At 31.8% G+C, this 57,671-nt stretch carries 54 protein-coding genes, 1 tRNA gene and 1 riboswitch (1 of these 56 running past the window's edge); of the genes, 43 read left to right on the forward strand and 12 right to left on the reverse strand.

From position 1 onward, the window contains the following. Window positions 1-473: 473 nt before the first annotated feature. Together secA and prfB are read left to right on the forward strand one after the other, a co-directional pair. Entirely contained in the window at window positions 474-2,975 is a 2,502-nt protein-coding gene (gene secA / locus B3040_RS06520) for a preprotein translocase subunit SecA (RefSeq protein WP_017413492.1), read from the forward strand. A 3-nt stretch (window positions 2,976-2,978) separates the two neighbouring features. Continuing rightward, window positions 2,979-4,086 (forward strand): peptide chain release factor 2 gene (gene prfB, locus B3040_RS06525; RefSeq protein ID WP_100218766.1). Its coding sequence is split into 2 segments (ribosomal slippage): window positions 2,979-3,056 and window positions 3,058-4,086, totalling 1,107 coding nucleotides; the frame shifts between segments, so codons are not numbered across the junction. A gap of 66 nt (window positions 4,087-4,152) precedes the next feature. On the opposite strand, the gene B3040_RS06530 is transcribed toward prfB, so the two are convergent. Beyond that, entirely contained in the window at window positions 4,153-5,490 is a 1,338-nt protein-coding gene (locus tag B3040_RS06530) for a M28 family metallopeptidase (RefSeq protein WP_291571390.1), read from the reverse strand. Window positions 5,491-5,655: 165 nt separating this feature from the next. Here B3040_RS06530 and B3040_RS06535 point away from each other — a divergent pair, with 165 nt between their 5' ends. Both B3040_RS06535 and B3040_RS06540 read left to right on the forward strand, forming a co-directional pair. Next, window positions 5,656-7,815, forward strand: a complete 2,160-nt coding sequence (locus B3040_RS06535; RefSeq protein WP_291571392.1) for a Tex family protein — start codon at window positions 5,656-5,658, stop codon at window positions 7,813-7,815. Between the two features lie 307 nt (window positions 7,816-8,122). Further along, window positions 8,123-8,235, forward strand: a riboswitch (FMN riboswitch). A gap of 107 nt (window positions 8,236-8,342) precedes the next feature. Next, the gene (locus B3040_RS06540) at window positions 8,343-8,984 is read left to right on the forward strand and encodes an ECF transporter S component (protein WP_291571394.1); all 642 of its coding nucleotides are present in this window, start codon (window positions 8,343-8,345) and stop codon (window positions 8,982-8,984) included. Between the two features lie 130 nt (window positions 8,985-9,114). Here the strand turns inward: B3040_RS06540 and rimI are convergent, their stop codons facing one another. The 4 genes from rimI to B3040_RS06560 all read right to left on the reverse strand — a co-directional run bounded on the left by rimI (window position 9,115) and on the right by B3040_RS06560 (window position 12,087). Further along, a complete protein-coding gene (gene rimI, locus B3040_RS06545) occupies window positions 9,115-9,561 on the reverse strand; it encodes a ribosomal protein S18-alanine N-acetyltransferase (RefSeq protein WP_291571396.1) in 447 nt (148 codons plus the stop codon). Beyond that, entirely contained in the window at window positions 9,554-10,264 is a 711-nt protein-coding gene (tsaB, locus tag B3040_RS06550) for a tRNA (adenosine(37)-N6)-threonylcarbamoyltransferase complex dimerization subunit type 1 TsaB (protein ID WP_291571398.1), read from the reverse strand. The genes rimI and tsaB overlap by 8 nt, the downstream gene beginning before the upstream one ends. Continuing rightward, window positions 10,261-10,719 (reverse strand): tRNA (adenosine(37)-N6)-threonylcarbamoyltransferase complex ATPase subunit type 1 TsaE, encoded by a 459-nt coding sequence (tsaE, locus tag B3040_RS06555; RefSeq protein WP_291571401.1) that lies wholly within the window; start codon window positions 10,717-10,719, stop codon window positions 10,261-10,263. Before tsaE ends, tsaB begins: the two co-directional genes overlap by 4 nt. 108 nt (window positions 10,720-10,827) lie before the next feature. After that, window positions 10,828-12,087 (reverse strand): HD-GYP domain-containing protein, encoded by a 1,260-nt coding sequence (locus tag B3040_RS06560; protein WP_291571403.1) that lies wholly within the window; start codon window positions 12,085-12,087, stop codon window positions 10,828-10,830. 303 nt (window positions 12,088-12,390) lie between these two features. On the opposite strand from B3040_RS06560, the gene B3040_RS06565 reads away from it, so the two are divergent. The 5 genes from B3040_RS06565 (at window position 12,391) to B3040_RS06585 (ending at window position 18,472) form a co-directional block, all read left to right on the forward strand. Then, window positions 12,391-13,011: a CBS domain-containing protein gene (locus tag B3040_RS06565; protein WP_291571405.1), complete on the forward strand. Its 621-nt coding sequence runs from the start codon at window positions 12,391-12,393 to the stop codon at window positions 13,009-13,011. 360 nt (window positions 13,012-13,371) lie between these two features. Continuing rightward, window positions 13,372-13,935, forward strand: coding sequence for a DUF3867 domain-containing protein (locus B3040_RS06570; protein ID WP_291572009.1), 564 nt, complete (start codon window positions 13,372-13,374; stop codon window positions 13,933-13,935). Window positions 13,936-14,262: 327 nt separating this feature from the next. Then, window positions 14,263-15,330, forward strand: coding sequence for an NAD(P)H-dependent flavin oxidoreductase (locus B3040_RS06575; RefSeq protein ID WP_291571407.1), 1,068 nt, complete (start codon window positions 14,263-14,265; stop codon window positions 15,328-15,330). A 263-nt stretch (window positions 15,331-15,593) separates the two neighbouring features. After that, the gene (locus tag B3040_RS06580; RefSeq protein WP_291572012.1) at window positions 15,594-17,300 is read left to right on the forward strand and encodes a flavin monoamine oxidase family protein; all 1,707 of its coding nucleotides are present in this window, start codon (window positions 15,594-15,596) and stop codon (window positions 17,298-17,300) included. A gap of 119 nt (window positions 17,301-17,419) precedes the next feature. Further along, entirely contained in the window at window positions 17,420-18,472 is a 1,053-nt protein-coding gene (locus B3040_RS06585; protein WP_291571409.1) for an N-acetylmuramoyl-L-alanine amidase, read from the forward strand. Between the two features lie 393 nt (window positions 18,473-18,865). Here B3040_RS06585 and B3040_RS06590 read toward each other — a convergent pair whose 3' ends face one another. The 3 genes from B3040_RS06590 to B3040_RS06600 all read right to left on the reverse strand — a co-directional run bounded on the left by B3040_RS06590 (window position 18,866) and on the right by B3040_RS06600 (window position 21,235). Next, window positions 18,866-19,360, reverse strand: coding sequence for a hypothetical protein (locus tag B3040_RS06590; protein WP_291571411.1), 495 nt, complete (start codon window positions 19,358-19,360; stop codon window positions 18,866-18,868). A 150-nt stretch (window positions 19,361-19,510) separates the two neighbouring features. Next, on the reverse strand, window positions 19,511-20,761 hold the full coding sequence (locus B3040_RS06595) for a site-specific integrase (RefSeq protein ID WP_291571413.1): 1,251 nt from the start codon (window positions 20,759-20,761) through the stop codon (window positions 19,511-19,513). 24 nt (window positions 20,762-20,785) lie between these two features. Further along, entirely contained in the window at window positions 20,786-21,235 is a 450-nt protein-coding gene (locus B3040_RS06600; RefSeq protein WP_291571415.1) for a helix-turn-helix transcriptional regulator, read from the reverse strand. A 140-nt stretch (window positions 21,236-21,375) separates the two neighbouring features. Between B3040_RS06600 and B3040_RS06605 the strand changes: the two genes are divergently transcribed. The 19 genes from B3040_RS06605 to B3040_RS06695 all read left to right on the forward strand — a co-directional run bounded on the left by B3040_RS06605 (window position 21,376) and on the right by B3040_RS06695 (window position 37,303). Further along, window positions 21,376-21,582, forward strand: a complete 207-nt coding sequence (locus B3040_RS06605; protein ID WP_291571417.1) for a helix-turn-helix transcriptional regulator — start codon at window positions 21,376-21,378, stop codon at window positions 21,580-21,582. A 59-nt stretch (window positions 21,583-21,641) separates the two neighbouring features. Further along, window positions 21,642-21,869, forward strand: a complete 228-nt coding sequence (locus B3040_RS06610; RefSeq protein ID WP_291571419.1) for a helix-turn-helix domain-containing protein — start codon at window positions 21,642-21,644, stop codon at window positions 21,867-21,869. A gap of 31 nt (window positions 21,870-21,900) precedes the next feature. Then, the gene (locus tag B3040_RS06615) at window positions 21,901-22,116 is read left to right on the forward strand and encodes a hypothetical protein (protein ID WP_291571421.1); all 216 of its coding nucleotides are present in this window, start codon (window positions 21,901-21,903) and stop codon (window positions 22,114-22,116) included. Window positions 22,117-22,135: 19 nt separating this feature from the next. Further along, the gene (locus B3040_RS06620; protein ID WP_291571424.1) at window positions 22,136-22,459 is read left to right on the forward strand and encodes a hypothetical protein; all 324 of its coding nucleotides are present in this window, start codon (window positions 22,136-22,138) and stop codon (window positions 22,457-22,459) included. Window positions 22,460-22,613: 154 nt separating this feature from the next. Next, window positions 22,614-23,072 carry a hypothetical protein gene (locus B3040_RS06625; RefSeq protein ID WP_291571425.1) on the forward strand — a complete coding sequence of 153 codons (459 nt, stop codon included), beginning with the start codon at window positions 22,614-22,616 and terminating at the stop codon, window positions 23,070-23,072. 76 nt (window positions 23,073-23,148) lie between these two features. Further along, window positions 23,149-25,068: a phage/plasmid primase, P4 family gene (locus B3040_RS06630; RefSeq protein ID WP_291571427.1), complete on the forward strand. Its 1,920-nt coding sequence runs from the start codon at window positions 23,149-23,151 to the stop codon at window positions 25,066-25,068. Window positions 25,069-25,610: 542 nt separating this feature from the next. After that, a complete protein-coding gene (locus tag B3040_RS06635; RefSeq protein ID WP_291571429.1) occupies window positions 25,611-26,201 on the forward strand; it encodes a recombinase family protein in 591 nt (196 codons plus the stop codon). 141 nt (window positions 26,202-26,342) lie between these two features. Continuing rightward, a complete protein-coding gene (locus tag B3040_RS06640; protein ID WP_291571430.1) occupies window positions 26,343-26,768 on the forward strand; it encodes a hypothetical protein in 426 nt (141 codons plus the stop codon). A 252-nt stretch (window positions 26,769-27,020) separates the two neighbouring features. Then, complete coding sequence (locus B3040_RS06645) at window positions 27,021-27,365, forward strand: DUF6673 family protein (protein WP_291571432.1); 345 nt, start codon at window positions 27,021-27,023, stop codon at window positions 27,363-27,365. A gap of 43 nt (window positions 27,366-27,408) precedes the next feature. Further along, complete coding sequence (locus B3040_RS06650; RefSeq protein WP_291571435.1) at window positions 27,409-29,574, forward strand: tape measure protein; 2,166 nt, start codon at window positions 27,409-27,411, stop codon at window positions 29,572-29,574. Window positions 29,575-29,578: 4 nt separating this feature from the next. Next, window positions 29,579-29,761 (forward strand): hypothetical protein, encoded by a 183-nt coding sequence (locus tag B3040_RS06655; protein ID WP_291571437.1) that lies wholly within the window; start codon window positions 29,579-29,581, stop codon window positions 29,759-29,761. Between the two features lie 57 nt (window positions 29,762-29,818). Beyond that, entirely contained in the window at window positions 29,819-30,610 is a 792-nt protein-coding gene (locus tag B3040_RS06660) for a hypothetical protein (protein WP_291571439.1), read from the forward strand. A gap of 129 nt (window positions 30,611-30,739) precedes the next feature. Beyond that, entirely contained in the window at window positions 30,740-31,549 is an 810-nt protein-coding gene (locus B3040_RS06665) for a sigma-70 family RNA polymerase sigma factor (protein ID WP_291571441.1), read from the forward strand. 1 nt (window position 31,550) lies between these two features. Continuing rightward, the gene (locus B3040_RS06670) at window positions 31,551-31,970 is read left to right on the forward strand and encodes a hypothetical protein (RefSeq protein WP_291571443.1); all 420 of its coding nucleotides are present in this window, start codon (window positions 31,551-31,553) and stop codon (window positions 31,968-31,970) included. A gap of 11 nt (window positions 31,971-31,981) precedes the next feature. Next, the gene (locus B3040_RS06675; RefSeq protein WP_291571445.1) at window positions 31,982-32,353 is read left to right on the forward strand and encodes a hypothetical protein; all 372 of its coding nucleotides are present in this window, start codon (window positions 31,982-31,984) and stop codon (window positions 32,351-32,353) included. An 18-nt stretch (window positions 32,354-32,371) separates the two neighbouring features. After that, window positions 32,372-32,782, forward strand: a complete 411-nt coding sequence (locus tag B3040_RS06680) for a helix-turn-helix domain-containing protein (RefSeq protein ID WP_291571447.1) — start codon at window positions 32,372-32,374, stop codon at window positions 32,780-32,782. Between the two features lie 133 nt (window positions 32,783-32,915). Beyond that, complete coding sequence (locus tag B3040_RS06685; protein ID WP_291571449.1) at window positions 32,916-33,674, forward strand: hypothetical protein; 759 nt, start codon at window positions 32,916-32,918, stop codon at window positions 33,672-33,674. Between the two features lie 184 nt (window positions 33,675-33,858). Further along, the gene (locus B3040_RS06690) at window positions 33,859-34,830 is read left to right on the forward strand and encodes an AAA family ATPase (RefSeq protein ID WP_291571451.1); all 972 of its coding nucleotides are present in this window, start codon (window positions 33,859-33,861) and stop codon (window positions 34,828-34,830) included. Then, window positions 34,820-37,303 carry a S8 family peptidase gene (locus B3040_RS06695; protein ID WP_291571453.1) on the forward strand — a complete coding sequence of 828 codons (2,484 nt, stop codon included), beginning with the start codon at window positions 34,820-34,822 and terminating at the stop codon, window positions 37,301-37,303. The genes B3040_RS06690 and B3040_RS06695 overlap by 11 nt, the downstream gene beginning before the upstream one ends. Before the next feature lie 376 nt (window positions 37,304-37,679). On the opposite strand, the gene B3040_RS06700 is transcribed toward B3040_RS06695, so the two are convergent. Beyond that, window positions 37,680-37,755, reverse strand: a tRNA-Trp gene (locus tag B3040_RS06700). Window positions 37,756-37,937: 182 nt separating this feature from the next. On the opposite strand from B3040_RS06700, the gene B3040_RS06705 reads away from it, so the two are divergent. Next, a complete protein-coding gene (locus tag B3040_RS06705) occupies window positions 37,938-38,735 on the forward strand; it encodes a metallophosphoesterase (RefSeq protein WP_291571456.1) in 798 nt (265 codons plus the stop codon). Window positions 38,736-38,882: 147 nt separating this feature from the next. Here B3040_RS06705 and uraA read toward each other — a convergent pair whose 3' ends face one another. Continuing rightward, a complete protein-coding gene (gene uraA / locus B3040_RS06710) occupies window positions 38,883-40,187 on the reverse strand; it encodes a uracil permease (RefSeq protein WP_291571457.1) in 1,305 nt (434 codons plus the stop codon). A 397-nt stretch (window positions 40,188-40,584) separates the two neighbouring features. Between uraA and B3040_RS06715 the strand changes: the two genes are divergently transcribed. After that, the gene (locus B3040_RS06715; protein ID WP_291571459.1) at window positions 40,585-41,931 is read left to right on the forward strand and encodes an alanine/glycine:cation symporter family protein; all 1,347 of its coding nucleotides are present in this window, start codon (window positions 40,585-40,587) and stop codon (window positions 41,929-41,931) included. A gap of 595 nt (window positions 41,932-42,526) precedes the next feature. Further along, a complete protein-coding gene (locus tag B3040_RS06720) occupies window positions 42,527-43,936 on the forward strand; it encodes an alanine/glycine:cation symporter family protein (RefSeq protein ID WP_291571461.1) in 1,410 nt (469 codons plus the stop codon). Between the two features lie 84 nt (window positions 43,937-44,020). On the opposite strand, the gene B3040_RS06725 is transcribed toward B3040_RS06720, so the two are convergent. Continuing rightward, window positions 44,021-44,164 carry a hypothetical protein gene (locus B3040_RS06725; protein ID WP_017413461.1) on the reverse strand — a complete coding sequence of 48 codons (144 nt, stop codon included), beginning with the start codon at window positions 44,162-44,164 and terminating at the stop codon, window positions 44,021-44,023. 155 nt (window positions 44,165-44,319) lie between these two features. Here B3040_RS06725 and B3040_RS06730 point away from each other — a divergent pair, with 155 nt between their 5' ends. Further along, a complete protein-coding gene (locus B3040_RS06730) occupies window positions 44,320-45,525 on the forward strand; it encodes an MFS transporter (RefSeq protein ID WP_291571465.1) in 1,206 nt (401 codons plus the stop codon). A 172-nt stretch (window positions 45,526-45,697) separates the two neighbouring features. On the opposite strand, the gene B3040_RS06735 is transcribed toward B3040_RS06730, so the two are convergent. Beyond that, window positions 45,698-45,895 (reverse strand): hypothetical protein, encoded by a 198-nt coding sequence (locus B3040_RS06735; RefSeq protein ID WP_017413459.1) that lies wholly within the window; start codon window positions 45,893-45,895, stop codon window positions 45,698-45,700. A gap of 181 nt (window positions 45,896-46,076) precedes the next feature. On the opposite strand from B3040_RS06735, the gene modA reads away from it, so the two are divergent. The 11 genes from modA to B3040_RS06790 all read left to right on the forward strand — a co-directional run. Further along, window positions 46,077-46,856: a molybdate ABC transporter substrate-binding protein gene (gene modA / locus B3040_RS06740; RefSeq protein WP_291571467.1), complete on the forward strand. Its 780-nt coding sequence runs from the start codon at window positions 46,077-46,079 to the stop codon at window positions 46,854-46,856. Between the two features lie 86 nt (window positions 46,857-46,942). Further along, entirely contained in the window at window positions 46,943-47,626 is a 684-nt protein-coding gene (gene modB / locus B3040_RS06745) for a molybdate ABC transporter permease subunit (RefSeq protein ID WP_291571469.1), read from the forward strand. 197 nt (window positions 47,627-47,823) lie between these two features. Further along, window positions 47,824-48,816 carry an NAD(P)/FAD-dependent oxidoreductase gene (locus tag B3040_RS06750; RefSeq protein WP_291571496.1) on the forward strand — a complete coding sequence of 331 codons (993 nt, stop codon included), beginning with the start codon at window positions 47,824-47,826 and terminating at the stop codon, window positions 48,814-48,816. Continuing rightward, on the forward strand, window positions 48,809-49,789 hold the full coding sequence (gene queG / locus B3040_RS06755; protein WP_291571498.1) for a tRNA epoxyqueuosine(34) reductase QueG: 981 nt from the start codon (window positions 48,809-48,811) through the stop codon (window positions 49,787-49,789). Before B3040_RS06750 ends, queG begins: the two co-directional genes overlap by 8 nt. A 54-nt stretch (window positions 49,790-49,843) precedes the next feature. Further along, on the forward strand, window positions 49,844-50,557 hold the full coding sequence (locus B3040_RS06760; protein WP_291571501.1) for a lysophospholipid acyltransferase family protein: 714 nt from the start codon (window positions 49,844-49,846) through the stop codon (window positions 50,555-50,557). Window positions 50,558-51,126: 569 nt separating this feature from the next. Continuing rightward, on the forward strand, window positions 51,127-52,320 hold the full coding sequence (locus tag B3040_RS06765) for a glycine C-acetyltransferase (RefSeq protein ID WP_291571502.1): 1,194 nt from the start codon (window positions 51,127-51,129) through the stop codon (window positions 52,318-52,320). 103 nt (window positions 52,321-52,423) lie between these two features. Then, entirely contained in the window at window positions 52,424-53,374 is a 951-nt protein-coding gene (locus B3040_RS06770) for an L-threonine 3-dehydrogenase (RefSeq protein WP_017413452.1), read from the forward strand. A 223-nt stretch (window positions 53,375-53,597) separates the two neighbouring features. Continuing rightward, window positions 53,598-54,521 carry a hypothetical protein gene (locus tag B3040_RS06775; protein WP_291571505.1) on the forward strand — a complete coding sequence of 308 codons (924 nt, stop codon included), beginning with the start codon at window positions 53,598-53,600 and terminating at the stop codon, window positions 54,519-54,521. Between the two features lie 227 nt (window positions 54,522-54,748). After that, window positions 54,749-55,924, forward strand: a complete 1,176-nt coding sequence (locus tag B3040_RS06780) for an ABC transporter substrate-binding protein (RefSeq protein ID WP_291571507.1) — start codon at window positions 54,749-54,751, stop codon at window positions 55,922-55,924. Between the two features lie 265 nt (window positions 55,925-56,189). Further along, entirely contained in the window at window positions 56,190-57,083 is an 894-nt protein-coding gene (locus B3040_RS06785) for a branched-chain amino acid ABC transporter permease (protein ID WP_291572014.1), read from the forward strand. Window positions 57,084-57,173: 90 nt separating this feature from the next. Next, window positions 57,174-57,671, forward strand: partial view of a branched-chain amino acid ABC transporter permease gene (locus B3040_RS06790; RefSeq protein WP_291572016.1) — the start only. It continues 522 nt past the right edge of the window; 498 of the gene's 1,020 nt are visible here — the first part of the coding sequence; the start codon lies at window positions 57,174-57,176; its stop codon lies off the right edge, out of view.

Below are 57,671 nucleotides of genomic sequence, written 5' to 3' on the forward strand. Positions count from 1 at the left end.
CTGCTAAAGCGACAGCCCCTTTTAAATTTGTTGTAAAACAATATAAGGTCTATATAAATAATATAACTTCACTTATGATGCTTTTAGTTGAGTTTATAGCAAAATGATATAGCTTTTAAATTAAGTAAGTTAAGAAGGGGTAAGCAATAGCCTCATAAATAAATACTTAAGCATAGTCTAATTTGATTTATTTAGGGCTTTTGTGTACATAGATTAAAGTTTAAATGGTAAAGTGTAAAAATATTGGGAATTATTTTCAGAATATTATAATAGGCAAAGTTGAAGTCGTATTAAATAAATGCTATAATCTTTAATATGACTTTAAATTAAATAAAATATTAATAAATTTATTTTATATTATACTTAAGACATCCTAGGAAGAGTATTTAGCTAACTTAGGTGTCTGATTTTTAATTATGGTATGTATATAGGTTTAATTTATCTTATTAAGGATGAACAGTGAGGATGATAATATGAAACTTTTTGAAAAAGTATTTGGTAGTTACAGCGATAGGGAAATAAAAAGAATAATGCCTCTAGTGAAAAAGATTAATGATTTAGAGGGAGATACTGAGAAGTTAACTGATGAGGAGTTAAGAAATAAAACTCAGGAATTTAAGGATAGGCTAAGTAAGGGTGAAACTCTAGAAGGGATTTTACCAGAAGCTTTTGCTGTGGTAAGAGAAGCTTCAAAAAGAGTACTAGGTCTTAGACACTATGATGTACAGTTAATTGGAGGTATAGTTCTTCATCAAGGAAGAATATCTGAAATGAAAACTGGGGAAGGTAAAACTTTAGTTGCAACACTTCCATCCTATTTAAATGCATTAACAGGAAAAGGCGTTCATGTAATTACTGTTAATGATTATCTAGCAAAAAGAGATAGAGATGAAATGGGAAGGATTCATGAGTTCCTTGGACTTAAGGTAGGAGTTATAATCCATGGTCAAACACAGGTTGAAAAGCAGGAAATGTATAACTCAGATATAACTTATGGAACAAACAATGAGTTTGGATTTGATTACCTAAGGGATAACATGGTTATATATAAAGAAGAAAAAGTTCAAAGAGAGTTAAACTATGTAATAGTGGATGAGGTTGACTCTATTCTTATAGATGAAGCAAGAACACCACTTATTATTTCTGGAGAGGGAGAAAAGTCCACAGATTTTTATAGAGTTGCTGACTTCTTTGTAAAATCTTTAAGTGAAGAGGACTATACAGTAGATGAGAAAGCTAACTCAGTAATTTTAACAGATGAAGGTATTGCAAAAGCGGAAAAATATTTTCATCTTGAAAACTATGCAGATCCAGAAAATATGGATGTTCAACACCATGTAGTTCAAGGGCTTAAAGCAAACTACATGATGAAGAATGAGAAGGATTATATAGTTAAAGAAGGCGAAGTAATTATTGTTGATGAGTTTACTGGAAGGCTTATGGAAGGTAGAAGATATAGTGATGGTCTTCACCAAGCCATAGAAGCTAAAGAGGGAGTTAAGGTTGAGAAGGAATCTAAAACTTTAGCAACAATTACCTTCCAAAACTATTTTAGAATGTACAGTAAATTAGCAGGTATGACAGGTACTGCCTTAACAGAGGAAAGTGAATTTAGAGAAATATATGGACTAGATGTTATTGTAATACCAACAAATCAACCTGTTGTGAGATTAGATCTTGCAGATTTAGTTTATAAAACTGTAGCTGGAAAATACAAAGCTATAGTAGAAGATATTGCTGAAACTTATAAAAATGGTCAGCCGGTGCTAGTTGGAACAGTAAGTATTGAAAAATCAGAGGTACTATCTGCAATGCTTAAGAAAAAGGGAATTCCACACCAAGTATTAAATGCTAAGTATCATGAGAAAGAGGCAGAAATTGTTTCTCTTGCAGGGCAAAAGGGTGCAGTAACTATTGCTACAAACATGGCAGGTAGAGGTACTGATATTAAGCTTGGAGAAGGAGTAACTGGGCTTGGAGGACTTAAAATTATTGGTACAGAGAGACACGAATCAAGACGTATAGATAATCAGTTAAGAGGACGTTCGGGTCGTCAAGGAGACCCAGGAATGTCTAGATTCTATATTTCTCTTGAGGATGACTTAATGAGAATTTTCGGCTCTGAAAGACTTTCATCTGTAGTAGAGAAGATTGGATTAACCGAGGATGATGCAATTGAGAGCAAGATGGTTACTGGAGCTATTGAAAGTGCTCAGAAGAAGGTTGAAGGAAACAACTTTGATATTAGAAAAAATGTAGTTAAATATGATGATGTTATGAATATGCAAAGAGAAATCATATATAAACAAAGACAAACAGTTCTTCAAGGTGCAAACATAAAAGATCAAATACAAGATATGATTAAAGATGTTATAGATGATGCTGTAGGTTCACATATTAGTGGAGTGGAAGATACCTTCAAGGATGAACTTCATAAATTAATTCAGTACTGTGAAGAAATCTTCCTTCCTAAGGAGACCTTTACTGTTGAGGCTTTAGAAAAGCTATCTGATGAGGAAATAAAAGAAGCCCTACTTAAGGTAGCTAATGAGCTTTATAGTGAAAAGGAAGCTGACTTTGGCGAAGAACAAATGAGAGAAATAGAAAGAGTTATCTTGTTAAAGGTAGTTGACTCTAAATGGATGGATCATATTGATAACATGGATCACTTAAAGCAAGGTATAGGCTTAAGAGCATATAAACAACAAGACCCTGCACAAGCTTATCAAATGGAAGGTAGTGACATGTTTAATGAAATGATTTATAACATTAAACAAGAAACTGTGAAGTATTTATTCCATGTAAAAATGGAAAAGGCACCTGAGAGAGAAAGAGTTGCTAAAATAACTTCTACTAATGAAGATAGCAGTATAAAGAAAGAACCAGTTAAAAAGAAAGAAAAGCCAAATAGAAATGATCCATGTCCATGTGGATCAGGATATAAATATAAAAATTGCTGTGGAAGAGGAGAATAAATAGTGTTATTACAACTGGAAGAACATTTGAATGAAGTTAATAGCTTGAAGGAAAGTATAGATGAATTAAAGGTGTCTCTTTGACATCCCAGCATTAGAAAAAAAAGTATCTGAATTAGAACTTAAGATGCAAGAGTCAAATTTTTGGGATAACCTTGAAAAGGCACAAGAAGTAACTCAAAAGGCAAAAGCTATTAAGGATAAGTTAGATAAATACAATGAACTAAAAACTAGAGTTGAAGATGTAGAGATATTAATTGAGTTAAGCTTAGAGGAAGAGGATTACTCTTCTTCTAAGGAAATAAAAAATGAAATAAAAGAATTAATAGAAATAATTGATAAACTGAAAATTGAAACCTTACTTTCAGGAGAATATGATAGAAATAATGCAATTCTAGCCCTTCATACTGGGGTTGGAGGAAATGACGCTCAGGATTGGACGGAAATGCTTTATAGAATGTATAGTAGATGGTGTGAAAATCACGATTTTAAGGTAGAGGTTTTAGATTATGTTCCAGCAGATGAAGCGGGAATAAAAGGTGTCACCATAAAAGTATCAGGAGAATTTGCCTATGGGTACTTAAAGTCAGAAAAAGGTGTCCATAGACTTGTAAGAATTTCCCCTTATAACTCTAATGGGAAAAGACAAACTTCCTTTGCAGGCTGTGAAGTTTTACCAGAGCTTACAGAAAATCAAGATATTGATATAAAAAGTGAAGACTTAAGGATTGATACTTATAGGTCCGGAGGTGCTGGTGGGCAGCATGTTAACAAAACTGAGTCTGCTATAAGAATTACCCATATTCCAACAGGGGTAGTGGTTCAATGCCAAAGTCAAAGAAGTCAGCATACTAATAAAGAATATGCTATGAAGATGCTGAAATCAAAACTTATAGATATAAAGGAAAGAGAACATAAGGATAGAATAGAGGATATAAGCGGAGAGCAGAAGGACAATGGTTGGGGAAGCCAAATTCGTTCCTATGTATTTCATCCTTATAACTTGGTTAAGGACCATAGAACTGGAGTTGAAACAGGCAATATCAATGCCGTAATGGATGGAGATATTGATATGTTTATCAACGGATATTTGAAAGAAAATCAAAATTAGCATTATAGTAGTTTGAAAATGAACTTGTTCATTAACATTAAAAATAGAGTAAGCTAGGTTGCAAGCTTACTCTATTTTTTTATAAACAAATATAAAGAAAAGAGAAGTAATTAAAGATATACCTAATAATTCTTTATCATAAATATAGATAAGGTTATTACTAAAGCCATTTTTTGTAACTTCTTTATTTACCACACTAAAAGCCCTTTTTATAGCATCACTACTTATATACTCAATTCTATCCTTTGGAGTATGAATCCTATTCATATCATTATCACAAAGGGTTACTGCATCAATACCTTTTGACCTAAAAGCAGTATGATCGCTGGCATCCTCAAATAAATAGTTAAAATAAATCTTTTCTTCTTCAAAGTTTTTAGTTAATTCCTTTATAAAAGGAGTTTCATTGGTGTCATTTTTACCACCCATAATACATAGAGGAATTCCATCATAACTTCCAATCATATCAAAGTTATAAACTTTACTTCCTTTTAGTTTTGGGGCATATTGCTCTACAAAAGCTGTAGAACCTAAAAGGCCAAATTCTTCTGCATTGAAAGCTGCAAAAACAATATCTCTATCAGGAGTTCCAAGAGCTTTTATATACTTAACTAACTCCATAACAAAGGCTGTACCAGAAGCGTTATCTAAGGCCCCTCTATAAATAGTATTGTTTAAGTCCATACCTAAGTGGTCAAAGTGGCAACTAAAGACTAAAGGTGGCTTTGAAGAGTCTTTTCCTTTAAGAACTCCCACCACATTATTTACACTGGTATCATCTACTTTAAAGGGTATATAAGTATATACAGAATTCCCAGCTTCAAGATATTTAGATAGCTCACCTATAGTTTCTTTTGTTACTATGATATATAAATCTTGTTTTGAGCTTTCTACAAAGGAGCTTCTAAAAGATAAATCATTTTCATTGGTAGTGTAAAATATTATACTTCCTTTATCATTCTTTACATAGAGAACATCACCACTACCTGAGGTTACTAAATCTTCTTTAGTAAAGGATACTTCAGTGTTCCTAAAGTTTAATAAGTCTTCCTTGTAATTAACTCCATACTCTAAAGTTTTAATTAGCTTATTATCTTTATCCATTATAGCTATAGTGGGCTGTTCATTTAGTTTCTTAGGATATTTAACTTTAAAGGATTGATAATAGCTACCTTCAAAAGGAGCTAATCCATTTTTAACAAATTCCTCTTTTATTAAGGCAGCAACTCTGTGATTTTCTATTGTTCCTGTTAATCTTCCTTTAAAGGTATCAGAAGATAAGTATTCAATATTTTCTTTTACCTTTGAAATATTAAACTCTTTTGTGTTACAATAACTTTGGAAACTTAAGGAAGATACAATGAGGCAAAGAGTTAAAAAATAAGATGTAATAAATTTTTTCATGCCATCACCTATAAAAAATTATTTAGGTATCCTCATTAAAATATTAATATGAAGACTGTTTTAATAAAGATGCCTCTTAGTAATAATATGATTACTTAACATGAGGTATGATAATGTTAGTTAATTTTAATAGCTTAATATACTTATAGCTTAGAGGAGGATTTTATGAACATTATAGAACAAAAGTTAGCTAGGGAGTTTAATTTATCAAAGGATCAAATTTTAAATGTAATAGCTATGTTAGACGAAGGTAATACAGTTCCCTTTATTGCACGTTATAGAAAAGAAAGAACAGGAGGCCTTGATGATATAGTTTTAAGGAACTTTTCAGAAAGACTTGTGTATTTGAGAAATCTTCAGGAAAGAAAAGAAGATGTAATAAGAATAATCGAGGAACAAGGAAACCTTAGTGAGGAAATCAGAACTTCAGTGGAAAAGGCTGAAACCTTAACAGAAATTGAAGATATATATAGACCCTTTAAGCCTAAAAAAAGAACTAGAGCAACTATAGCAGTAGAGAAAGGACTTTCACCTATTGCTGAAGAAGTCTTAGGTGGAAAGTTTAAAGGAAATATAGAAGAATATGCAGCTAATTTCATAAGTGAAGAAAAAGGAGTTTCAACTGTTGAAGAAGCACTACAAGGTGCTATGGATATAATTAGTGAAAGAATAAGTGATGAAGCAGAGTATAGAAAGTGGATTAGGGAAAATGTACAAAGAAATGGCTTTGTTGAAACAAAAGGAACCAGTGAGGGGCCAACGCCTTATGAGATGTATTATGAGTATAAAGAAGCAGTAAGGTTTATCCCACCCCACAGAATTCTTGCAATAAATAGGGGTGAAGATGAAAAGGTATTATCCGTAAAAATTACAGCAGATATGGATAAGATTATTACCTACTTAAAAAATAGAGCCTTAAAGGGAAATGAAATTACAGACAAATATATAGAAATTAGCGTAGAAGATTCTTTAAAAAGACTTATATATCCATCCATTGAAAGGGAAATTCGTAGTCAGCTTACAGATATAGGAGAAGAAGGGGCTATAAATATTTTTAAGGCCAATTTAAAAGCTCTTCTTATGAGCCCACCAATTAAAGGTAAGGTAGTTATGGGATATGACCCAGGGTTCAGAACAGGATGTAAAATAGCCATTTTAGATGATACAGGAAAGTTTATAGATAATGTAACTGTATATGCAACTGCGGCTAGTGAGCAAAAAATTAATGAGTCTATAGAAATACTTAAAAATATGGCTATTAAATACAAGGTAGATGTAATTTCTCTAGGAAACGGTACAGCTAGCAGAGAATCAGAAGAGATATTAGCAAGAGTTATAAGTGAGGTTAAGAAGGCAACGGGAAAAGATATTTATTATGTAGTGGTATCCGAGGCTGGGGCTTCAGTTTATTCTGCATCAGAACTTGCTACAAAGGAATATCCTAATTTAGATGTAACCGTTAGAGGAGCAATTTCCATAGGAAGAAGACTTCAAGATCCACTAGCAGAGCTAGTTAAAATAGATCCAAAATCAATTGGAGTAGGTCAGTACCAGCATGATGTAACCCCTAAAAAGCTAGACGAATCTTTAAAGGGAGTTGTAGAAGATTGCGTTAATAATGTAGGTGTAGATTTAAACGTAGCGACACCATCGCTACTATCCTATATTTCAGGAATTAACAGTACCATTGCACAAAATATTGTAGCTTATAGAGAAGAAGTAGGAAAGTTTAAATCTAGAAAAGAACTTTTAAAGGTTAAAAGGCTTGGAGCAAAGGCTTTTGAGCAATGTGCAGGGTTTTTAAGAGTTATGGAGAGTAAAGAGTCCTTGGATAACACTTCTGTTCACCCAGAAAGCTATGAAGCCGCTAAAAAGCTAATTAACATGTTAGGTTACTCAGATGAAGATTTGAGAAAAAACAGACTTTCAGATATTGATAATAAGGTAGAAGCTATTGGCATTGAAAAGCTATCAAAGGATTTAGAAATAGGGGTTCCTACACTTTTAGACATAATTAAAGAGATTAAAAAGCCAGGACGTGACCCAAGAGAGGAACTTCCAAAGCCAATTTTCAAAACCGGTGTTATGGAATTATCTCAACTTAAGCCAGGAATGATGCTTATGGGTACTGTAAGAAATGTATCAGACTTTGGAGCTTTTGTGGATATCGGAGTCCATCAAGATGGTCTTGTGCATAAAAGCCAGCTTAGCGATAGATTTGTAAAGCATCCACTAGATGTAGTGAAGGTTGGAGATATCGTAGAAGTTAGGGTGTTAGAAGTAGATGAGAAAAGAAACCGTATATCCTTATCTATGAAGAAATAAATATAATAAGATATTTTCTTTAAAATAAATCCTTAAATAAATATAATCGTAAATAAAGAAAAGAAGATAACAATATATGATGTTTAAGGCACTTTTAACCTTATGCTATAAATTTATATAAATCAAAAAAAATTAAATTAAAGAATTTATTAAGAGAATTCTTCCATCAATACTTAGTCTATAAGCAGCAAAGTTTTAGAATAAATCATACAAATAATTTGTAGGAGAAGTTTAGAAAAATAATCTGTAACGTATTGCTATAGTACTTAGATTGTATTATAATTATTCTTGTAAGAAATAATTAAATAATGCACTTCAGGGCGGGGTGAGAGTCCCCACCGGCGGTAAAGCCCGCGAGCCGTAAGGCAGATTCGGTTAGATTCCGAAGCCGACAGTAAAGTCTGGATGAAAGAAGGTAGTATGTGTAATATGAATTGTTACGCCCTGATCATGTTGGTCAGGGTGTTTTTATTTTATTACACAAAGATACCTCTTGAGGTTCGCAGTACAATTTTAGGAGGGAAAATATGAAAAAGAAGACAAATCTAAACTCACTAATTAAAATTTCACTTTTAGGTGCAATAGCATTTATACTAATGCTATTTGAGTTTCCTATACCAGGCTTCCCACCATTTTTAAAGCTTGACTTTAGTGATTTACCAGCATTAATAGGAGGATTTGCTTTAGGACCGGTAGCAGGAATAATAATTGAATTTATAAAAAATGTATTAAATATAATATTACATGGATCAAGTACAGGAGGAGTAGGAGAATTTGCTAACTTCTTAGTAGGTGGAGTTTTTGTATATGTAGCTTCATGGGTTTATCATAAAGATAAAAGTAGAAAGAAGGCAATTATAGGATTAATTTCTGGAACAATTGCTATGACTTTAGTTGCAGGATTATTTAACTATTTTATTTTAATACCAATATATGCAAAATTATTTGGAGGCTTAAATAATGTTATTGGGGCAGCAGCTGCTGCTAATAAGAGCATTAGCAGTTTAGCATCTTTAATTGTTATTGGAATTACACCTTTTAACATTCTTAAGGGAGCGGCTGTATCTGTTATAACCTTCGCATCTTATAAGAAAGTTTCTCCACTAATTCATAAGGAAAGTCTTGCTTTGGAACAACAAAAGCTTAAAGAAAAAGCTGGTAATATATAAAAATAAGCTAAGGTTACAGTTTTTTTAAAATATGTTCTTAGTTTATGGGTGAGCAAGAATTAAAGAAGGAAGTAATGCAAAAATTATAAATAAGCTTAATAAAAGACTATGAAATGAGTTTTCATAGTCTTTAAATTTTTCTATTCCACATTACGTAAGCGTCTTCTTTGTTATCTTCATAGTACTGTTTTCTTATTCCCTCAGTAATAAAGCCATGTTTTTCGTAAAGGCTTATTGCGGCTATATTTGACTTTCTAACTTCTAAAGTAATACCAATCAATTTTTTTTGCCTTGCTATAATTAAGAGGTTTTCCACTAAAATATCTCCTAAGCCATGTCCACGATAGTCAGGGTGAACTGCAATGTTAGTTATATGTGCTTCATCAAAGATAATCCACATACCACCAAAGCCAACTACTTTATCTCCAAGTTTTAAGACTATATAGTTAGCATATTTATTATCTAATTCCTTCTTTAAAGAATCTAAACTCCAGGCAATTGGAAAGCTTAGTTTGCTGATATGCTGAACTTCTATTATATTACTTTCATTCATTGGGACAATAGATAAATCAACCATTATTATTCCTCAGCTTTTCTTCATATTCTCTTTCTGCTTGAGAAGGTCGAAGGTAAATTGGCGCAGAGGTAAATACGTCTTCTTTCTCACCATTTTTTAAGCGTCTTAATCCGATTTCACCTAAAGAGGAGGCTTTAACTACATTTAAATGAGTTGGTGCAAAGTATGCATTGTTTAAATTTTCAGCAAGCGTCTCTTTAAATTTATAGGTACCATCCCCTATAAAGTGTATGGGTTCATTGTAGTTTTTCAATTTATTAATTAGTTCTTCAATTGATAAAATTTCAGATTCTCCAAGAGCCTCCAAGGAACCATTACATACCTTGTAAAAGTTTGTATAAACATTTCCCCTTAAGGCATCCATTATAGGACAAATAACTCCCGTAGAAAAAAACAAATTATTTGCAAGAGCATCTAAAGTAGAAATGGATACAAAGGGTTTTCCAGTAGGTTGTGCTAAGCCTTTTATAGTAGCCATTCCTATTCTAAGGCCAGTAAAGGAACCAGGACCCTTTGAAACAACAAAACCATCTATATCTTCAATAGATAAATCTGTTGAAGTTAAAAGGGTATCTATCATAGGCATCATTATTGTAGAATGTTGTTTCTTATAATTAAAAGTTATTTCTCCAAGAAGCTTATCTTCGTCAATAATTGCAGCAGTTGCGCTTTCAGTAGCCGAATCTAAACACAATATCTTCATAATGTTAACTCCTTTATATAGTCATATCTGGAATCACTATAAGTTATAGTTACTCTTCTACAGGTGGAACCTAGCTGAGGGACCTTTTCTAAAGTAAGAGTTAAGCTCTCTTTTGGAATTATCTCTTCAATGTAATTGGCCCATTCAATTACACTTACTCCGCCCCCAAAAATATATTCATCAAAACCTATAGCAGCTATTTCATCAGGATCATTTACTCTATATACATCAAAATGATAAAATTTTAATCTTCCATCATATTCATTTACAATGTTGAAGGTAGGGCTTGTAATATGCTCATCAATAGATAGACCCTTAGCAATTCCCTTGGTAAGATGAGTTTTACCAGTTCCAAGTTCTCCAATTAAGCAAATTATATCACCAGCATTAGCAAGGCTTCCAAGCTGAATACCCAGGTTTTCTGTTTCTTCTACTGTGTTAACTAAAAACTCCATGTTTTTCACCTCAATATTATTTTAGCTGAAAAAATCATAAATGAAAAGGCAATATTATATATCAACTCCTAATACATAATATTGCCATAAATTTATTTGCTAGTAAAATCACGTAGATAAATTTTTTTCTACTTTAGAAATTAGTGTACTCTTTAGAGATTTTACAGCATTACCGCATATAAATTCGCTTCTTACCATGTCATCGAGAATTTGAAAAGCTTCGTACATGTACATTCCTTTTCTATAAGGTCTATCCTCAGTAAGAGCTTGGTATATGTCGCAAACCCCAATGATTTTACTTTCTTCACTTATGTGTTCAGCAGAAAGTCTTCTAGGATATCCAGCTCCATTTAATTTCTCATGGTGATTGGCAGCCCATTCACTAATATCAGGAATAAGTTCGATTCTATCTAAAATAAGCTTTGTATAATAAGTATGAGATTTTATTAAAGAAAATTCATCCTCTGTTAGCTTATCTTTTTTATCTAGAATAGTTGCTGGGATTGCTAACTTTCCGATATCGTGAAGAAGTCCTGCTATTTTCATTTTTAAGCATTTATTCTCATCATAACCAACATATTTTGAAACTTCAAAAGCTAAATCAGCTATGCCTCTAGAATGCATAGCTGTAAAGCCACTCTTACTATCTATGATAGTAGCAAAAATTTCAGCTATGTATTCAAATTCCTTTAAGGTAACATATTTTTCTTTCTTAGGTGCAATATAGTCTAATATGAAACCCATATGCGGCACATTGTAAAGGTTAAGCCAAAAGGTTTCACTGCTAGCAAGCTTTAAAAAGCAATCAACAATAGTTGGACAAAAAAGTCTACCACTATGAAGTTTTATCCAATCTATAAGAGAATCCTTTTGTTTGTAAATTGGCACATTTTCATCAAACATAACCTCTAACAAATCAGCAAGTCTGATAATTTGGGCCTCAAAGGGAATAAGGTAATTTTTAAGCTTCATACAGCCACTACCATCATAATTTTCGTGGTGATAAAGGATTATATCATATATTTGAATTAGTGCAGGAATTTTCTGTATCATGTAGGCACCTTCAACACAATGTTTTTTTATATACTCTACAGAGGTATGGACTTCATCAAGCATACTTTGAGCACCTATATCATGAAGCATGGATGCAATATATAAATTATGATAACTTTCCTCACTAATATTAAGTTTTTTACCAATCTCTAGTGCTATGAAGGCGGTGCGCTTAGAGTGATGTGAATACTTATGCTTAGAATAATTCACCCCAGAGATATCTTCTATAACATTTAAGTTTTGTAAGGAGGTAGTCTCAGCTAAATCTAAGGATATAGATAGAGCATTAACTACTTTATTAAGACTGATATTCATAGGTAACCCCCATAATGAAAAAAGAATTTATAGTATAATTTATTAATAATTATATCATAGTTTTAATGAAGATTATAACTTTTATGTTAAACCTTAATAAAATATTATAAGTTTTAGGGGAGTTGTAAATAAAGTATAAACTTTACTTATTATTTAATATTTAAATATATAGACAAATTTATGTAATTTCAAGTATAATTAAAGATAATCATCATAGTTTTTACTTGTATTTGGAAATAATGAATAATATATATTATCAGTAATATAATTATTACTGATAGCCTTAATAAGGAGGAATTGATTATGTTTGTAAGTAACTTAATGTTGCCAAAAGAGAAATTAACTACTGTAACTCCAAAAATTACCATAGGCGAAGCTCTTGATGTTATGGAAAAGAATAATTTTTTATCCATTCCAGTAGCGGATGGTAATAAATTTTACGGTGCAATATCAAAAGAAAAAATATACACTTACTATTATGAAAAATGTATTGAAAGACAGTGTTTACTTTCAGATTTTTTAGTTGAAAATGTTATGAGAACAGATGTGCCAACAATTAATCCATTAGAGCAAATGGAAGAAGCTGCTCATTTCTTAGAAACAAAGAGTGTATCTTTCATAGCTGTAGTTGATAATAGTGGAGAGTTTAAAGGAATAATTACTCACCATGCTATATTCCATCAATTTACTGAGCTATTTGGATTAAATAAGGGAAAGAGATTAGCAGTTATTGCTTATGATATTCCAGGACAGCTATCTAAGCTTTCTAAAATAATTACTGAAAACAAAGGTGATATTATAAGCTTTGTTGTAGTTGATCCAAAAAGTGTAACAGATGTTAAAGAAATAGTTGTAAGATTAAAAACTGATAATTTTGATGAAATCCTAACAAAAGTTAAAAACGCTGGCTTTAAAGTTCAGTAGTTTTATAGAAGATTACCTTTCAAGAGCTTTGTTTTAGGAGGAAACTTTAAATAGTGTGAATCTTAATGTGCTTTTAAATTGTAATTTATTAAATATTGAGTAGTTAGGAATTTCCATTCCTATAAATAAAAAAAGATATCCCTTAAACACGGGGGTATCTTTTTGTGAATTTGTAGTTGATTTCTTAAAATTTTTCTACAAGAGTATTTTAGGCATTAAGTTACTAATAATATATTAGGTATCTTCAAAAAATAAATAAGTCAGTATGCTCGTCTATTTTGTGTTATACTTTACATCTTTGACTTGGTATTTATTTTCAGATGCCTTAAAGCGTAGTTTTTATTTAAGGAGATGATTAAAATTAGCGATATAATAGATTTCAATGAGCTTAAAAATAGAGTCAATGACAAGGATATCGATAAATTTGAGGATTATATATACTCACTATATTATTCTATGGGAGAAGGAAAAATTAATATGCTAGAATTTAGCAGAAAAATACAAGCTTACATGGAGGAAAACAACATATCTCAAGAGAAGTTTTTAAATATTCAAAAGAAGGTTATGGAGAGATATGGATTCGATATGAATAATATTGATGAACAAATGAAATCTTTCGGAATTGATACTAGCCAGTTTGGTTCATTGGGAAAAGACTATGAGGAAATGAGAAAAACTCTAAGTTTTCAAGAAAAGTATAAAGGAAGAATTAGTTCTAAAGCAGTGACAATTTATTATATTAAGAATTCGAATAATAACGTAGAAATAATTATGGAAGAGGAGAATGTGCTTTTAAAAAGCTACACACATATTAACTTAGCAGATAACGAGCTTAATGAATTTTTATGTTCTTATAAAAAGTTAATGAAAGAAAAGCCTCTTAACATATCTATATGTGAGAATTCTTCTACCTATATATACTAATAATCTATTTATTTATTTGGTTTTAGGTTTAAACTTAATAGATTTAACTTAAAAAATAAGGTGACAATCTGAGGCTAAAATTAGTACTAAGGTTGGGTTCCACCAAGAGCTATACACTAATGAATTTTATTATTGGTGTATAGCTTTATTTATAACTTTTAAATTGAATAATTACGTTTTTTTCAGCGGCCCTATTAAGTTAGTTTGGAATTTATTGAATTTTAATTGGATATGATATATAATAGTAATTATTACTTTGATAATCAAAATATTTGATTATCAAATTAAACTGATTGAATTAACTTCTTATAGAGGAGATGAAGATTTATGAATATAAAACCATTAAAGATAGGAAACTTAGTAGCTAGATTACCGATTATACAAGGAGGAATGGGAATTGGAGTTTCTCTTTCTAATTTAGCAGCAGCAGTGACAAATGCTGGAGGAATAGGTGTTATTTCCGCTGCTCAAATAGGATTTAAAGAGAAAGACTTTGAAATAAATCCCTTTGAAGCGAATCTTAGAGCTTTAAAAGAACATATAAGATTAGCTAAGGAAAAAGCTTTTCAAGGTATAATTGGAGTAAATATCATGGTAGCTATGGAACATTATGAGGAATACGTTAGAGCAGCAATAGAAGCTGGAGCAGACCTGATAATATCAGGGGCAGGGCTACCTTCAGCCCTTCCTAAGGTAGCAAAGGATTCTAAGGTGAAACTAGCACCTATAGTATCTTCTTTAAAGGCAGCTAAGGTTATTTTAAAAATGTGGGATAGACATGACAAAGCTACTGCAGATTTAGTAGTTATTGAGGGTCCAAAGGCTGGAGGACATCTTGGTTTTAAAAAAGAGGAATTACAGGATAAGAACATGGATTATGATAAAGTAATTACTGACATAATCAACGAAGTTAAAACTTATGAAGAAAAATATGAAAAGTCAATACCTGTAGTTGTAGCGGGTGGAGTTTTTGATGGCTATGACATTGCAAAGTATTTAAAACTTGGAGCTGCCGGTGTTCAAATGGCTACAAGATTTGTAGCTACAGAGGAATGTGATGCTCATATAAACTATAAAAATGCTTATATAAATTCAAAACTTGAGGATATTGTTATTGTGCAAAGTCCAGTAGGAATGCCAGGCCGTGCTATTAAAAATCCATTCATGAATCAAGTGGAGGATGGAGGAGTAAAGGTAACAAAATGTTATAAATGCATATCCCATTGTAATCCTAAGACAACACCTTATTGCATAACTAAAGCATTGATCAATGCAGTAAACGGAAATATAGACGAAGCTCTTCTATTTTGTGGAGAAAACGCTCATAAGGTAGATAAAATTGTTACTGTAGATGCATTAATGAAAGAGTTGGAAGAAGAAATAATAAAAGCGTAACAGCTTAAGAGGATGTTCTTATACATCCTCTTTTATTTTTTTATATAAGTTTAAGTAAGAAGCTTCAGAGACGAGGGTCAAGGGTTATAAAATCCATGAAGAGTGAGTTTTAAAAAGTACTTTCTGAGAAGTTATATCTATAGGGACAGGGATAAAAAGTAGTAATTTTAATTATTGTTAGTTAAATTTAAATACCATAATTATTGGAAGCTGCATATATTGAATATGATAATAAGTATATAAGGAGTTTATTCGTGGAAAATATGAGTAGACAACAGATTCCATTTCAAGGGGATAATCCCACCGATGAAGATAGATATGAACAATTAAGATTCGTACTTACTGCTGGACGAAGACCAGAGGATTTTGAAAATATTATTAGTATTCTAAGCCCTCCTAAGGACATAAGAGAGATATGTAGTGGACCTTGTGGAAAAGGAGTTAAAGTAGCTGTAATAGGTGCTGGTGCTGCAGGTCTTGCTGCTGCTTTTGAATTAAAGAAGATTGGATGTGACATAACTGTATTTGAAGCAAATGAGAGAATTGGAGGAAGAATATACACCTACCCAATTAATAAAGGATACAATGTAGATTTAGGAGCAGAAAGGATACCAGTATCCCATGAAACTAGTTGGCATTATATCAATTTGTTTAACTTAAATACCAGGCCCTTTGCAACATCAAATATAAAAGGTCTCTATTATATAAGAGGAGAAAGAGCCACAAAAGAACCTTCAGGAATTAGTGTAATGGAAAATATATATCCACAATTTAACTTGACACCAGAAGAGGCAAAAACTCCTTGGAGAGAGTTGTCGGGACGATTATATGATAAATATATATTGGGTTTATCACCAGAAATAAGAAAAGAGTTAATACAAGTAAAAGAGAATTACTCTGAAGAAATTAGACAGATGGATAGAATGAACTATAAGGCAGGATATGAAAGTGTTGGGCTAAGTGAAAATGCAATATTCATGATAGGTTATTTATCTACACTTGATGTTGAATTTTTCAATTTAAGTTTAGCAGAAATGATGGATAAAGTGTACAGTGCAGATTTTTCACAGACCTATTATTTAGAAGGTGGGGCTGAAAGGATTATTACAAGCTTCTATAATGCCCTTACCAATAAAAATTTACAGGTATTTAAAGGCATAGATGAGGAAGAGCTTGGACAGGTTAAAATAAGAATTAGTACAGCTATAGATGGAATTTATCAAGATAATAATAAGGATAAAGTTACACTTAAGTGTAGAGCTACCAAAGATAAGGCTATTACCCTAGAGGAATTTGACTATGTAGTTTGTGCTATACCTTTCACCAGTTTAAGAAGAGTAGAAATTAAGCCTGTATTTAGTTTGAAAAAAATGCAGGCAATTAATGAGTTAAACTATGAGTCATCCCAAAAAACTTTTCTTTTCTTAAAGGATAGATTCTGGGAGATGGGGGAAGCAGCAGAGCGAATTGTAGGAGGAAGCTCAGGAACAGATCTTCCTATAATAAATATAATATACCCTTCAGACCATGCAATACCTGTAGAAGGAAAGAGTGGTACTTGGACCTTAAGGCCAGGTGCTTCACCAAACTCTCCAGGGGCACTTCTTGCATCTTACAATTGGGGTCAAGACGCTGAAATCATAGGAAATGAAGCTAATAATCTTCGTATAAGGGATATTGCAAAACAAGTTGAGGAAGTTCATGGTCTTGAGGATGGTTATATTAGAGATAGATTATTATCCTGGGTTACTATGTTTTGGGCAAATGCACAATATATATGGTCCGGTGCGTGCTTTGGAAAGCCACAAGACAGAACCTTGTTCTCCTATGCAGTCACATTGCCTGAAATGAATAATAGAGTTTATTTTGCAGGAGAGCATATATCGCAGAAGCATGCATGGATTCAAGGGGCACTACAAAGTGCTATGTTAGCAGCAAATAGTGTTGCTGAAGCTATAGCTGAAAAGTAGTAATGTTGTTAAAGCTCTAGTAGTGTACTAGGGCTTTATGATTTATTGTCCACCTTTTTTGAATAATTAATGTCAAACACATAGGAAGCTGCATATTTATAATTAAGGGAGGGATGATTATGAAGATATTTCTAGATTTTGGACATGGTGGTAGCGACTCAGGAGCAGTTTCCAATGGTTTGGTTGAAAAGGATATGAACTTGATCACAGGATTAGAATGCAAAAGAGTATTAGAACAGCATGGAATAGAAGTCGGAGCTTCTAGACTGGATGATAGATATGTAGGATTAAGTGAAAGAGCTAACATGGCAAACTCCTGGGGAGCAGATTATTTTGTAGCAATTCACCATAACTCTGGAGGGGGAGATGGTGTAGAGGTAATACACTCCATTCATAGAGGAAAAGGAGAAGCTTTAGCAAAAGCTATTGTGAATGCTATCAATAGAGAAGTGGGACAAAATTTACGTCCTATCCCAACCTACAGTAGAACTGGCTCAGACGGTAGGGATTATTACGCAGTTATTAGGGAATCAAACATGGATGCCATAATTGTTGAGTGTGGGTTCATTGATAGTGGAGATAGAGTATTGTTTGATACTGTAGAAGAACAACAAAAAATGGGTAGAGCTATTGCTTATGGAATCTTAGAACACTTAGGCATAGCGGTTAAGAAAGATACAAACGGAACAGATGATGATGAAAGCACTGAGAATGTAAGTAATAATGGAGGATATGGTGTAGTTACTGCTGACGTGCTAAATATAAGAAGTGGCAGAGGAACTAACTATCCTATTATAGGTCAATTGAAATTAAATGATAAAGTTAAATTACTTTGGCTTTTGAATAATTGGTGGAGCATAGATGTACCATTAAGTGTAAGTTCCTCAGGGGTAGGCTTTGTTTCTGCAGACTTTATAGAGAAAACATCTGATGGTTCATCACAAACAAGTTTAGCTGGTGCTAATAAAGCTACTTATGGAGTAGTTACTGCCAATGTGCTAAATATAAGAAGCGGTAGAGGAACCAATTATCCTATTATAGGGAAATTAAAATATAATAATAAAGTAAAATTACTTTGGCTTTTAAATAATTGGTGGAGCATAGATGTGCCATTAAGCGTAAGCTCATTAGGCATAGGATATGTGTCTGCGGATTATATTAAAAAATTATAGATATAAAGTAAAAAAGGTAATCTCTTTTGAGATTACCTTTTGTTTTGGCAGGGGCAACAGGACTTGAACCCGTAACCAACGGTTTTGGAGTGCGTTAGATTGCTTATTTTAGCTTTGGACAAGCTACATTAAGCCTTGATATATCAACGATTTATCATTTAAAACTTTATTATATTATATTATTTTTGGGTACTATTTTAGAGTGGTAGTACCCATTTAGTACCCAATGGGATACTAAAGTAATATTAACATAAGCTAATTTTAAAATTAAATCCATTATTTAATTTTAAAATTATGTTATGAATAAGAGTTTGATTTGAAAGTCTATTTTTCAAAAGTTATTATGAGACTGAATCTAAAATTACTTTATAAAAACTTGACAAATATTAGAAATCATTTTTTTGTTTTGTTATACAATACTCGGCTAACTACATCATTATAATAAAGATTCTTAAATTTATCTAACTGAGCATCATATTTATAATCTCCGTGTGAACGGCCAGTAGAAATATGTGCTATTTCATCCAAAATAACATCTGCTAGGAGATCTTCATCATTTTGCGTGTTCATATTTACAACCTTTTTTATTTTTTCCCAGGGATTATTTCTAATAGATTCTCTTTGAATCGCCAAAGTAGATATCCATATTGTATCTTTTGAATTACAAGCACCATAATCTTTTCCTTTGCTACCAATCCATAACTGTTGCATTTGATTAGGCTTATTGCCGTAGATATCTGATATTTGAGGATCATAAATAATCCACTTTATACCCTCATACGAAAATCCAACTTTTGAACATACTAATTTGATTTTATTAGCTAAACATTCACTATAGTTGCAGTAGAGTATTCTGATATTAGAATCCAGTTCTATATTAGGTTCCATATAAATCAACCTCCAGTATAAAAAATATTGCATGTAAAATTCTTATTAATTGCTTATTTTATAAATAATCTCATTTAAGTTATCTGAAAGAGTTACCATTTATTGAGTTAGCTTGTATCTTTCATATGCAGTCTTGTAAAATAGAGCCAGTTATTTAGCTTTACTTTGAGAACTTTTATTAAATAGATTTTCAAGTTTATTAGCAGCTTCAGTGTCAGCCTTTTTTAAACTATGTGAATATATATCAGTAGTAGTGGACGGTCTAGCATGGCCTAATCTTTTACTAACTGTAGTTACGTCTACACCTTGATTTATAAGTATAGTTGCACTTGTGTGCCTTAAACCATGAAAGTTAACATTATCAAGTAAGTATTTTTCTTTAGCTTCTTTTGGTATTGTAGCATCATTTAAAATAGCTTCATTATGACCCTTGATGAATTTATTAAACCACTTACTAATAGTACTAGGAAACATAGGTTTACCATTATGAGAAGTAAAAATATTATTATAATTTTCATTCCATAAATCACCTAGTTTAGCTTTTTCACCATTCTGCCATATCTTATATTCACGTAAAAGATTTATAGCAGAACCAGGAAGGGAAATAATTCTATTACTAGTTTCATTCTTAGTTGATTTAACAAAAGTACCTTTTTCTTTTAAGTGTTGTAATGATTTATTTATCTTTAAAAGACAATTATCGAAGTCTACATCATCCCACTGTAGAGCTGCTAGCTCTCCCATTCTCATGCCACCATATATAGCTAAAACAATCATGGTTCTATACTTTATAGGTTCCTTTTCTATTAGACTTAAAATATACTCAGTTTGGTCAATATCAAAGTGCTTAGCTTCTTTTTTCTCAACCTTTGGAGCTTTTAAACGTAAGGCTGGGTTACTTAATAAAAATTGCCACTGTACTGCACATGTTAGTATAGCTGATATAAGTCTATGATGATGCAAAATTGTTCTTTCAGATAATCCTCCAGGCTTTCCATCTGTCCGAATACCATCTTCACGTAAGTTATTATAAAACTCAGTTAAGTGTGTTGGTTGAAGCTTATTTAATTTAATATGACCTAGAGCTGGAACAATACGAGATTTTAGTAATTCTTTATATCTATGCAAGGTCTTAGGAGCTAGCTCTGATTCTGCATAGTTTTTCAACCACTTTTCAATAAAATCCTCAAAAGTTATTTTGTCAGCATCTAAAAATAAACCCTTTTCAATTTCATCTTTAAATAGAATCCATTGCTTATTAGCTTCTTCTTCCTGCTTATTAGATTTGATATGTGATAAATCTATTGTCTTACGCTTTACAATCTTCTTACCGTTCTTATCGTAGCCACAGGATACAGTTAATCTGTATGAGCTTTCACCACGTTTTTCAATAGCTGCCATGAATTTTATTCCTTTCTAAAAAAATTATTTTAATAAGTTCCAATTTTCAGAAGCTAAGATATTAGTAATTATAGAATCCAAAATGCGGTTGCTTAGTTCATGAAAGTCATCTCCACTAAGCTTAAATTTCTTACCTTTAAACAATACATAAACACTTTTCAAGTACTCCCCATCTTCATCATGATCATATTCTTTTTTTATAGTAAATCCTGCTTGTTGAGCTAAGAGTATAATACTATCTTCAGCTTCTATTGTTTGGACACTTTTTTTCAGTAGCTCAACGTCAGTAGTTAAGTCGAATAAGCTACATTCAAGTACCCCAGCTATTTTATTCAGTACCTCCATAGATGGATTTATGGCACCACTTTCATATTTTCGCACAGTTATTTCCTTTTTATCTATTTCTATAGCAAGCTCCTTTTGCGTTAATCCTTTTCTATTACGATATAATTTTATGTTATTACCTATACTCATAATAACCCCCCTCTATAACCGTATTATACCAAAACCGATATTTAAAGTATATAAAAAAATACAAAAAGTATTGACATAGATATTTATAGTACCTATAATAAAAGTATGAGATATTTATAATATCTGTTGGAGGTGGAAAGATGAAACAAGGATTAGTTATTAAATTAAAAAGAATTGAGTTAGGGTTGAGTCAAGATGAATTTGGAAATGCAATTGGAGTGTCTAGACAATCAGTATCTCTTTATGAAAGAGGCAAGTTGATACCTAGGCCTGAAAAAATGAAGAAAATATCAGATGTTTTAAAAGTTCCAGTTCAAGAGTTGTTTTTCAATACTGACTATTACTAAGAGTCTACTATTCTATAATAAGTAAAAAATAAAATTAATTTTTAAAGGTGGGTTTAACAATGGCAAGAAGAGCTTATATAAAACAAGCAGCTGAAGAACTAGGGGTGTCAGAACATTTTCTAAGAACAGGGGCAAGATCTGGCCAAATACCATGCTTCAAATCGGGGAATAGATATATTTTTGATATACAGCAATGTGAAGAATATCTTAAAAATAAAGCTATGGAAAATGTTAACAGGGTAGAGGAACCTGTTAAATATGGTTTATTGAGAAAAGTTGGAATATAGATACTTTAACTTACGAAGGGCGGTGTTACCAATGGATCATGCAGCAGAACGATTAGAACCATACCTAGATGCAGAGTTCGGTGAGTTTATTGAAGAGTGGAAAACAGGTAAATATAAAAAATACTCTGAGATACCAAATTACGCAGCTTTAAAAGCATTAATAGATGCAACTAACATACTACGCAAATACCTAGGTTGGGATCTAGTAAGTATCAGAAGAAGATTGGAGTTTCTAGATTTGATATAAAGAAGGGAGACTTTTAATTATGGATAAGGCTTTAAAAAGTATCATCAATAAAACAATAGAGAGAGAATATGACCAGGTATGTGAAAACTTTGAAAGTGCTCTTAGAAAAAATCCTGAGCTACAGAAGAAAGTAGAAGACAATAGCAATGTTAGGGAAGAACTAAGACAAAAGTTATTAAGAATCTTACCTAAAGAGTATGAAGAGATTTTAAATAACTTTGAAGATGCTTGTAACATTCAAAATTTTATAGAAAGCAAGGTTATGTTTAAAGAAGGGGTGATTTTAGGATTAACTGAATTAAATTATTTAGATGAAGTTGGCTTAAAAATAGCGCTTATATAGGAGGGTCAATATGATTGTAAAAACTAGCAAAAAAAGCCTATATAGAAAATCTACATAGACTTTTTAAATAAATTTACTAAAAGAAGTAAACTGGTATCTCGCAAATACAGTTTACCTCTTTTAGTATTTAATAGTCAAGGAGGTAGTTAATTTAATGAGTTGGGTTAACATTAATGAATATATTCAGAGAATGGAGAGTTACCATGTTGAGTGGGAGAAGAAAAATAATAGTAGCCACTTAAGATTTAATAATATTGAAGTTTTTAAAAAATGGTGTAAAGAAAATAATATTGAAAAATGGTTTTCAGGGAGCAGCAATTGGACTAGCTTAGTTGGAAACTTAGCTAGGTGGAATCCAAACGTTGAGGTACCATATCAGGATCATAAAGCATTATTTAAGAATGACAAAAATGAAAATATATTAATAATACAACCTTATTATAGAAATGTAGAGAACATTAAAAACTGGGCTATCAAACGTGGGATTAAGGTGGAAGAGAAATATGATTTTAGCTGGCATTGCCCCAATCAGACTACATTAATAGAATTCAGAATTGAAAATAAAGAATGGTTCAGGAAAGCTGTAAAGGAAATAGTAGATTTGTCTAGATGAAAAATTTGGGTGATTTACTAAGCAAATAACATTGAATTTGGGTGGAAAAACACCCAAATTTAAAAGGGGTGAATTAATGTTTAAAGGATATATACCAACAAAAGGTAAGAAACCTTTAGAAGAGTATAAAGAAAGAAAAGAATTTTATAGTTACGAATGGGCAAGAAAAACTTTCAACGAGTTTGCTGGCATACTTGAGGATAATCTAGTTCAAATAGATTTAGATGACTCAGAGCAGGCCGAAACTCTTTATAAGATAATAAAGAGCCTAGGGATTAAATGCCACATGATTAAAACAGATAGAGGAAGACACTTTTACTTCATTAATCCTGGAATAACGAATAGGAAACAAGGTGTTTTTAATGCTTTAGGCTTTAAATGTGATATTGGGTTAGGCTCACAAAATGCAGTTATTCCTATAAAAATAGATGGTAGAACCAGAACAATAAAACAGGTAGAGCAACCTGATAAATTACCCGTATGGTTGTATCCAATTGATAAGTCATGCTTTGCAAACTTCAGTAACCTTGAAGAAGGTGATGGAAGAAATAACACCTTATTCACTTATATATTAAAGTTACAAAGTTATGGCTTTGTAATTGAAGAGATAAGAGAAATTATAAAAGTAATAAATCAATTTATCTTAAAAGAGCCGATTTCAGATAATGAACTTGATGTAATATTAAGGGATGATGCATTTAGAAAAGGTTCATTTGTTGTAAAAAATAAGTTCAACATGGATAAATTTATTGAAGTATTTCTTAGAGAGCATCATATAGTTAATATCAATAATAATATTTATCTTTATAAAGATGGAATTTATACAAGTGATAAGCTGGAAATTAAAAGATGCATTGATAGACTGTATAGCCAAATAACAATTGCTCAGATTAATGAAGCTATAGGTAAGTTAGAGATAAGAGCTGATAGTGCAGAAGTATCAGAACCTAGTAAAATACCTGTGCTAAATGGATTATACAATTTAGAAAACGATATGCTAGAGCCTTTTACACATAGTTATATTGCAACAAATAAAATACCAGTTAATTATAATCCTGCAGCTTATGATAAGGATTTAGATCAGGCCTTAAATGATATATGCTGCAATGATAGAGAACTAAGAGCTGTAATTGAGGAAATGTTTGGAGCTACACTATATAGAACTAATAAATTTAATAGATTATTTATTTTAGGTGGTGATGGATCCAATGGTAAATCAACTATACTCGATCTTATGAAATCAATGCTAGGAAAAGATAATGTTTCATCAATACCCTTACAGGATTTTGCAAAGACTTTTAAAACATATCAAATAATGGACAAGTTAGCAAACATTGGTGATGATATTAGCAAGGATGAAACAAAATATACTGGAGTGCTGAAGAAATTAGTAACTGGAGAAACAGTAAATGTTGAAAGAAAGGGTAAGGATCCATTTGATATAAATAACTATGCTAATTTATTCTTTAGTTCTAATCATGCTGTAATTATTAATGATACTAGCTATGGAATTAAGAGAAGAGTTATGAATATTCCATTCAATGCTAAGTTTGTTACCGGTAAAAATGAAAAGCATGATATTTTAAACCGTGCTAGAAGTGGGGATAAATTTTTTATGGAATATATGCTTAAGCTATCTATTGAAGGGCTCCAAAGGTTAATAAAGCAGGGTAATTATACAAAATCACTCGCTGTGAATAAATCTAATAGAGAGTTTGAAGAAAATAATAATCCAGTATTAGCTTTTTTAAACGAGTTAGAAAGCTATGATGTAATCTTATTTAATAAAGACGAGGATGCTCCTAGCACAGAAGAGGTTTACTTAAGATTTACTTCTTGGATTATAAACCAAAATATGAAGTATGGAGGAACACAGAAGAATTTCCTTTCTGAGGTTAAGGGCATAACGGGATTTAAAATTACTAGTGATAGGAGAAAAGCAGAGTTCATAAGAAAATTTGGTGGTAAGGATAAAGTAAGTGTATTTAAAAAATAGTTGTCCTAAGTGTCTATTTTAAATTTAATATAGTGGACATTTAAAAGGACATTGAAAAGTTAAGCAATATCAATGGTTTAAAGTAGTTTTGTCCTTTTGTCCTCTTATGAAATAAATTCTATATATATAAAAGATAAAATTAAAATTAATACTATTATTATATATAATAAAAAATATATTATATATATATATATAGGAAATTCACACAAAGCCTTGATTTTACAAGGGTTGAGTGTGCTGAAAATTATGTTTAAGAGCGGACATTAATAAAGGACAAAGAGGGCAAAGCTGACAATGTTTCATAGGCTGACCTGAAGCGGCGCACGACACCATTAGGAAAATCATTAAGGGCCTTATAGACACTCAAATACTGTAGTTGTGCTAGTTTGAAGCCATTTTAGTACTCATAACTGGTGTCAATATGTATGGTTTAAAGTTTCATAACTTAACAGTATTGACACCGATGAAAACACCACGTAAAATATAGGTATAGAAAGGTGTCAAAACTTATATTCAAAATATAGAAGTGAGGTAGTATGGTTATGAGTAAGATAATAGGGTATGCGAGAGTAAGTAGTAAAGGGCAGCTAGATAATAATTCATTGGAGCAGCAGCAACAAGAGATATTAAATAGATATGATAATGCAATAATATATAAGGAACAATACACTGGTACCACAACTAATAGACCTATATTTGATAAGATCATTAAGGAGTTAGAGGCTGGCGATACTCTAGTAGTGTGTAAGCTTGATAGATTAGCTCGTAACACTGTTGAGGGTATAGCCATAGTACAGGGCCTATTTGATAAAGGGGTGGCAGTTCATGTACTAAATGTAGGACTACTAGAGAATACAACTATGGGGAAGTTCTTCTTAACTACTTTATTAGCAGTAGCAGAGATGGAGAGGAATACAATTATAGAACGTACTCAAAATGGTAAAGCAATAGCTAAGACTAAAGAAGGTTTTAAAGAAGGTAGACCAAAGGCATACACACCAAAGCAATTAGACCATGCACTTTCATTGCTAACTATCAATGGTGGAGACAAAAGCTATAATGAAGTAGTTGAAATCACTGGAATAAGTAAAAGCACTTTAATAAGAGAGAATAATAAACGTAAAATGAATTAAAGTAATGGGGTACATTCTAAATTTGTACCCCTTTCGAACTACGTTGACCAGTTACACAATTTCTATAATATTTTTAAAAAATCAAGGAGTACTTAACTCTAATTTTCACGGAATTTTTTGAAAAGTCGGAGGTTACAAAGGATGAGTAGAGAATTTAAAAAAGTTGAAAGTTACTTAATAGAGTACAAGCTCTTAAAGGGTAAAATAACTGATTTAGAATTACAATTAGATGAATTAAAGGATGAATATAATGGTATGTTATCAATGCCAGTTAGAGAAAGAACATCACCAACATTTAAAACTTCATCACCGGTTGAAAATGAATTAATAAATAAGGAAAAGGAAGTTGAAAAATTAGAATATAATATTAGACTTAAAAAGAGGTTACTGGCTAGAATAGATAATGCTTTAAATACTTTAAATGAAAAGGATAGGCTATTTGTGGAATGGAAATATATACTTCAAAGGAGTCATATTGAGATAGCTAATGAGCTTAACTGTGCACCTGAGTATATTACAAACAAGAGAAGAATAATAATAGATAAGTTGGTTAAAGTTTTAAGCTAAATGTTGGAAAAGTATAGTATAAGTATAGTTTATATCACGTTTAATTTTGTAGAGTAATAGTGTAAAATTAAGATATGGATATTTTAACATAAAACCTCCTATAAAATATATAAAATAGGTTCTCATTTTTGAGGGCCTATTTTTTATGCTATTAAAAGAAAAGGGCGGTGATAGTAAAAAATGTGGATATGTGGCTAATTTTAAAATCTAATGTGGATAAGTTATTTTAAATAAGTGAGGAGAGATAAGTTTATGAAAATTAATGGAGTAGAATTACAAGATATTGATATTTTTGATGCTGAGGTATCTGAGAGGTATGAAAATGCATTAAAGGATATACAAGGTATAGAGGGGAAAATACAAGATCTTAAGGTCTCAGAAAGTATTAGAATACAGTGTGATGCTATTTTCAAAGTATTTAATGTCTTATTTGGTGAAGGAACTGATAAAAAAGTTTTTGGAAATAAAGTTAACCTTCTAGTTTGCTTAAAATCACTTGAGGAGCTTGTAGTTCAAATTGATTCTCAAAAGGCAGCAGTAGAAAAGCTAGCTAGTAAGTATCAGGCTAATAGAGCTACGAGAAGGGGGAAGAAGTAATAATGTTAAACTTAATTTTATATAAAAAGGCAGGTGAGAAAAGATGGCAGATGGAAGAATTGTAATTGATACTGAGTTGAATAGCTCGGGTGCGGAAAAAGCCGTAGCAGGTTTGGGTGGCAAACTAAATAGTATTGCTAAAACTGGACTTAAAGCTTTTACTGGGGCAATTACAGCAGCTAGTACTGCAGTAGGAGTATTAGGAGCAATTGGAATTAAATATAACTCTGAAATGGAACAATACATGTCAAGTTTTACTACTATGCTTGGAAGTGCTGAAAAAGCTACAAATCATTTGAATGACTTAAAACAATTTGCTGCCAAAACACCTTTTGAGTTAGGAGATTTAGCACAAGCAAGTACAACATTGCAAGCATTTGGAACAGATGTTAAAGATATTACTCCTAACTTAAAAATGCTTGGTGATATATCATTAGGAAATAAAGAGAAGTTTAATGGTTTAGCATTAGTTTTTGGTCAAGTTCAGTCCCAAGGTAAGTTAATGGGTCAAGACTTAATGCAAATGATAAATAATGGATTTAACCCACTTCAGATTATCTCAGAAAAAACAGGAAAATCAATGTCTGAACTTAAAGATGAAATGTCTGATGGTAAAATTAGCTTTGAAATGGTATCTGAAGCTATGAAGATTGCAACCAGTGAAGGTGGTAAGTTTTATAATGCTATGGAAGGGCAAAGTAAAACTCTAGTTGGACAGTGGTCAACTCTTAAGGATAATGTTAATGCTCTATTAGGGGATATGTTTACATCTGTGTCCAACACGTTAAAAAACAACGTATTACCAGCTGTTAACAATATAGTTGAAAAACTACAAGAAAGCTTAACTAATGGTGAATTAAAAGAAAGTATAAATCAAATAGCCGAAGGGTTTGCTAATTTAGCTACTAACTTAGCTGAGTTAATTTCAGAATGGCTCCCTAAAATTATTGAAGGATTAGCTTGGGTATTGGATAATTCAAACTCAATAGCAGCAGGAATAGTAGCCATAGGCACCTCACTAATGGTATTAAATGTAGCGGGTACTATAATGAGGTTAGTTGAGGCATTTAAAGGGGTTAAAACTGCTACAGAAGCGTGGGCAGTTGCACAAAAGTTATTAAATATTCAAATGTTTGCTAACCCAATAGGTCTAGTAATAGCAGCTATATCTGGTCTTGTCGCAGCAGTTATATATTTATGGAATACTAATGAAGGATTTAGAAACTTTTGGATTGGGGTATGGGAACATATAAAAACATTTTTTATTGACTGCTGGAATGGCATTATTAAATTCTTTACAGAAACAATACCAAGTTGGATAGATAGCATGATAAATTGGCTTGAGAGCATACCAAAATGGTTTTCTGAGTTACCTTATAAACTAGGGGTGAGGCTAGGAGAAGCAATAGCTAATATAGTAAAGTGGTGTGTTAATATGCATACTTTAGTAACTACAGAAATTCCTAAGATAATAAATTCTATAGTAGAGTGGTTTGGTCAGTTACCAGGGCGCATATGGACTTGGTTATCTAGTACAATATCTAAAGTGGGTCAGTTTGCTATTAATCTAAGCTCTAAGGCTGCTGAAGCTGGTTCCAGTATGGTTGATAATATAATTGATGCTGTTTGTAATCTTCCGTCACAAATGCTAGACGTAGGGTCAAATATAGTTCGTGGAGTTTGGAATGGTATCACTGGCATGGGAACTTGGATTTCTGATAAAGTAAGTGGTTTCTTTACTGGAATAGTTGATGGTGCGAAGGCAGCATTAGGAATACACTCCCCATCAAGAGTTTTCCGTGATCAGGTTGGTAAATACATGGCCCAAGGGGTTGGCGTAGGATTTGAAGATGAAACTGGTAATATAGAAAACTCTATAAGACAAAACTTAGCTGATATGATGGCTGGGCTGGACGTTGGTGGACTAACTGCTAAAATGACTGCTACTGTATATCATGAAGTGGCTAAAACTGGTGAAAGAGCGAGTCATTCTACAATAAATAATTATAAAACAACTAATGTGGGAACTTCAGATAACAGTGAGTTAATAGAGGCTATTGGTGAACTAACCAAACGACCAGTGCAAACTAGAATTGATATTAATGGAAGAGCTGTTGCTGATGCAATAACTGAAGATCTTAGCAATAATTTAGCTGCTGAATCTCAAAGACAATTGAGAGGAAGGGGCACTTTTATTTTGGGGAGGTAAATGAGTGGAAGAAAAAATTATAAAGCTAGAAAAGGAAATTAAAAGTTTAAAAGATCAGGTTAAAAGTTTAGTTGATGTAGTAAATCAATTAAAACCACAGGAACTTAAAGAAAAGTATATTAACTTAAGACCAGATTTGGAAGCAGAGCAGCAATATAAATCATTAATAAGATGCACAAACTTATAAACTCTTGAAGAAGTTCAAGGGTTATTTTTATGCTTTAAACTAAGGAGGAATGTAATAATGCCTAATATGTTGGACCAAAGGATAAATGAAAATAATGAGTTATACAACTCTACTAAGAAGGAATTAGAGGATAGGATAAGTATAGCTAATGATGAGTACAATGCACTCTTAAATGATTTTAATAGTCAAATAGAGTATATTCAACGAGATAATATGCTCAGTAAAGATGGTAAGGTTAAGAAGGCAAATGAAGTTAGGGAAAATTTCATAAATAAGGTTAACACGAAAAGTTTAGGATACTTTGATACATTGCAAAAGTCGCTTGATATTGCAATTTTGAAGGATGAAGAAAAAAGATTGAATAACTTTAAAGGCTTGAATTCAGAGATGATGCCACAGCTCTTATATGTTAATTCAATGATTAATTCAATATCATCCCTAAATGATGCTGATTTATTGGAAGATGTATTTAATTATGCTAGTGAAGAAGGAAATTTTAGTGATGAATTAATCAATATGGTTTATATCAAAGCCAGAAATTTAATTAATAATAGTACACCATTTCATAATATGGAGAATGATAATGATAATATTTTAAAGGCAGCTGAATTGGGTAAGAGTAGAGCAAAGATAAGTGATATTATTACTAAAATCACTAAGTATAAAAAGAATTATACTAAGGAATTTAGTGATTTTAAAATCTCCTTTGCAAGAGCGTTTAATCAAAGGAAGTACCCTTCCAACTTATATGTTCAAAGAGATCCTAAGAATGATTTTATAGTTCCAGGGAATTTGAAAGACAATAGCTGGAATAAACCAGGGAGCAACAATGACCCTTGGACTAGATAAGCAAAAGTAAGATTTATGAATATTGTATAAGGGGCTTGGTAGTGTCTTATGGAATTGATTAAATTTATAAGAGAGAAAATATTATCCGTATGCATGTGAAAGGGTACTGTTGTAGTCTTGTGGATGCATATGGATTATTTTATAGGTGATATTATGAAATCCGTAGAAAATATGATAAAGGATTATTGGAATAAGGCACCTGGTGCGGAAGAAGAATTATATAATTATTTCTTACCATCAGTAAAAATTCAAGTTGGAAAAATATATTATCGAGGATATCGAGGTCAACTTAACTATGATTATGATGACCTAATACAAGCTGGAAATATGGCTATATTTAATGCTTGTGAAGTATGGAATAACATAGGGTTACCTAATAACATAGAAGCTTCTATGAATCGTTTTATTTTATACGCTGTGCTTAATATGAAGAAAAAGATAATTAATAGAAGATATATGCCATCAGTTAATAATACTTTATGTGAAGATGGAAAAGAAATTGGAGATTTGCATAGAGATGAGACTACAGAACTTTTATATGAAAAGGTAGTTGAAAATATTGATAATGGAATTTTAAGAAAAGAATTAGAAGAGCTAATGTTAAGTAACTTAAGTAGCAAATATGAGAAAGCATTAAGATTGAGATATGGATTTGAAGGGAGAATTTACTCTTATACTGAAATTGCTAAAGAGTTAGGTGTTAGCATTGACTATGCTCACATTATAGAAGTAAAAGCCTTAAATATACTAAGAAATAATAAGTGGGTTGAAGAAATAGGTAGTATTTATTATTACGGTGAGAAAGTAAGTGATTATAAAAACAAGATTTTAAGTTCACTGTATTCTCAAAACAATATAGAATCATTTATGGATTGGAATGAAAAGTTTGGTAGTGATCTAAGTGACAAACTACTTAACATTAAAAAGTGGGGGTTGTAGGTTGGCTAGTAGAGGAAATTATTTTGTTGGTGTAAAGATGGAGCCATTAACACAGCTTGAGAATGAGCTAAAAGAAAAGATAATATTCACATTAAGAAACTATGACAATATAATAAGTGAAATAGAGAATAATAAGCTAGTTTTAGAACTACCTAATCTTAGTGAAGATGAAAAAATGGACATTCAGGGTGATGTATTAAGAAAAACCTTAAGACTTAAATACATAGACAATTTAATTATGCCATTAACGGAAAGAGATAAAAAAATATTATTCTTAAAATATGTAAATGAGTTAACATGGGCAGAGGTTAAAGATCAATTAGGAATTAAAGGAGAAACGATTCAAAGTGCTTCAGGTTTAGGATACAAAATAATAAAGTACTTAACTCATAGAGCGAATCCATTGATATTTCAAGATTAAGGGGAGTACTTATGAATAAAGGTAATTTTACTAAAAGAAGATATTTCTTAATAGAATTGGGTTTTATGAATACTTATAAATATGATATGGATAATTTAGAAATATTGATTAAGTATGCTGAGTCATTAAATATGACTCAATTTTTAATTTGTGAATATGAAAAGCAATTTAATATTATTAAAGAAAAGGTTGATTACTTAAATAGTATAATAAGCAAATTGCCAGAAAAAGATAGAGCTTTCTTAATTAATTATTATGTAAATCATAAAAAAGACAATGTTTATAAGTCAAGTAGAGCAATTACTTACAGAGCTCAATATATTAGCGATAGACTAGAGGATTTAATAGAAATGAGTAAACTAAAATACAATAACTTACATTAAAGGTGAGGTGTATATAATATGATAACTAATGAACAATTAGAAATGATAGATATGGTTATAGAAGGAAAGCCTATAACTAATATTGCAAGGATTTTAAATAAGTCAAGAGCAACAATATATGCTTGGCTTAAACTTGATGAAGTAATTCAGGAAATGGAAAAAAGAAAGATACAGCTGAAACAAGCTGCTAAGGATAAAATTACATCCAATGTAGAAAGTTATATAAATAATTTAATTGACTTAGCTTTTAATAGTAAAGACCAAAGAATTAAGTTCCAGGCTAACAAGTACTTAATAGATCAGTGTTTGGGAACTCCTACAACAGCTAAGGAAGAAACTAATATCGTTGGTAATAATGAATCTAATAAAGATACAAATACTCTTAAGCAAGAGCTTGAGGATATTAAGAACTTTAAGGTTATTAAGTAGTTTATGCAGAGTATTATAACGAGTTAAATACCAGAGAGCGAAAGCTCTCTTTTTTTATTTTTTGAAGGAACTTTAGGAGTTTATGTTGAATAAGAGCGACAAAGATTATAATTAGTGGGGAGGAAACAAATATATGGACTATAAAGGGTGGGTTCTTTCTATATATGATGAATATGTAAAGAGATATAATGAGAAATATAATGCTAAAGAAGAAAAAGTTAAACTTAAAGATGTAATAAGCATTATGAAAAGAAAAGAGAAAAGAGCAGGTAGTATTGCAATAATACTTTTTTTACTATCTATTATTCTATTAATGGGATTATCATTATTTGGGAAAATTGAAAATGCAGAAATTTATATAATGGCAGAAGTTTTATGTGCATTTTTAATCGCTTATTTTTATAATTACAAACATGAAGTTGATATCCAAACATATCATAGACGTGTTGATGTACTAAGAGAAGTGCTAATAGATGAGGGACTGTACAACGAAGGATTTGTTAGAAGTTTAAGGAGTTATACTGGGGGCATATTTTATAAGATTAGTGAGAAAATCAGGGGCGTTATTAAAGGTGGAATTGGAATCGCTTCTATAATTGGATTTAACTATACATTTATTAGATCAAATAATGATATTGTACTATTGATAGTAGCGATTATGGCAATAGTAATGACAATAGCATATTATGCTCACATATATTTAATATGTATGCCAAATAGTAGGGTAATTAGGCGAGGAAATTTCCATGTTATATTAAACATACTTATAGCTTATGATTTTGAAAGTAAAAGTACAAATAAGAATATTAGTGATAAATCGACTTTCAGTGAATTGGCAAAGGTAAAAGATATTATTGAGAAAATAAATGAAACTATTGTAGAGAAAAATTGATAAGAGCTTACTTGATATTCTAAGAATACGTTTGGCTTTGAAGATGAGTTTTGAAGTCAAATATATTTAAGTTAGAGAAGTATCAATAATTTAGGGATACTTTTTTGCGTATGTGTAGGATAGAAAATTTATGGTATAATTTAGATATAATGTACGATAGTATAATTAGAGGAGGTGTAATAGTATGGCTACAGGAGAGCATATAAAATTATTAATTCAGGCTCATTATGATAATGAAGATCGCTTTAAATCGGTAGTATTGCAGATTGCTGCATATGAGGCAAATAAGGGGCATAATGCACTTGCGAGAGAAATAAGAGATATAGTAGATGCGTCTAAGATAAAAAGAAACAAAGCAGTTCAATTAAATAATGGTTTTAATGAATTAATAAATAGTACTTTACCAGAGCATAATTTAAGTGAAATAGTAGTTGCCGAAGAAATAAAGAAAAGAATTCAAAGAATAATTAAGGAATACAGGCAAAGAGATAAGTTAAAAAGACATGGACTTAATAATAGAAGAAAAATACTATTAGCTGGACCTCCAGGAACAGGAAAAACAATGACTGCATCAGTGCTAGCATCTGAGCTGAATTTACCTTTATGTACTATAATGATGGATAAGATGGTAACTAAATATATGGGTGAAACAAGTTCTAAACTTAGACAGATATTTGATAATATTTTTGAATATCAAGGAGTATATCTTTTTGATGAGTTCGATGCTATAGGTTCTGAACGTAGTATGGATAATGATGTTGGAGAAATTAGAAGGGTATTAAATTCCTTTTTACAATTAATAGAGCAGGATGAGTCAGAGAGCATAATAGTAGCAGCAACTAATAATCCTAGACTTTTAGATCAAGCTTTATTTAGACGATTTGATGATATAATACACTACACCTTACCAGATGAAATTGAAATTGAAAGGTTAATTAGAAATAGATTAGGTGAGTTTGCATATAAATCAATTGATTATACACACATAACAGAAAGATGCATTTCATTGAGTCATGCAGAAATATCAAAAGCCTGTGATGATAGTATTAAGGAATCAATTTTAAATGATATAGGGTTTGTAAATGAAAAGTTGCTTCGAAAAATGATCGAAGAAAGACTTTCATCTTATATGAGGGGTGGAAATATTGGAGATTAAGTATTACAATAATATTTTTTTAGACAAAACAGGGGAGGCGCATAAATATAAATCTAAAAACCAAGGAGGAAGGGGAAACACTCTTCCTCCGAGAAATAGAATAGAACATGGGGAAAGAATTCAAAGAAAACTACAGGGTATTTGGGAACGAATAGAGCGTGAAAGTAATGATACGACAGCTGTAGCGTTAAATACTAGAGGGGGAACTTATTTAGAGTTTGAAAGCACACCAAATTTTAATTTAACTACAAAAAGCTTAGAATCTACTAAGGATGGAATAAGGCTATTAAATGTTAGAAAAGAAATAAGAGATGAAGAAACATTTATAAATAAAGCAACTGTGTTTATACCTAAAGGAAAAGAAAATCATTTTCTAAAAAAAATAAATGCATACTTAACAAAAGAAACCGGAAAGGGTCGGCCAGCAAATGAAAATTTAATTGCATCTATTAATGATATAAAACTTGCAGTGTTAGAATCTTTTTGGACAGGCTCAAAAGATTGGATTCCAAAAGATGATTTATCATGGTGTGAAGTTTGGATAAGTAGCGATTCAGATGAGAAAGAAGCAGAATTTAGAAACGTGCTAGAGTTGTTAGGTATTGAAAGTAAAAGAGAGAAAATATCGTTTCCTGAACGTAGAGTTTTATTTGTGAAAGCTAATAAAGATTTGTTACAAAAGGTAATAGAAAATACGCATCTAGTTGCAGAGATACGAAGAGCTACGGAAACTGCGGCCTTTTTTATTGATTTAGAAAATACTGAGCAAACAGAATGGGCTAATGAGCTATTAAACAGGCTAAAAGTAAATCAAAATAGTAATACTTATATAAGCGTATTAGATACTGGAGTTAATAATGGACATATGCTTTTAAAACCAATTTTAAATGATGATAAGTGCTATAGTTATGAAAGTACTTGGGGTACATACGATCATGAAGGCCATGGTACAAGTATGGCTGGATTAAGCGCATTTGGTAATTTGCAAAGTGCTTTAGAATGTAATCATGAAATAACAGTAGATCACTGTTTAGAATCATATAAAATACTTCCGCCCAGAGGAGAAAATAATCCTCAGTTGTATGGTGCGATAACAACGGACGCTGTGAGTAACTTAATTATTGACAATCCTAACAAACAGAGAATAATATGTATGGCAATAACAGCACCTAAATATCAAACGGGAGACGGAAGTCCTTCTTCTTGGTCAGCGGCGATAGATGAGATCACATCAGGATATATAGATGGTATTCAAAAGCTTTTCCTAGTTTCAGCTGGGAATATACAAGATAATGATGATTGGATGAATTATCCTATTAGTAATATAACTAGATCTGTCCAAAATCCTGGACAATCTTGGAATGCGGTTACAGTAGGTGCATATACTGAAAAGTGCACGATAGATAGAGAGAAATATGGTGATATGGTAACGGTGGCAAGCAGTGGAGAGTTATCACCGTATAGTTCTACCTCAGCTAGTTGGGATAGTAAATGGCCCATAAAACCAGAAATTGTTCTAGAAGGTGGAAATATTATTAAGGATTCACATGGGTGTTATGGTGGAGAGGATGACCTATCGTTATTAACTACAAATTATATGCCAAGTAAACAGCAGTTTACAACAATTTGGGCAACAAGTGCAGCTACAGCGCAAGCATCTTGGATGGCGGCAAAGTTACAAAGTATGTATCCAAATGCATGGCCTGAGACAATAAGAGCTTTGTTAATACACTCGGCTGAGTGGACTGACGCAATGAAAAAACAGTTTCTAGACGGCAATACCAAGACTGATTTTAGAAAACTTTTAAGGACTTGTGGGTATGGAGTTCCAAATCTACAAAAGGCTATACTGTGTGCGAATAATAGCGTAAATTTAATTATACAATCTGAGTTGCAACCATTTGAGAAAGTGAAGGGTAGTTATAAAAGTAAAGATATGCATATACATGAATTACCTTGGCCTAGTGAGATATTACAGCAGCTTTATACTACACAAGTTGAGATGAAAGTAACATTGTCCTACTTTATTGAACCCGGACCAGGAGAAGTAGGGTGGAAAGATAGATATAGGTATGCTTCCTGTGCTTTAAGATTTGATGTCAATGGATCTGATACAAAGGAAGTATTTATGAGCAGAATATCTAAGGCAATAGAAGAAGAAAATAATGATATCATTAAAAGTGGTGGTGGAAATGTTAATTGGTTATTAGGACCTAATAGTAGGAATGTTGGTTCTATACACTCGGATGTTTGGAAGGGAACAGCAGCAGAGTTAGCAACTTCAAATTTAATTGCTATTTATCCAGCAATTGGTTGGTGGAGAGAAAGAAGCTATTTAGGACGTTGGGATCATAAAATAAGATATTCGTTGATAGTATCAATTTCCACACCGAAGGTTGAAACTGATTTATATACTCCAATAATAAGTAAGATTGAGGTTAATAATAAAGTTAAGGTAGAAATACCAACTTAGATACGCTAATTTGAAAATCTTGGGTATTAGACGCTTTAAAAGTGCTTAGTATAACAGTTTTTCTTTCTCATATAGCAATAATTTGTGCGAAATTATTAGGATTGACTGCTATTCTATTTTCTTGCAAATTAAAAAATAGTTTAATAAATCTAGTGTCGGAATTTCCTACACTAGATTTTAATGTTTAATAAAATAATTTTCGAATGTTAATTTTATTTATATTAAATGAAGTTTAGATTTTTTAGGCACACTTTATTGTATTTTAATGTATTTTTTTAAATCAATAGTACCCAAATAGTACCCAAATGAAGAATTTCATTATAATTAACAAAAAATAAAAGAAGCTTCAAACCCTTGAAGCTTCTAATGTTTAGTGTGGCAGGGGCAACAGGACTTGAACCCGTAACCAACGGTTTTGGAGACCGCTACTCTACCAATTGAGCTATACCCCTATGTTTAGTTTTGTCTTACCGACAAAATATATATTATCATAAAACATTTGCTTTGACAAGAGAAATTTTAAAAATCCTCTTACTGACAGTGTAAAGTTAATTAAAAGCTACATAGGGATATTATGGGCTTTATGGGGCAAACTAACACCAGTTATAAAAATATGTTGGTGGAGGAGTTCACATTGAGTCTAAAGAAAAAAGTTTTATTTATTATCATACCAGTTCTTATTTACTTTGTGAGTTTAAATAATAAATCAGCTTTTTCTACTCAGGTTTTTAATAGAGCAGGGGATGGTAATAGCAAGGTTTATATTACGGGAGATATTCATGGACTTTTAGGAATAGAAAGAGTTTTGAAGATAAATCACTTAGATGAAGATGATTATTTAATCATTTTAGGAGATTTCGGTCTTTTATGGGATGGTAGCTTAAAAGAAACCAAGGCCTTAAATAAACTGAATAAAAAGCCTTTCACTACTTTGATAATAGATGGTAATCATGAAAACTTTGATATGCTAAATGCACTACCTATGGAACAATGGAATGGAGGTAAAGTACATAAAATTAAAGATAAAGTACTTCATCTTATGAGAGGTGAGGTCTTTACCATAAACAATAAGAAATATTTTACCTTTGGTGGTGGCAAGTCTATTGATAAGGACAGACGGGTAGATAAGGTTAGTTGGTGGAAGGAAGAGATTCCATCCACAGAAGAAATGAACAATGGACTAAAGAATTTAGAAAAATGTGATTATGTTGTGGATTACATATTAACTCATACTACGGATGTGGATAATTTATATACCATTGGAGATGCTTTAGGGTTTACTCCTACTGAAGATGAATTAAATACTTTTTTATCTGAGGTAAAAAGTAAAACTAGTTATAATAAATGGTATTTTGGTCATTTTCATTTAGATTGGAAGATTAATAATAAGGATAGAGTAGTGCTTGAAGAGATATTAGAAATAGGCAACTAAAAATAAGCGTTATAGGAAATTAGAAGATTAGGTTTTAAATAGACATAGAATAAAATAAAAACAGGTTAGAAAGTTCTTTGAACTTTCTAACCTGTTTTTTAATACATTTAATGGTGTAATTATCCACAGAATTATTATTATGTTACACTATTTTTCATTCATTAGGTTTAACTTATCAAATATCATGAAGGCTGAGTTTAAAGCTATTGCTACTAAAGTTGCAAGTCCCATTCCACCTACTTCAATTACTCCAAAGTGAAGCTTTATTCCACTTAAGCCTATGATAAGAATCACAGAAGTTAACATAAGATTTCTTGATTTAGAGTAGTCCACTTTTTCCTCTATAAAGGTTCTAAGACCTGAAGTTGCGATTGTTCCGAAGAGTAGAAGGGATATCCCACCTATTACAGGGGTTGGGATAGTTCTAATTAGTGAAGCTAAGGTTCCTGAGAAACCTAGAACTATTGATAGTAGTCCTGCACCACAAATTACATATACACTATAAACCTTTGTTATAGCCATAACACCAACATTTTCACCATAAGTAGTGGTTGGTACTGAACCTAGTAATCCTGAAAGCATGGTGGATAATCCATCCCCAAGTAAGGATCTATGAAGACCTGGATCAGAGGTTAAATCTTTTCCAACTACGCTACTAGTAACTGCAAGGTGTCCTATATGCTCCGCAATAACTACGAAAGTTGCTGGGAATATGGTTAATATTGCAGTTAGGTCAAATTTTGCAAAAGCCATGGTTGGAGCTGCTATTAAACTTGCTTCTTTTACTGAAGTGAAGTCTATTAATCCCATGAAGTAAGCTGAGACATATCCAACTACAACTGCTATTAAAATTGGTATTATCTTAAGAAATCCTTTGAAAACTACTGAACCTAAAACTAGTGTTCCAAGTGTTATCATTGAAACTATTACCCAAGTCATATTAAGCTCAGGTGAGTTTGAAAGTCCTACTGGAAAGCCAGCCATATCTGCTGCAACTGGTGCAAGCTCAAGACCTATTATTGTAACAATGGCTCCCATAGCTGCTGGTGGGAAAAGCTTTTTAATCCAACCTATGCCTGTAAAACCTACAGTTATAGCTACAGCTGAAAAAACTAAACCTGAAACTACGAAACCACCTTGTATGTGTTGGAAGCTATAGCCTTGTTGTTGAAGTAATAGTACCGGTGCTATAAAAGCAAAGCTTGAACCAAGAAATGCAGGTATCTTTCCTTTTGTGATTACTGCATAAAGTAAGGTTCCAATACCGTTAAAGAATAATACCGTTGCAGGGTCTATATTAAATAAAATTGGTACAAGTACAGAGGCACCAAACATTGCAAACAAGTGCTGTAAACTTAGTGGTATTGCTTTCTTTAGAGGCACCTTGTCTTGAACATCAATAACAGAGTTTTCCTCTACTAATGCATTTTTTGTTGATAAACTATTTTCCATTTTAAATCCCCCTTAAAAATATTATTTGGGGGAGCGCTAGCTCCCTTTTTAGCCTCGCAGGACTAAATTAAAAGTAACCTATTAAATCATAAGACTTAAAGAAATAAAAAAGACTTCTTACAATGGTAAGAAGTCTAATATAGCACCCACTAAGGGTAATAATTCACTATATTTTTCTCCTTACAGTCTCTCTGGATCTGATTAAAGGTTTAAATACATATTAACATAAGTTACATAACACTACAATAGTAATTTTAAAATTAAATTAAGGGTATAAAATCCAATTTAAATGAAAGAAGGAAGTTAGAAACTTGCAAATAATCTTGAAATTAGGCATAACAATTAACAATTATGAATATTATGTAACAACAATTAATTTTTAGGGGGATTTTATATAATGTTTGCCGAATTCGTAAGCAAAGCCGCTACATTTCTTTGGGGGTATCCCTTAATTATTCTTTTATTTGGGACTCATTTATTCTTAACTTTTAGACTAAGGTTTATGCAAAAATACATTGGAAAAGCAATCAAGCTTTCTGTGACAAAGGACGACTTTGCTGAAGGAGATGTAAGTCAATTTAGTGCTCTTTGCACAGCTCTTGCAGCAACTATAGGAACAGGTAATATTGTAGGAGTTGCTACAGCAGTATCCCTAGGAGGGCCAGGGGCAGTGCTCTGGACTTGGCTTACAGGGGTTTTTGGAATTGCAACAAAGTATTCTGAAGCCCTATTATCAGTAAAGTATAGAGTTAAAACTGAAGATGGGACCATGGCTGGAGGTCCAATGTATGTAATGGAAAAAGCTATGGGTAAAAAGTGGCTAGCTGTTTTATTTGCAACCTTTACAAGTATAGCAGCCTTTGGGATAGGTTGTGCAGTTCAGGCAAACTCTATTTCCACTATGCTACAAAGTACCTTTAGCATCCCAACTTGGGTATCAGGAGCAATGATGGCAATTCTTACAGCTATAGTTGTAATTGGAGGCATTAAGAGTATAGCAAAAGTATGTGATATTCTCGTGCCATTTATGGCTATATTCTATGTTTTAGGTTGCTTAATTATATTAGGGTTAACCTTTAGTTCTATACCTTCAAGCATAGCATTAATCTTCAAGAGTGCTTTTTCAGCTAAGGCTGTAGGTGGAGGAGCTGCTGGTGCTGGAATTATGATGGCTATGAGATATGGTATTGCAAGAGGATTATTCTCAAACGAATCAGGTCTTGGTAGTGCTCCAATAGTTGCAGCAGCTGCACAAACAAGAAATCCAGTTAAGCAAGCCCTTGTATCCTCTACAGGAACTTTCTGGGATACAGTAGTGGTTTGTGCTATGACAGGTCTTGTTATAGTAAATACAGGAGTCTGGAATCAAGGGTTAAATGGTGGAGAGTTAACAAAAGCAGCTTTTGCAATAATACCAGTAGTTGGACCAATAGTATTAACAGTAGGACTTTTAACCTTTGTATTTTCTACTATACTTGGATGGTCTTATTATGCTGAAAAGGCTATAGAGTATTTATTCGGCAAAAAGGCAATAACTCCATATAGAATTGTGTATGTAATTATGGTATTTGTAGGAAGTGTATTTAGTTTAGACTTGGTATGGAATTTATCAGACCTTGCAAATGGATTAATGGCAATTCCAAACCTTATATGCTTGCTTGCGTTAAGTGGAGTTATAGTTAATGAAACTAAAAAATATTTATGGGATGATAACCTTGAGGAAATAGATAAGGAACTTAATTAAAATTGAATCTAAAGATATGGGTGCTTCTAGAGGGGGCACCTTTTCATTTTTAATCTATAGGCAATGAAGGTTTGGTTTTGGCTTATATAAAACTATCTTAAGGCTATTAAAAGTTTAAGGACTGAATAACATAGGTCTTAGTCAAGGAATTTTATGAAATTTAAGGGGATTATAGCATAAACATACATATTTAAAATGTTAACAAAATATGAAGAATATTATAAAGAGAAGAGAAAACAATTAAAAAGAAATTGTGTATTTTTTAACAAAATATTCATAAGTATAAAGGGTAATATTTTCAATTCTTATAAATTTATTTACTAAAAAGAATAAGATTATTGAGGAAAATTACAAACGAGTTTAATTAGTTTAGTAACCACTCAAATAATTTAATAAATTCTTTGGTAGAGCCATAAATTGAAATAATTTTATGCTGAATTATGGGAAAAAACATGAATTGAAAGGGAAAAGTAGAATCAATTAATCAGTGTCGAAATATGGCGAAAAATAATATTGAGAGAATTTTCACAATTGTTAAATATGTTTAAAAATTTGATATAATATGTTTACAATTAATAATAAGGGGGAAGTAATTATGTTTGCTGAATCTATTAGTAAAGCTGCATCATTTATTTGGGGTTATCCATTAATTATTCTTTTATTTGGAACGCATTTATTTTTAACATTTAGGCTAAGATTCATTCAACGATATATAGGAAAGGCTATAAAACTTTCTGTAACAAAGGATGACTTTGCTGAGGGCGATGTAAGTCAGTTTAGTGCTCTTTGTACAGCGCTTGCAGCCACCATAGGAACAGGTAATATAGTAGGTGTTGCAACAGCAATATCTTTAGGTGGTCCAGGAGCGGTGCTTTGGACTTGGCTTACAGGGGTATTTGGTATTTCTACAAAGTACGCAGAAGCACTTTTATCAGTTAAATATAGAGTTAAGACAGAGGACGGTACCATGGCTGGAGGACCAATGTATGTTATGGAAAGAGCCATGGGTAAGAAGTGGTTAGGTATTTTGTTCGCAACTTTCACAAGTTTAGCTGCTTTAGGGATTGGTTCAGCTGTACAAGCTAACTCCATATCTACAATGTTAGCTAGCACCTTCAGCATACCAACTTGGATATCAGGGATAGTAATGGCTATTCTTACTGCTGTAGTTGTAATAGGAGGTATTAAGAGTATAGCAAGAGTTTGTGATATTCTTGTACCATTTATGGCATTATTTTATGTAACTGGATGTTTAATCATATTAGGATTAACTTTTAGTTCTATACCAGCTAGTTTAGCTTTAATAGTTAAGAGTGCATTTTCAGCTAAGGCTGTAGGGGGTGGACTTGCTGGTGCTGGTATTATGGCAGCTATGAGATATGGTATTGCAAGAGGTTTGTTCTCTAACGAATCAGGTCTTGGTAGTGCACCAATTGTTGCAGCAGCAGCTCAAAGTAGAAACCCTGTAAAGCAAGCCTTAGTATCTGCTACAGGAACTTTTTGGGACACAGTAGTGGTTTGTGCAATGACTGGTCTCGTACTTGTTAATACAGGAGTTTGGAATCAAGGTCTTGCAGGGGGAGAACTTACAAAGGCTGCCTTTGCAATGATACCTGTTGTGGGGCCAATAGTATTAACAGTTGGACTTTTAACCTTTGTATTCTCAACTATACTTGGATGGTCATATTATGCTGAAAAGGCAGTAGAGTATTTATTTGGCAAGAAAGCCATAACTCCATATAGAGTATTGTATGTAGGTATGGTATTTGTAGGAAGTGTATTTAGTTTAGATTTGATATGGAATATGTCAGATTTAGCAAATGGACTAATGGCAATTCCAAACCTGATTTCTCTAATTGCATTAAGTGGTGTTATAGTTAGTGAAACTAAAAAATACCTATGGGATGACAATCTAGAAGCAATTGATTACGAGCTTAATCCAGAGGCAAAAGAAAAAAATGCTAAAAACAAGAATAGAAATAAAAACTTAAACGCAAATATGTAATATCACTTTTGTTATTAAATCGACCCTCATTTAGTAAGCTTATTGTTTCAAATAAGTATGCTTTAAATGTAAAAGGAGCCAAGGCTAAGCTTGAGGCTCCTTTTTTATGCTTTTATATTTTGATTTGTTTTTTTCAGAGGGGTCAATATAGTCATAATCTCCTTGAGGAGTTTTCTTAAGTCCTAAGCTGGCCATTTGTTTTCTAGTTACTGCATGTTTATTACCCATATTAACAACTCCCTTCTAATTTAGAATGAGCATTAATTAGATTTTCATACCAAGAATTAAATGGATAGAGATATAATGTTAAAAATTACTACTAATATACCTTAAGGAAGTTAGCACATAATAACTAGGTACTAAATGCTTATAAGGAGGACTTTATGTGTAAGGAAGCCAAAATATTACTTTTCATGAGTGCATTATTTACCTTTGCAGCAGGATTATCAGGAATTTTTGTAAATATATTTTTCTGGAAGCAAACCAATAGTTTTATTGTAATAGTAATTTATAACATGATACATTACATCACCACTCCTATTACTTTTATGATTGGTGGAATAATTGCAAAAAAGAAAAATGGTATATGGTCTTTAAGATTAGGATTAATTTTATATGCTATTTTTTATAGTTTAATATTAACTTTAGGAAACAGAGGTGGAATATACATTTATATACTAGGAATGGTATATGGCTTTGCAGTTGGATTTTATTGGTTAGCCTTCAATACTTTAAGCTTTGACTTTACTTGTGTTACCAATAGAGATACCTTTAATGGGTTTAATGGTAGCTGTGCAGGTGTAGCAGCAGCTATTGCACCAATTACTTCTGGATATATAATAACTAGATTTAGTGGAAATAAGGGGTATAGTATAGTTTTTACAATTACTCTATCAATTTTTATAGTTTTGCTAATTATCAGCTTGTTCCTAAAATGCAACAATTACGGAAGCAAAGTAAACTTTAAAAAAGTTTTTTCGAAGAATTGCAGTGATTGGAGTATTATTAGAAAGTCTACTACCCTATGGGGGTTTAGAGATGTGATAATTGGTTTCTTAGTAAATATTCTAATAATAGAAACCACAGGGAGTGAATTATCCTTAGGAAAATTAACCTTTATTGGAGCATTAGCATCTTCAGGAGCTTATGTATTAGTTCAAAAGATTATAAAACCACCTAGAAGGCGATTAGCTATATATGTTGGAACTATAGGATCCTTTTTAGCTGTGACCACAATAGTATATAAGATAAGTTATGCAACCCTACTTATATTTATGGTAGTGGATTCTTTCCTTTTACCATTTTTCCTAATACAGCTATCTTCATCAAGTTTTAATGTGATAAATAAAATTCATGAAGAAGATTTAAGAATAGAATATATGATTAATAAGGATATAGTATTAAATGGAGGTAGAATTATTAGCTCAATAATATTGCTTTTAGTTCTTTCTCTATTTAGAGGCGCTTTTGTCATAAGAGGATACTTACTATTAATAGGAGCAATCCCTATATTATCAGGATACTTCTTAAGAAAATTAAGTAAGGTATTAGATGGAGAGGAGCTTCCAAAGTGTAAAGTAAAAAGTTGAAAAAATAAGTTAAAATAAAGAATAAGCCTGTAGGCACAAATGCTTGCAGGCTTATTCTTTTTAGTGCTTAAAAAGTTCCTTGCTCCGCTGATATAAGTTAAGAGAAGCTCTTAATATGCTATGAATATGATTATCCATAGCGTACCAATTTTATTGGAGCTTACATATTAAATTAGTCGTTTTGCATTAAATCTATAGCACCTAATACTACGTGAGCTAATCCAAAACCAAGTAGGGCAGTTTCAGCCATAGGTACAAGGGTATTTTTATTCATTTTCATAGATCTCATATCTTTTGCTCTTAGAGCAGCAGCGCCGGCAGTAACAACTGTTCCAACAACTGTAGGAATTACTCCATCTTTTATTCTCATTGAAATCACCTCTTTAATTTTATTGTGATTATAGTATTATCTTCGAGAGAAATTTTTATTGAAAATTTTATTTCCAACATTAACATTTTATACCTTGAATTATAAAAGTATGGAGGATGGCTTTAAATTTTATGGAAAATAATGTATAATATTACTAAATTTATAAGTTTGTGGAGGGGTTATGAAAAAGATAGTTTGGACTATAGGATTAATAGTTATTTCAGCTTTTTTATTTGGATGTAGTGCAAGGTCAGTTAGTGGACAACCCACAAAAAAACTCACCATATCAGCTGCTGCAAGTTTAAAGGAGCCTATGGAGGAGTTAAAGTTAATTTTTGAAAAAGAAAATAGAGCTAATATAGCCTTTAATTTTGGAGGTTCTGGAACTTTGCAAAAGCAAATAGAGCAAGGAGCTCCAGTAGACATATTTATATCTGCAGGAGAACAGCAGTTTAAGGCTCTTGAGGATAAGGAAAGAATTCATGAAAATAGCAAAGTAGAGCTTTTAGAAAATCAACTAGTTTTTATAGTAAATAATGAATATAAAGATAATATAAATTCAATAGAAAACATTAAGAATATTGATGGAAAGATAAGTTTAGGAGAAGTAAATTCTGTACCTGTAGGTCAGTATGGAGAAAAAGCATTAACTTATTACAATATTTTAGACAAGTTTAAGGGAAATATAGTTTATGCCAAAGATGTTAAACAGGTTTTAAGTTATGTTGAAAGTGGGGAAGTAGTTGGAGGAATAGTATATAAATCAGATGCTTTGAATCTGAAGGAATCCTCTGTTATTACTGTATTTAAAGAAGAGGCTTGTGGTAAAATCACCTATCCAGCAGGAATTATTGAAAGTTCAAATAATAAAGATTTAGGGAAAAGTTTTATGGAGTTTCTAAAGTCCAGTGAGGCTATAGAAATATTTAAAAAGTATGGATTTAAAGTACCAGGGGAATAACTTATACACCTTATAAGGTTTACTCTTGTCATTGTAAAGCAAAAGGAAAGCTAGTAATTTTCAGTGAAAGAAAGAAGGTAGAAGTTATGATACTAAGTCCAATAATAATTTCTTTAAAGGTAGCTTTAACTTCAACCTTTATTGTCTTAATATTGGGTATTATTTTAGCTAGAATATTTAGTTTTAAGAATTTTAAAGGAAAGTCAATCTGTGAGACTATAATTTTAATGCCTATGAGCCTTCCTCCAACTGTAGTAGGCTATGGGTTACTACTTATTTTAGGCAAGAGAGGGTTTATAGGTAAAATTATTGAGAATATATTTGGAACAACACTAATTTTTACTTGGGAAGCTGCGGCTATAGGGGCAGTTATTGTAGCCTTGCCTCTAATGTATCAGAATGTGAAAGCAGCTTTTTTGAAAGTTGATAAAAGTTATATAGATAGCGCTAAAAACTTAGGAGCCAGTGATAGAGTAATTTTTTTTAGAATAATATTGCCTCTTTCCTTACAGGGTATTGTTAGTGGAACTATATTAACTTTTACTAGAGCTTTAGGGGAGTTTGGAGCTACTTTGATGGTAGCTGGAAATATTCCTGGAAAAACTCAAACCATACCAATTGCTATTTATTTTGCGGTAGAAGGAGGAAACAACAAAGTAGCAAATATTCTTATGGCTATAGTTGTAGTATTTAGCTTTATTATAGTTTTTTTATTAAATAAACACATGAGTGTAAAAGTTAAAAAATCCTGTAAATATAAAATTGAATAATCCATTCAATATGGTATTATTATATATTATAGGAATTTGTTATATAGGAAAAGGAAGTTAAGCTTTAACTTTTATAAAAACCTATGTTGATTCCCTTAAGTGGTTTTGAAGATGAAGGAAATAAGAGTTCATCTTATGAATCTATATGTGTTATAAATATTAGAACTTAAATCAATATTTAAGTTATGGAGGAGTATATGGAGCACTATGACTTAGTGATAATTGGAGCAGGTCCTAGCGGACTTATTGCTGCCATTGAAGCCAAAAAAAGTGGAGTTGGAAAAGTCTTAATTTTAGATAGAGAATCGGAACCAGGTGGTGCTTTAAATAACTGCATACATAGCGGTTTTTATTTAGATAATATGAAAGAAAACTTAACTACTAGTGAGTTAATACAAAGATTAATAGACATGGTATTAGACTTAAACATTATACTGAAGAATGATACTACGGTATTAAATCTAAATAAAGATAAAACTCTTGTAGCAGTGAATAGTTATGATGGAGTCCTTGAAGTTAAAGCAAAATCTATTATACTGGCAACTGGATGTCGAGAAAAACCCATGGGGTACAAAAATATTTTAGGTCATAGAAGTGCAGGAATAACAACAGCTGTAGCTGTGCTAAAGTATATAAATAAAAAAGGGGTTATGCCAGGAAGAGAATATTTAATATTAGGATCTGGAGATACAGCAATTTTAGCAGCTAGAAGCTTAGTGCTAGAAGGTGCAAAGGTTAAGGGCATAATAGAAAGTAGTTCAAGGATTCATGCTGTAAGAGAGGAATCCAAACAATATTTAATAGACTTTGATATTCCTGTATTATTTAATCATAGAGTGGTTGAAGTATTTGGAGAAGGACGAGTTGAAGGTGTAAAGGTTGTAGAAGTTGATAAGCATAGAAATTTTTTAGAGGGTACTGAGCAATACATAACCTGTGACACCCTAGTTCTATCAATAAATCTTTATCCTGAAGCTATATTAGGAATTAAGATAGGAATGAAAGTTCATGATGAAAATAGCGAATTAGTGATTAATGAGGAAATGGAAACTTCTTTAGAAGGATTCTTTGCTTGTGGAACAGTGATAAAAGGATATGATTTAATAGAAAATGTAATTCAGCAGGGGAAAGTCGCTGGTAAGTCTGCAGCGAAGTATATAAGGGATAATAATGACAAAAATCATGGATAATAAGAAAGAAATAATTCAGTATTGTAGAGAATTAGGTCTAACAACAGTAGGTTTTACTAAGTGCAGAGTATTTCAGGAGTTAGAATCTAGGTTTCTTCAAAGGGAACACAGTGGTGTAATAAATGAATTTGAGGAGCAGGAAATAGAAAAAAGAATTAATCCATTTCTTTTAATGGAGGATGGGAAAACTATTATTTCTATAGCCTTCCCTTATAAATATGATTTAGATAATAACACTGAAGGTGGCTTTTCAAAGTATACCTATGGACTTGATTATCACAGAGTAGTTAGAAATTATCTAGACAAAATTTGCAAGTTTATTGAAGGCTTAGGTGGGAAAGCTATAGGTTTTGTAGACAGCAACCCACTACCGGAAAGATATATTGCTTACTTAAGTGGAATTGGCTTCATAGGTAAAAATAACAATTTAATTACTGTAGATTATGGGTCTTATGTTTTTTTAGCTGAGATAATAACTAGTTTAGAGTTAGAAGAGGATAAACCATTAGAAAATCAGTGTGGACAGTGCAACCTGTGCATAAGAGCTTGTCCAACCAAAGCTATCACAGAAAAGGAACACGGTGGGAATTGTAATTTATGCCTATCCTATATAACCCAAAAAAAGCACATAGAAGAGCAGTGGTTTGATAAATTAAAGGGTAGGATTTTTGGCTGTGACACATGTCAAAGGGTATGCCCCTATAATAGTGAAGCTTTAAAATCAACCATAGAGGAATTTGCTCCTAGGGATTATATGAAGAAGGCAGAAGTTAGAGATTTAATTTTCTTGAACAATAATGATTTCAAGGAAAAGTACGGAAAACACTCCTGCGGATGGAGAGGGAAAAACATATTAATTAGAAATGCACTTATAAGCTATTATAATAAGCATAAAGAAGATAAGGATAATATTGAAAAAAATATAAATTCTCCCTATATCAAGGAGTATTATGATAAACTTTTTAAAAGATGAACAAGTTCGTTAAAGCAGATAAATGTTATTTAATTATTGGAGAGGGGATTTTTTATGGATAAAGTACTATTACTAAAGCTAATGAGTAAATTACCAGACAATATATCAAGTAAACTAATACATAGATATGTAAAAAGCAGTATTAAAAAGTATGCAAATATAAAAATAAATGGATATGAAAAAATAAGAGATCTAGAAGGTCCAATTATATTTATTTGCAATCATTTAAGCAACTCTGATGGAATTATATTAAATGAAGTATTGAAAGAGAAGGACCCTGTGTTTATAGCGGGAGTAAAGCTTACTGCTAACGAGTTTACTAGAAATGGCTTTAAGTTTGTTAAAACTATTCAAATAAAACCTAATAGTGCAGACAAGGAAGCAATTTCTAAGATAATAGAGGTGCTCAAGGCTGGAAAGAATATTATGATGTTTCCAGAAGGCACTAGAAGTAGAACAGGGGCAATGATTGAAGGAAAAAAAGGTCTTTTACTTATTGCTAAGATGTCAAAAGCAACTATAGTTCCTATAGGAATGTGTGGTACAGAAAAATTTCTCCCAATTAATGATGAGGATATGGCAGAAGAAAACTTTAACTACGCAGACATAACTATAAATTTTGGAGAACCTATGACAGTGCCTAAGAAATTAGAGGATGAAGACAAAAACCAATATAGTGATAGAGCTATGACAGAAATTATGTGTGGCATAGCAAAAATGCTACCTGAGAAGTACAGGGGAGTTTACTCCGAATTTATTAAAATGTAAAAGTATAGCTTAGTATTAAAATTACTTCAAAAGGCTTACTTATAGTTAACAAAGGTATACTATAAGTAAGCCTTTATTATTTTATAAACTAGGTTGTAGAAAGAAAAAGATAAAATAAAATTATATATGACTGACATAAGTAAGCATTAAGCAATGAAATAAAGTAGGCAAATAAGTTTTTATTCTTGTTTTTAAAAAGTTATTTTAAAACTAAAACTTTTAAAGACAAGGAAATTTTTGATTTGTAAAATTTACATTAATAATGTTGTTAAAATACAAAATCTTCTTTCAAATTATATTCAATATAGGTATAATAAAATATTAGTAAAAAGGAAATAAATAAAGGTAATAGTGTATTTATTTCAAGGAAAAAATTAAGAAGGCTTATTATAGGGTGAATTCTCATAGTATTCTTAAAAAGAAAATATTTTTTCAATATTAAAGAGGATTTTTACAAAAAGTGCAGAATATTTACTATTGTGTAAAGAATTACACAATAAGTTTTCTTAAATTTTAAATTATTTTAAAAATAAACATATAAATTATTAAAAATTTTGGAGGTACTAACAATGGGAAGTAAATCATTAGAAAAATACCTTAAAGTAAATCTAGAAGACCTTAAAAGTAAAGGGCTTTATAATGAAATTAATGTAATTACAGGTGCAAACGGTCCTAAAATTAATATTGGAGGAAAAACTCTTATAAATCTTTCTTCTAATAACTATTTAGGATTAGCAAACCATCCAAGAATGGTAGAAGCTTCTGTAAAAGCTACTGAAAAATATGGTGCAGGTGCAGGTGCTGTTAGAACAATCAATGGAACTTTAGATATCCACATTGAACTAGAGAAAAAGTTAGCTACATTTAAACATACAGAAGCTGCTATAGCTTTCCAATCAGGATTTAACTGTAACATGGCTGCAATTTCAGCTGTTATGGGCAAAAAAGATGCAATCCTTTCAGATGCATTAAACCATGCTTCAATAATAGACGGATGTAGATTATCAGGTGCTAAAATCATAAGAGTTGAGCATTCAGATATGAATGATTTAAGAGCTAAGGCTAAAGAAGCTAAGGAGTCAGGCTTATATGAAAAAGTAATGGTAATCACTGATGGGGTTTTCTCTATGGATGGAGACATTGCTAAGCTTCCAGAAATAGTAGAAATTGCTGAAGAGTTTGACTTAATCACATATGTTGATGATGCCCACGGTTCAGGTGTACTTGGAAAAGGTGCTGGAACAGTTCATCACTTCGGATTATCAGACAAAATAGATTTCCAAATTGGAACATTATCTAAAGCAATAGGTGTGGTTGGTGGATACGTAGCTGGTACACAAGATTTAATTGACTGGTTAAAAGTTAGGGGCAGACCATTCCTATTCTCAACATCTTTAACTCCAGGAGCAGCAGGCGCTTGTATTGAAGCTATAAATATATTAACTGAAAGCACTGAGCTTCATGATAAGCTTTGGGAAAATGGAAACTATTTAAAGAAGGGCTTAAAAGAATTAGGCTTTGATATAGGCGATAGCGAAACTCCAATAACTCCATGTATTATTGGAGAGGCTGCAAAAGCTCAAGAATTCAGTAAGAGATTATATGAAGAAGGAGTTTATGCAAAAGCTATAGTATTCCCAACAGTGCCAATGGGAACAGCAAGAGTTAGAAATATGCCATCAGCAGCTCACACTAAAGAAATGTTAGATGATGCTATTGCTATTTACAAAAAAGTTGGTCAAGAAATGGGAATAATAAAATAAGTTTAGAAAATATAAAAAGACTTATTTAACTTAAATATAAAAATATATAGTTAAAAATCAGAAAAACTCTTATTATTAATAGTTTTTAACGGAGGATAATAATATGAAAAAAATATTAGTTACAGGTTGTTTAGGACAAATCGGTACAGAATTAGTTACTAAATTAAGAGAAGTTTACGGTGTTGATAACGTTGTAGCTTCTGATATTAGAAAACCAGAAGGTAACCCAATCGTTGAGGGTGGAGTATTTGAAATACTTGATGTTACTGATGCAAAAGCTTTCTTAGAAGTAGCTAGAAAACACAATGTAGATACAATAATTCACCTTGCAGCACTTTTATCAGCTGTTGCAGAAGCAAAACCTCAACTAGCTTGGGATATAAACATGGGAGGACTTGTTAATGCTTTAGAAGCAGCAAGAGAGTTAAACTGCAAGTTCTTCACTCCAAGTTCAATAGGTGCTTTTGGACCAGATACTCCAAAAAACAATACTCCACAAGATACAATTCAAAGACCAAAAACTATGTATGGAGTAACAAAGGTTTCTGGAGAATTATTATGTGATTACTACTACACTAAATTTGGTGTAGACACAAGAGGCGTAAGATTCCCAGGACTTATTTCTTATGTAGCACCTCCAGGAGGTGGAACTACTGACTATGCAGTAGATATTTACTACGAAGCATTAAAGAATGGTAAATATACTTCTTATATTGATAAAGGAACATACATGGATATGATGTATATGCCAGATGCTATCCAAGCAATTATCGATTTAATGGAAGCTGATCCAAGCAAATTAAAACACAGAAATGCATTCAACATCACTGCTATGAGCTTTGAGCCAGAGCAAATTGCTGCTGAAATTAAAAAGCACATTCCTGAGTTTGAAATTAGCTATAATCCAGACCCAGTAAGACAAGGAATTGCAAACACTTGGCCAGATTCAATAGACCCAACTGCTGCAAAAGAAGAGTGGGGTTTTAAAGCTGAGTATGATTTAGCTAAAATGACAGCTGATATGCTTGAGAAGTTAAGAGCAAAGGGAATATAATAGTTTTAAATTAAAGAAGAGCAGATTTTATCTGCTCTTCTTTTAATTTTTTGTTTTAACTAAAGTTAAGAACCTTTATCTATGGTTAAAGGTTCTATAGAAAAGTCATCACAATACAAAACAAAGAACATAGTAATTTAAAATAAACTAAAGATTACTTAGAATTAAATAAATATAGGATTAATATACTTAAGTATAAATTATTAGTTAGGAGGAGTAAGCTTTGGAATATTTACTAATATGTATTTTTTTTGTATTTGTTAGTGCTGTAATTGTGATAAATATTATAAAGATGAGGGAAAGGAATATGGAAAAGGACTATAAACATCATTGTCATATTCCACCCACAGCAATGAAAGTAAAATACCTAAAGGGTATACCTGAAATTGATAAAGAAATAGAAAGAAGGTATGCACACATAATAAAAAGTGCCTATACTCAATTTGATGAAGGAAAATACAAGGATTATGTAGAGAACTTGGAGAGAAAAAATTCAGAGGAAACAAAAGAAGCCATAGATAAAATTAAAAATAAAATCAATGATTTTAGGTTCACTAAAAATTTAGATAGTGTAGATAATAATATGCTAATTTATATATTTGAAAAGGTTGGAATAATAGATTTTTATTTCTGGATTGCTGAAGACAAATTTTATTTAGCAGATAAACACCATCAAGGTATAGGGTGTTTTAGCTTTGAGCTAGAGCGAATTACTTGTTTTTGTAAAAAAGAGGATTTAGAGAAAGAAGATTTAAGAACTTCTAATATGAAGGCTGCAGGAACTGGGTTAGAGGATAATACTTTAACCTTTAATAAAGGCACCTTACCACAACACATTAAAGTGGATGGACAGACAACGGTATTAGAATTGGTTATAGATAACAACCCTTACTGTGGATTTTTCACAAAGGAAGCCTACGAAGTGTTAGTAAACCAAATACCCCAAAAACAGTTAACTTTCATAAGAAGCAAAAATGAAGATGAAAACGTCTCTGAACCAATAAAAGAAAGTATAGAAGTAAAGGAAAATGAAGAAGAACTTGCTAGAAAAGTTTCTATGTTAGAAGAACTAATGAGAGATCATATATTGACAAAGGATGAATATGAAGAAAAAAAGAAAATATTATTAGAAAAAGTCAAGAAATGAAGAGGAAAAAATCTGGGTTGTTAATAATTGATTTACAAATCCTAGAGTTAAGTAGAACAAATCAACTGAAGGGTAAATATCTTATTGATAAGTTGTTCATAAATTATTATTAATTCATGCGAAAAATAGAATAATTTATACTTCTTCAAAATAAATATAACTATACTAACTACTTAGGTAAAGTTAGCAGGTTAGTAATATTTTTTTAGTAATTGAAGGAGGGAATCATGAAAAAGAAAATTGCAATTTTACTTAGTTCATTGTTTTTAATGACGTCTGTGTTTGCTGGATGTGGAAAAAATACTGGTAATGAAAAGCCAGGTTCTGATTCTAAGGATAATGTTATAAAAATTGGTGTTTTTGAGCCATTAACTGGAGCCAACGCTGGAGGGGGAGCCTTAGAATTAGAAGGAATAAAATTAGCTAACAAGCTTTATCCCGAAGTTTTAGGTAAGAAAGTAGAGTTAGTAGTGGTTGATAACAAATCTGATAAAGTTGAAGCAGCTAATGCTGCTGCAAAACTAGTTGAGAAAGAAAAAGTCACAGCTATAGTTGGTAGCTGGGGAAGTTCTTTATCCATGGCAGCAGGAGATATAGTGAAAAAAGCTAAAGTTCCAACTGTGGGAACCTCATGTACAAATCCTTTAGTTACTCAAGGAAATGAATATTACTTTAGAGTTTGCTTTATAGATCCATACCAGGGAACGGTTATGGCAAATTATGCCTACAATAAATTAAAAGCCAAAAAAGTTGCGATAGTTCAAGAGGTAGGAAGTGATTACTCTATAGGACTTGCTAAGTTTTTTACTGATTCCTTTAAAAAGTTAACAGGCGATGACAAATCAATAATTGAAGTTGCTAATTATAATACAGGAGACCAAGATTTTACAGCTCAGTTGACAAATGTAAAAGCTAAAAATCCAGATGCAATTTTTGCGCCAGGTAATTTTACAGAATCAGCATTAGTAATTAAGCAAGCAAGACAACTTGGTATAACTTGTCCGATTATTGGTGGAGATACTTGGGAAACACCACAATTTATAGAGATAGGAGATAAAGCAGTAGATGGTGCAGTATTTTCTACTTTCTTTGCAACTGAAAAACCTATTACTAAAGAATCCGAGAAATTTTTAACAGAATACAAGAAAGAGTATAACAAAGAGCCAGCAGCAGTTACAGCTCTTGGATATGATGCTTATTTAGTACTTATTAAAGCCCTAGAGAAAAATGGAAGCACTGATTCCGTTAAGCTAAGAGATACCTTAGCTAACTTAAAGGATTTTCAAGGAGCAGCTGGGGTTGTTAATTTCGATGAGAATAGAAATGCAATTAAAAATGCTGTTATTAAGCAGGTTAAAAATGGTAAGTTTACATTTTTAGACGTGGTGGACGGAGTGAAATAAATCATATTAGAAGAACAAGTGTTACTTGTTCTTCTTTATTAAATAACAAGCACAAAGTTGTTTAAAAAAAGAACAAGTTCAGTTTGTAGAGCGGCTTTGGAGGGAGATTTGAGTCTCACCTGAGGAATAGGGGGGGAATTATCCTTCCAAAAGGTTGCTAAAGTAGTGTAGAAGGGGTACCCACAATATTTTCCTAGGAATATTGTAGTTATCTTTAGCAAGTTATAGTTTGATTAATAAGGTTGGTGAAAAAATGAATTTAGCAATGAGTTTAGATATGTTTATGCAACACCTATTAAATGGCATATCCTTAGGCAGTCTTTATGCACTAATTGCAATAGGATACACTATGGTTTATGGAATACTCAGACTTATAAATTTTGCCCATGGAGATATTTTTATGGTAGCTGCTTATTTTGCCTTTTATGGAGTTTCTCTTTTTTCAATGCCCTGGTACTTAGCTTTTATTGCAGCTATTATAATGACTGGACTCCTAGGGATACTTATAGAAATTGTTGCCTATAGACCTATAAGAAATGCACCTAAGATTTCAATTTTAATTTCAGCTATAGGTGTTTCTTTCTTACTTGAAAATTTAGCCACAGTAATTTTTGGCGGAGTGCCAAAGGCTTTTCCACAAGTGGATTTATTTACTGAGGTCATTCAAGTTGGAGAGGTTTCACTTCAAAGATTAACCATTATAATTCCAATAGTAACCTTAATATTATTATTTGGATTACTTTATTTAGTTAACAAAACAAAAAGTGGTATGGCTATGAGAGCAGTATCTAAGGATCATGAAACTGCAACTCTAATGGGGGTAAATATAAATAGGATAATTTCTTTAACCTTTGCCTTGGGTTCAATTCTTGCAGCAGTAGGTGGAATTATGTGGGGATTAAAGTTTCCACAAATAGCTCCTCTTATGGGAATTATGCCGGGATTGAAGTGCTTTATTGCTGCAGTTATTGGGGGTATAGGGGATATTAAAGGAGCGGTACTTGGGGGATTTATCCTTGGTGTTGGTGAAATTATGTTAGTAGCATTTTTACCCAGCCTTTCAGGATATAGAGATGCCTTTGCCTTTATATTACTTATATTGATCTTACTATTCAAGCCTACAGGAATTATGGGCGAAAAAATAGCAGAGAAGGTGTAATAGGTGAAAGAAAAAAATGGTATTTTAAAATGGTTTGGGAAAAGAAATAATAGGTTAACTACTATATCCTTTATTATATTAGCAATAGTAATGTATTTCTTAGATGGAAATTTAGATAGTTATAAAACTAGAATATTAAATTTATGTGCTATTTATGTGATTCTTTCATTGAGCATGAATCTTATAAATGGTTTCACAGGGCTATTTTCTCTTGGACATGCTGGTTTTATAGCTATTGGAGCATATACTACGGCAATTTTATCTATGCCAATAGCAGTTAAGGCACAAAACTTCTTTTTAGCGCCTATGATGAAACCCTTAGATAGTATCTATATGCCCTTTATATTTGCTTTAATTATTGGGGGAATCTTCTCTGCAATAGCGGCTTATCTTATAGGAGCTCCAGCTCTAAGGTTAAAAGGTGACTATTTGGCTATTGCAACCTTAGGTTTTGCAGAAATTATTAGAGTTGTTTTGACTAATACTCAAACTGTTACAAATGGAGCGCTAGGATTAAAGGGAATACCTCCCATTATTAATCTTTGGTGGACCTTTGGCCTTGCATTAATAACTATAATAGTTATACTT

The organism is Clostridium sp. UBA4548 (assembly GCF_002387895.1).
In the GTDB taxonomy this organism is placed as follows: Bacteria; Bacillota; Clostridia; order Clostridiales; family Clostridiaceae; genus Clostridium_J.

Excerpts from the sequence above, each read along its gene's own strand:
- secA (WP_017413492.1), top strand. The coding sequence starts at position 474 with ATGAAACTTTTTGAAAAAGTATTTGGTAGTTACAGCGATAGGGAAATA.
- B3040_RS06530 (WP_291571390.1), bottom strand. The coding sequence starts at position 5,490 with ATGAAAAAATTTATTACATCTTATTTTTTAACTCTTTGCCTCATTGTA.
- B3040_RS06535 (WP_291571392.1), top strand. The coding sequence starts at position 5,656 with ATGAACATTATAGAACAAAAGTTAGCTAGGGAGTTTAATTTATCAAAG.
- B3040_RS06540 (WP_291571394.1), top strand. The coding sequence starts at position 8,343 with ATGAAAAAGAAGACAAATCTAAACTCACTAATTAAAATTTCACTTTTA.
- rimI (WP_291571396.1), bottom strand. The coding sequence starts at position 9,561 with ATGGTTGATTTATCTATTGTCCCAATGAATGAAAGTAATATAATAGAA.
- tsaB (WP_291571398.1), bottom strand. The coding sequence starts at position 10,264 with ATGAAGATATTGTGTTTAGATTCGGCTACTGAAAGCGCAACTGCTGCA.
- tsaE (WP_291571401.1), bottom strand. The coding sequence starts at position 10,719 with ATGGAGTTTTTAGTTAACACAGTAGAAGAAACAGAAAACCTGGGTATT.
- B3040_RS06560 (WP_291571403.1), bottom strand. The coding sequence starts at position 12,087 with ATGAATATCAGTCTTAATAAAGTAGTTAATGCTCTATCTATATCCTTA.
- B3040_RS06565 (WP_291571405.1), top strand. The coding sequence starts at position 12,391 with ATGTTTGTAAGTAACTTAATGTTGCCAAAAGAGAAATTAACTACTGTA.
- B3040_RS06575 (WP_291571407.1), top strand. The coding sequence starts at position 14,263 with ATGAATATAAAACCATTAAAGATAGGAAACTTAGTAGCTAGATTACCG.
- B3040_RS06580 (WP_291572012.1), top strand. The coding sequence starts at position 15,594 with ATGAGTAGACAACAGATTCCATTTCAAGGGGATAATCCCACCGATGAA.
- B3040_RS06585 (WP_291571409.1), top strand. The coding sequence starts at position 17,420 with ATGAAGATATTTCTAGATTTTGGACATGGTGGTAGCGACTCAGGAGCA.
- B3040_RS06590 (WP_291571411.1), bottom strand. The coding sequence starts at position 19,360 with ATGGAACCTAATATAGAACTGGATTCTAATATCAGAATACTCTACTGC.
- B3040_RS06595 (WP_291571413.1), bottom strand. The coding sequence starts at position 20,761 with ATGGCAGCTATTGAAAAACGTGGTGAAAGCTCATACAGATTAACTGTA.
- B3040_RS06600 (WP_291571415.1), bottom strand. The coding sequence starts at position 21,235 with ATGAGTATAGGTAATAACATAAAATTATATCGTAATAGAAAAGGATTA.
- B3040_RS06605 (WP_291571417.1), top strand. The coding sequence starts at position 21,376 with ATGAAACAAGGATTAGTTATTAAATTAAAAAGAATTGAGTTAGGGTTG.
- B3040_RS06610 (WP_291571419.1), top strand. The coding sequence starts at position 21,642 with ATGGCAAGAAGAGCTTATATAAAACAAGCAGCTGAAGAACTAGGGGTG.
- B3040_RS06615 (WP_291571421.1), top strand. The coding sequence starts at position 21,901 with ATGGATCATGCAGCAGAACGATTAGAACCATACCTAGATGCAGAGTTC.
- B3040_RS06620 (WP_291571424.1), top strand. The coding sequence starts at position 22,136 with ATGGATAAGGCTTTAAAAAGTATCATCAATAAAACAATAGAGAGAGAA.
- B3040_RS06625 (WP_291571425.1), top strand. The coding sequence starts at position 22,614 with ATGAGTTGGGTTAACATTAATGAATATATTCAGAGAATGGAGAGTTAC.
- B3040_RS06630 (WP_291571427.1), top strand. The coding sequence starts at position 23,149 with ATGTTTAAAGGATATATACCAACAAAAGGTAAGAAACCTTTAGAAGAG.
- B3040_RS06635 (WP_291571429.1), top strand. The coding sequence starts at position 25,611 with ATGAGTAAGATAATAGGGTATGCGAGAGTAAGTAGTAAAGGGCAGCTA.
- B3040_RS06640 (WP_291571430.1), top strand. The coding sequence starts at position 26,343 with ATGAGTAGAGAATTTAAAAAAGTTGAAAGTTACTTAATAGAGTACAAG.
- B3040_RS06645 (WP_291571432.1), top strand. The coding sequence starts at position 27,021 with ATGAAAATTAATGGAGTAGAATTACAAGATATTGATATTTTTGATGCT.
- B3040_RS06650 (WP_291571435.1), top strand. The coding sequence starts at position 27,409 with ATGGCAGATGGAAGAATTGTAATTGATACTGAGTTGAATAGCTCGGGT.
- B3040_RS06660 (WP_291571439.1), top strand. The coding sequence starts at position 29,819 with ATGCCTAATATGTTGGACCAAAGGATAAATGAAAATAATGAGTTATAC.
- B3040_RS06665 (WP_291571441.1), top strand. The coding sequence starts at position 30,740 with ATGGATTATTTTATAGGTGATATTATGAAATCCGTAGAAAATATGATA.
- B3040_RS06675 (WP_291571445.1), top strand. The coding sequence starts at position 31,982 with ATGAATAAAGGTAATTTTACTAAAAGAAGATATTTCTTAATAGAATTG.
- B3040_RS06680 (WP_291571447.1), top strand. The coding sequence starts at position 32,372 with ATGATAACTAATGAACAATTAGAAATGATAGATATGGTTATAGAAGGA.
- B3040_RS06685 (WP_291571449.1), top strand. The coding sequence starts at position 32,916 with ATGGACTATAAAGGGTGGGTTCTTTCTATATATGATGAATATGTAAAG.
- B3040_RS06690 (WP_291571451.1), top strand. The coding sequence starts at position 33,859 with ATGGCTACAGGAGAGCATATAAAATTATTAATTCAGGCTCATTATGAT.
- uraA (WP_291571457.1), bottom strand. The coding sequence starts at position 40,187 with ATGGAAAATAGTTTATCAACAAAAAATGCATTAGTAGAGGAAAACTCT.
- B3040_RS06715 (WP_291571459.1), top strand. The coding sequence starts at position 40,585 with ATGTTTGCCGAATTCGTAAGCAAAGCCGCTACATTTCTTTGGGGGTAT.
- B3040_RS06720 (WP_291571461.1), top strand. The coding sequence starts at position 42,527 with ATGTTTGCTGAATCTATTAGTAAAGCTGCATCATTTATTTGGGGTTAT.
- B3040_RS06725 (WP_017413461.1), bottom strand. The coding sequence starts at position 44,164 with ATGGGTAATAAACATGCAGTAACTAGAAAACAAATGGCCAGCTTAGGA.
- B3040_RS06730 (WP_291571465.1), top strand. The coding sequence starts at position 44,320 with ATGTGTAAGGAAGCCAAAATATTACTTTTCATGAGTGCATTATTTACC.
- B3040_RS06735 (WP_017413459.1), bottom strand. The coding sequence starts at position 45,895 with ATGAGAATAAAAGATGGAGTAATTCCTACAGTTGTTGGAACAGTTGTT.
- modA (WP_291571467.1), top strand. The coding sequence starts at position 46,077 with ATGAAAAAGATAGTTTGGACTATAGGATTAATAGTTATTTCAGCTTTT.
- modB (WP_291571469.1), top strand. The coding sequence starts at position 46,943 with ATGATACTAAGTCCAATAATAATTTCTTTAAAGGTAGCTTTAACTTCA.
- B3040_RS06750 (WP_291571496.1), top strand. The coding sequence starts at position 47,824 with ATGGAGCACTATGACTTAGTGATAATTGGAGCAGGTCCTAGCGGACTT.
- queG (WP_291571498.1), top strand. The coding sequence starts at position 48,809 with ATGGATAATAAGAAAGAAATAATTCAGTATTGTAGAGAATTAGGTCTA.
- B3040_RS06760 (WP_291571501.1), top strand. The coding sequence starts at position 49,844 with ATGGATAAAGTACTATTACTAAAGCTAATGAGTAAATTACCAGACAAT.
- B3040_RS06765 (WP_291571502.1), top strand. The coding sequence starts at position 51,127 with ATGGGAAGTAAATCATTAGAAAAATACCTTAAAGTAAATCTAGAAGAC.
- B3040_RS06770 (WP_017413452.1), top strand. The coding sequence starts at position 52,424 with ATGAAAAAAATATTAGTTACAGGTTGTTTAGGACAAATCGGTACAGAA.
- B3040_RS06780 (WP_291571507.1), top strand. The coding sequence starts at position 54,749 with ATGAAAAAGAAAATTGCAATTTTACTTAGTTCATTGTTTTTAATGACG.
- B3040_RS06785 (WP_291572014.1), top strand. The coding sequence starts at position 56,190 with ATGAGTTTAGATATGTTTATGCAACACCTATTAAATGGCATATCCTTA.